This is a genomic window from Pseudomonas sp. NFACC08-1 (genome assembly GCF_900106735.1).
GTDB classification, from domain to species: Bacteria; Pseudomonadota; Gammaproteobacteria; order Pseudomonadales; family Pseudomonadaceae; genus Aquipseudomonas; species Aquipseudomonas fluorescens_Q.
Genome location: NZ_FNNL01000009.1, coordinates 178655 through 235987 on the forward strand (window position 1 = coordinate 178655; position 57333 = coordinate 235987).

Sequence of the window (57333 nt, forward strand, 5' to 3'; positions counted from 1 at the left end):
TCATCTGCGCCGCCTTCTCGGCAATCATCAATGTTGGCGAGCAAGTGTTGCCCGAGGTGATGCGCGGCATGATCGAGGCGTCGGCAATGCGCAGGCCCTTGATGCCGTGGACACGCAGTTGTGCATCCACCACCGCGTCGCGATCCTGGCCCATGCGGCACGTGCCGACCGGGTGGAAAATCGTCGTGCCGATCCGGGCGGCGGCCTGGTGCAGCTCTTCTTCGGTTTGCAGGCTGGGGCCCGGCAGGTATTCCACCGGTTTGAACGCGCTCAGGGCCGGGGCCGCGACGATGCGGCGGGTCAGGCGGATGGCGTCGGCGGCGACTCGCAGGTCTTCGGGATGGCTCAGGTAGTTGGGCTGGATCAGCGGCGCTTCGTGCGGGTCGGCGGAGCGGATGTCCACCCGGCCACGGCTTTGCGGGCGCAGGTCGCAGACCGACGCGGTGAACGCCGGGAAGCTGTGCAACGGTTCGCCGAAGCGTTCCAGGGACAATGGCTGTACGTGATATTCGAGGTTGGCCGAGGTCTGTTCCGGCCCCGAGCGGGCAAACGCGCCGAGTTGGCTGGGGGCCATGGACAGCGGGCCGCTGCGGTCGTACAGGTAGCGCAGGCCCATGCCCATCTTGCCCCACAGGGTGCCGGCGATCTGGTTCAGGGTGCGGGCATTTTCCAACTGGTAGATCAGCCGCAGTTGCAGGTGGTCCTGCAAGTTGCCGCCGACACCGGGCAGTTCATGGGTCACGCCGATGCCCAGGCGTTGCAGCAGGCTGCGCGGGCCGATCCCGGAACGTTGCAGGATCCCCGGCGATCCCACGGCCCCGGCGCACAGGACGATTTCCTTGCGGGCCTTGAAGGTCATGCCCTTGCCTTGCCAGCGCGCGCTGAGGGCGTGGGCGCGGTCGTCACGCAGCAACACACGATCGACTTCAACATCGGTCAGCACGGTGAGGTTAGGGCGCTGGCGAACCGGCTTGAGAAACGCCTTGGCCGCGTTCCAGCGTACCCCGGCTTTCTGGTTGACTTGGAAGTAGCCGCAGCCTTCATTGTCGCCGCTGTTGAAATCGTCGACGTTGGGGATGCCGCTCTGTTCGGCGGCGGTGCGGAACGCATCGAGAATCGGCCATGACAGGCGCTGGCGTTCGACCCGCCATTCCCCTGCGGCGCCGTGAAATTCGGACGCGCCGGCAAAATGGTTTTCGCTCTGGCGGAACAGTGGCAGCACGTCGTTCCAGGCCCAGCCAGAATTGCCCTCGGCGGCCCAGCCGTCGTAGTCCGCCGCCTGGCCGCGCATGTAGATCATGCCGTTGATGGAGGAGCAGCCACCCAGGACCTTGCCGCGGGGGTAGCTCAGGGCGCGGCCTTGCAGGCCAGGTTGTGCTTCGGTCTTGAAGCACCAGTCGGTGCGTGGGTTGCCGATGCAGAACAGGTAGCCGACCGGGATGTGAATCCACGGATAGTTGTCGCGCCCGCCGGCTTCGAGCAGCAGCACCCGGTGTTGCGGATGGGCCGACAGCCGATTGGCCAACAGGCATCCGGCAGGGCCGGCGCCCACGATCACGTAATCGTATTCATCGACGACAGGTTGCATTCGCGACCTCATTCTTGTTGTTGTGGGACCCATCCTAGTTGTTAGTTTTCGTCAAAAGAATGTTAGTTTTTGCGCAGCGGCTGTGCGTTTATAAACAGTCATGTCTTCAGGCGCGTTCAAGGATCGCCTCATGTTCGACTGGAATGACCTGCGTTATTTCCTGGAGTTGCAACGCAGCGGGCGTCTGCTGACGGCTGCACGGCGCTTGAACACCACCCACGCCACCGTGGCACGGCACATCGAGGCCATTGAGAAAAGCCTCGGCACCGCGCTGTTTGTCCAGCATGCCCAGGGCTATGAACTGACCCCGGCCGGCGAAACGCTGCTCAAGCACGCCGAAGCCATGGAGAACGTGGCGTTGCTGGCCCAGGAGGACATCACCCAGTCCAGTGCGCCCCTGGGCAAGATCCGCCTGGGGGTGACCGAAGGGCTGGGCATCATGTTCCTCGCCTGTCGCATGGAGGGGCTGTTCCAGCGCTATCCGGGGCTGGAAGTGGAACTGGTGGCGGTGCCGCGCTTTGTCAGCATCCTCAACCGTGAGGCGGAAATCAGCATCCACCTCGAACGCCCGGCGGCCGACCTGCTGGTCACCCGCAAACTCACCGACTACAGCTTGGCGCTGTACGCCAGCCAGGCCTACCTGGACCGCTCGCCAGCGCTGCGCAGCCGCGAGGACCTGGCCCGCCATGCCTGGATCGGGTATGTCGATGATCTTTTGTTCAGCCAGGAACTGATGTTCCTCAACAGCTTTTGCCGCAACCCTCGGGTGGTGTTCCACAGCACCAGCGTCATCGCCCAGCAACAGGCTGCGCGCTCCGGCCTGGGGATTGCCGTGCTGCCTTGCTACATGGCCAGCGGCGACCCGACGCTGGTGCCGTTGCTGCCGGACGAAACCATCCGCCGCAGCTACTGGATCAGCACCCGTCGCGAGCTGCACAAATCCGTACGCCTGCGGGTGTTGTGGGATTACGTGGTGCAGTTGTGCGAGCGCGAGCAGGCGCTGCTGCTGCCCTGACCACGTAGTACCCCTGTGGCGAGGGAGCTTGCTCCCGCTGGGCTGCGCAGCAGCCCCAAACCTCAGTTCGCAATGCCCTGACCCACCGCAATGAATGGTTCAGGACTGCTTCGCACCCCAGCGGGAGCAAGCTCCCTCGCCACAAGGACTGTGCAAGTGCTGGCCGCCCAAGCCCCCTTTTATGGCCCCCAATGACCTCAAGCCAACGCGGTGGCGTGCCTTAGTGTGGGAACTGCCAGACCCACAACAAGAAAGGCGCAACCCTTGCGCCGCCATGAGGGGCCTTATGTCGGCAATCACGCCTTCCTTCCTGCTTCGAACCGCTGCCGTCGTGTCGTTCGGCGCGTTGCTTGCCGCGTGTGGCGATGAGGCCAAGCCGCCCGCGCCCACGGTATTCACGGCCATGCCCGCCGACGCGGCGTTGGCTCAGGTCTACGACAGCAGCTGCAAGTTCTGCCACGCCAACCCCGGTGCCGGGGCGCCGTTGACCGGCGATACGAACGCCTGGGCGCCACGGGTGGCCCAGGGCGCCGACACCCTGCTGGATCACGCGATCAACGGCTACAACGGCATGCCTCCGATGGGCTTGTGCATGCACTGTTCCGAAGAACAGTTCCTGGCCCTGATCGCCTTCATGTCCGGTCATCACTTCCAATAATAACTACGGGTACTACGGCATGACGATGGATTACTCACGGCGTCGGTTGCTGCAACAGGCCGGCGTTGTCGCGGCCTTTACGGCCCTGGGCAGCCAGGGCGCCCTGGCCGAGTTGATGCGCGCGCCGCGGCTGATCCCCTGGCGCAATTGGTCCGGTGCGCAGAGCTGCTTGCCGGCGGCGCGCCTGGCCCCCAAGGACCTCGATGAACTGGTGAACGTGGTGAGGCGCGCCGAAGGGCGGATTCGTCCGGTGGGTTCCGGACATTCCTTCAGCGCCCTGGTGCCCACTGACGGCACCTTGTTGTCGCTGAGTTTTTTCAGCGGCCTGTTGGCTCATGATGCCGCCAGCCTGCAAGCCGAGTTCGGCGGTGGCACGCCCATGTCCCGCATGGGTCCGGCGCTCAAGGCCATCGGCCAGGCACTGCCGAACATGGCCGACGTGGATTACCAGACCCTGGCCGGTGCCATCGCCACCTCGACCCACGGCACTGGCAAGGCCTTCGGCTCGTACGCGTCCCAAGTGGTCGGCCTGCAACTGGTGACGGCCAGCGGCGCGGTCCTCGATTGCGATGCCCAGCGTCATCCAGAAGTGTTCAAGGCCGGCCGGGTGTCCCTTGGCGCGCTGGGGCTGGTGACTCGCGTGCGCCTGCAGAACCGCGCCGCCTATCGCTTGCGCGAGCACCAGTGGGTGGCGAAAACCGAGGAGTTGCTCGAGGACGTGGGCACCAACACCCGGGACAATCAGCACTGGGAAATGCAGGTCGTTACCCATTCCGACTATGCGTTGTCGATCACCCTGAACGAAACCACGGATCCGGCCACGCCGCCGATCAGCCCCGAGGAGGAGGGCGGCAACGATTTCGTCAGCCTGATCGAAAACCTCGACAAGTACGGCAGCGACTTTCCAACGATCCGGCGAGCGCTGCTCAACAGCCTGCGGCTGGTGGCCGATTTCGACGACCGGGTCGGTGACTCCCATGACATCTACGCCAACGCGCGCACTGTGCGCTTCAACGAGATGGAGTACTCGGTGCCGGCCGAATACGGTCCGGCGTGCCTGCGGGAGATTCTGGCGCTGATCCGCGACAAGGACCTGCGCACCTGGTTTCCCATTGAGTACCGCTACGTGAAGGCCGACGACATTGCCCTGAGCATGTTCGAAGGCCGGGACAGTTGCTCGATCTCGGTGCACCAGCATTATCAGATGGACCATCACAATTTCTTTGCCGCCATCGAGCCGATCTTCTGGAAATACCAGGGCCGTCCGCATTGGGGGAAATTGCATTCCCTGAACGCCAAGGCACTCCAGGCGCTGTACCCGCGCTGGACGGAATTCACCGAGGTGCGCCAGGCGCTGGACCCCAGCGGCAAGTTCCTCAATGGGCATCTTTCATCGATTCTGGGTTTGAGCTGAAGGAAGAACCTGTGGGCGCGAGCTTGCTCGCGATGGCGGTGCATCAGTCATTCCTGTCAGGCACAAAACCTGTGGCGAGGGAGCTTGCTCCCGCTGGGCAGCGCAGCGGCCCCAATCGGATAACACTGCTTTCCAGACAGATCGCGTCAGCCGGTTTACGACGGCTACGCCGCCGAGCGGGAGCAAGCTCCCTCGCCACAGGTGCTGTGAAACACTCTAGAACGCAAACGGAATACTGACCTTGGCCCAGAGCATTTCGCCCTCGGTGCGGTTCTCCACTGCAAACTCCTTGGCCCAGCGGATTTCGGCGCTGGCGTACTTGAGGAAGGTCAGGTGCAGCGCAGGGCCGATGGCAAAGACCTGGCCGCGTACGCCGTCGTCGACGTCCTGCCCGGCAAATTGCACGGTGCGGCCGTACTGTTTGTCGTCGGTGGTCTGTTTGAGGTAGTAGCCGTTGAGCCCCAGCATCACGTTGTCGGTCACGCGGTAGCTGGCGGAATAATCGAAGTGGAAGATCTGCCCCGAGCGGTAGTCGGTGTCCTTGTTCTTGCGGTTGAAGCTGTAGGTGGTTTTCATCGACACCTCGGTGTTTTCCGTGGGTAGCCAGGTGAAGGAAAACAGCGGCTTGTAGGTGTAGAAATTGTTGCTGGTATTGGCCAGTCGATCGGTACTGTATTCGCCGGTCGGCACGGTGATTTCCACCGCCGCGGCCAGGGTCAGGTTCTTGCCCATGTCCCAGAGCACGATGGGCGAAATCGTGGTGTCGCCCATGCCTTCGCGGGTGTCGTGCAGGCCGAATACCGAGACTTCCTGCTTGATCCAGGGCTGGGCGATGTAGATCCCCGCGCGCCCACCGGCCACCCGCAACGGGCTCAGGTAATCGATGCGCGGGACCACTGCCGTGGATTCGATTTCGACATCCGGCAGTTCGCCGCCCAATGAACTGATGTTGAATTTCCGGGCCTTGTAATGGTTGTAGTAGAGGTTGAACGCGACCATGTGGTCCGGAAGGCTGTCGACCTCCAGCGGCAACACAAAAAAGCCGTCGGTGCCCGGGCCGATGTTGTCCACCCCCGATTCGGTAGCCAGGGCGGGCAGGGCACCGCCGCAGGCCAGGCCGAGGGTCAATTGCAAGGCGAATGTCGTGCGGATCGGGTTCATGTGGGGGCTCATTATTATTGTTGGAGATGCACCGAAAGTCCGAGCCATACAAATAAGCCGTTCGCCGCCAACAGGGCAGGGTATTGGCGGCCATACAGGGGACTTGGGCGGCCAGATTTTTGTGCCCCACGATCCGCCGGGGCATGCTAACTTTGTGAAATAACCGGTTACAAAAACGCGACCTAACGTCCTCCGGAACCCGCCCATGCAGATGAAAGTCATCGACCCGACCTATGAATTGGCGTTGGTATCGCCATTCCTGCTACAGACCCTGGCCGAGGTTGTGGCGGACAAGGGCTTCGATGCCGCCAGCCTGTGTCGCGGCCTGGGGTTCGGCCTTGATGATCTGCAAGATCCCGCCCAGCGCATTTCCCACCGCCAGGCCGTGGTCATGATTCAACGGGCGCTCAAGCTGTTGCCCGAGCAGGGGCTGGGGTTGTGGGTGGGGGACCGCAACGTGCTTGGCACCCTCGGCCTGCTGGGCCACGTCCTATCATTGTGCGAAACCCTGCGCGATGCCTTTGCCCTGGGGGTTCGTTACCAGCACACCACCGGTGGCATCGCGGTGACCAGCGTCGAAGAAGCCACTGGCCGGATCATGGTCGAGGCGACCTGCCGGCTGCCTTTCGCCGAGATCCAGGTGTTTGCCGTGGAAGAGTTCTTCGCCAGCCTGATGGTCTATGGCCGGGCCCTGGCGGGGCCCGATTTCAAGCCCCTGGCCGTGGAGTTCATGCACGCCGCGCCGTCCTATGCCCAGGAATATCAGCGGATCCTGGGACCGGATGTGCACTTCGGTTGCCGACACAATCGCATGCTGATCGACGTGCGCTGGCTGGATATGCGTTTGCCCAATCACCACTCGTTGGCCCTGCGCCAGGCATTGGCCTTGCTGGAACAGGAAGCCATCGAAGTTCACCAGAAGATTGACCTGATCCAGACCGTGGAACGGGCAATTGCCCGAGACCTGACCCGTGGCAGCCACATCGAGAAAATCGCCGGTGATCTCAACATGAGCAGCCGCACCCTGCGTCGGCGCCTGAGTGAGCACAACCTGACCTTCGAGACCTTGCTCGAACAGGTGCGTCGCAGCCGCACCCTGAACCTGTTGGCCAATCCCGAGCTGTCCATCGAGCGCATCACCGAAGAAGTCGGCTACAGCGATGTGCGCAGCTTCCGCCGGGCGTTCCGGCGCTGGACAGGCATGAGCCCGAGCGCGTTTCGCAATGAGAGCGCCGACGCCCGGCTCTAGCCACTGGGCTTCGAACACCTCGGCCCCGAGCTGTGAACTGACTGGCGGCGCTTGTCAGAAAAATTCTTAAAGAGTACAAATGTACTCCATGACGACTCTCACTCCTCGCCGCACCGCCATCCTGACCTTCATCCGCGAACGCATCGCCGATCAGGGCCAGCCTCCCAGCCTCGCTGAAATCAGCGAGGCGTTCGGTTTTGCCTCCCGCAGTGTGGCGCGCAAGCATGTGCTGGCGCTGACCGAAGCCGGTTTCATCGAGGTCAATCCGCACCAGGCCCGGGGCATTCGCTTGCTGAACCAGCCACCACGACCCGAGCTGCTGGACGTGCCGGTGCTGGGGCGAGTGGCTGCCGGGCTGCCGATCGGCGCCGATGCCGAGGTCCACAGTCGCCTGATGCTGGACCCGGCGATTTTTACCAAGGCGCCGGATTACCTGCTGCGGGTCCAGGGCGATTCGATGATCGAGGACGGCATTCTCGACGGTGACCTGGTGGGTGTGCAGCGCACGCCGCAGGCCGCCAACGGCCAGATTGTCGTGGCGCGCCTGGATGGCGAAGTCACCATCAAGCGCTTCGAGCGCATTGGCGAGCGGGTGCGTTTGTTGCCGCGCAACCCGGCTTACCAGCCGATCATCGTCGAGGCCGATCAGGACCTGGCGATAGAAGGGGTGTTCTGTGGCTTGGTGAGGCAAGGCTGATGGGCGCTGTCGTTGCGCTGGACACGCTGTTCAACGGCGGCCAGGTCTGGAAGGGCCGGCCTGCGCCGCCAGCCGCCAGCCCGCAACCCACCGGCCATGCGGCACTGGACGCGGCGTTGCCCAGTGGTGGCTGGCCGGAGGCGGCCTTGACGGAACTGCTCATCGCCGCGCCGGGCGTGGGTGAGTTGCAACTGGTGTGGCCGACCCTGGCGCGGCTGTCGGCGGCGGGGGAGCGGATCGTGCTGGTGGCGCCACCGTTCGTGCCCTATCCCCAGGCCTGGCAGAACGCTGGCGTCGACCTGCGTCAGTTGTCGGTAATCCGCGCCGATGAGCGCGATGCCCTGTGGGCCACCGAACAATGCTTGCGTTCTGGCAGTTGTGGCGCGGTGCTGTGTTGGCCCCGCCAGGCGGATGACCGGGCCTTGCGCCGTTTGCAAGTGGCGGCGGAAACCGGCCAGACCCTGGCGTTCGCCTGGCGCTCGATCCAGGAGGCCATCAATCCGTCGCCAGCGGCGCTGCGCATCGCCATCGATACCCGGCCGGCGCAATTGCGCGTGCTCAAGTGCCGCGGCGGGTTGGCTCGTTCGGCGCCGATTGCCTTTGCCACGCTCGCCACACAAACCGGGCATTGAGGTTGCGATGCGCTGGGTCTGTATTCTCTTCCCGCAATTGGCGCTGGACGCCGCGCTGCGTCAGCGCCCCGATCCCGACCAGCCCCTGGCATTGCTGACCGGTCCGGCCCAGCGTCGGGTGCTGCAAGCGGTGAATGCGCCGGCACGAGCCTTGGGCTTGCGTCCTGGCCAGACCATGACCGCCGCCCAGGCCTTGAGCAAAGGCTTTGCCACCGCCGAATACGACGCGGCGCAAATCGAACACTGGCAACAGTTCCTGGCGGCCTGGGCCTACCGTTTCAGCGCCCAGGTCAGCGTGCATTACCCGCGTACGCTGCTGTTCGAGATCGAGTCGAGCCTTGGCCTGTTTGGCCCCTGGCCGGTGTTCGAGGCGCGCTTGCGGGCCGAGCTGACCGAGCTGGGCTTTCGTCATCGCATCGTCGCCGCTCCCAATCCGGTGGCGGCACGGGTGTTGGCCAATGCCTATGACGCCCTGGTGGTGCCCGACGCCGAGACCTTGCAACAGTGCCTGGGAGACATGCCTGTGGAGCGTATCGGCCTGGAACCCGACGTCGCCACGGCGCTGTCGCGCATGGGCCTGCGCCGCTTGAGCCAGGTCCAGGCCTTGCCCCGGCAGACCCTGGCGCGGCGCTTCGAGGCCCAAGTGCTCAAGCACCTCGACGCGTTGATGGGCCATCGCACCCTGGCGCTGTCGTTCTACCTGCCGCCGGACCGTTTTGATGTGCGCATCGAGCTCAACTATGACGTGCAATCCCATCAAGCGCTGTTGTTCCCGTTGCGCCGGCTGACCGGTGACTTGTCGGCCTTCCTCTGCGGGCGCGACAGCGGCGTGCAGCGCTTTGACCTGCACCTGGAGCATGCCGGGTTGCCGGATACAGTGATCAAGGTCGGCCTGCTCAGCGCCGAGCGGGCCCCGGCGATGCTCTTCGAACTGGCCCGCGGTCGCTTGGAACAGGTGCAGGTCGAGGCCCCGGTGCGGGGCTTTCGCTTGTGTGCCGAGGACCTGCCGAGTTTCGTGCCCCAGCGCCTGGAGCTGTTCGACGAACGTCCCCAGCAATCATTGCCCTGGGAGCAACTGCGCGAACGCTTGCGGGCCCGGCTGGGGGATGAGGCCGTGCAGGGCCTGGGGTTTCGCGACGACCATCGGCCTGAGTGCGCCTGGCAGATGACCTCCCAGCCCCGCTCCCAGGCTTGTCCGGTGCGCGACGGCGTGCAGCGTCCCGGCTGGCTGCTGGAGGAGCCCCAGGCATTGGCGCAAGGTCAGGCGCACATCCTCATGGGCCCCGAGCGCATCGAGACCGGTTGGTGGGACGGCGCGGATGTGCGTCGTGACTATTACCTGATCGAAACCCGCCGCGGACAACGTGGCTGGGCCTATCGAACGGTGGGCGAGGGCGGGCCGCTGTGGCTGCAGGGCTGGTTCGCATGAACGTTGAGTATGCCGAGCTGCATTGCCTGTCGAACTTCAGCTTCCAGCGCGGCGCCTCCAGCGCCCTGGAGTTGTGCCGTCGCGCCAAGCAGCAGGGCTACCAGGCCCTGGCGATCACCGACGAATGCACCTTGGCCGGAATCGTCCGGGCCTGGCAGGCGGCCAAGGAGCTGGAGCTGCAACTGATCGTCGGCAGCGAAATCCAGGTCGAGAACGGCCCGAAACTGGTGTTGCTGGTGGAAGACCTGGAAGGCTATCAAGCCTTGTGCCGGCTGATCACCCGCGCCCGGCGGCGCAGCGAGAAAGGCCACTATCGCATCGTGCGAGAGGACTTCGACCAGCCCTTGTCGGGGCTGCTGGCGTTATGGATAGCCGAGGGCAAGGACGCCGAGGAACACGGCCGTTGGCTCCAGTCGATCTTTGCCGGGCGCCTGTGGCTGACGGTCCAGTTGCATTGCGCACAGGACGACCGCCGCCGATTGGCAGACTCGTTGGCGCTGGCCGAACGCTTAGGTCTTCCAGTTGTGGCCAGTGGTGATGTGCACATGCACGTGCGCGGCCGTCGTGCCCTGCAGGACACCATGACCGCCATCCGCCACCACGTCACGGTGGCCGAGGCTGGCCAGCGCTTGCACCCCAACGGCGAGCGTCACTTGCGCAGCCGCAAGGATCTGGCCGATCTCTATCCGCGGGCCTTGCTCGACGAAACCCTGAACATCGCCCGGCGTTGCACCTTCGACCTCGGCCAACTGCGTTACCAATACCCCCGTGAGCTGGTGCCCGCGGGGCATGATCCGGTGTCCTGGCTGCGGGAGCTGACCGAGCGCGGCATGCGCGAGCGGTGGAAGGATGGCGTGACAGACAAAGTGCGGGCACAGATCGACAAGGAGCTGAGCCTGATCGCCGAGCTGGGTTATGACAGCTATTTCCTCACCGTACAGGACATCGTCAGCTTCGCCCGCAGCCGTCATATTCTTTGCCAAGGGCGTGGTTCGGCGGCCAACTCGGCGGTGTGCTACGCCTTGGGCATCACCGAAATCGATCCCAGCCTTACCAGCCTGTTGTTCGAACGCTTCCTGTCCCGGGAGCGCAACGAGCCGCCGGACATCGACGTCGACTTCGAACACGATCGTCGCGAGGAAGTGCTGCAGTACGTGTTCCAGCGCTACGGTCGTCATCGTGCGGCATTGACGGCGGTGGTCAGCAGTTACCACGGCGCCGGGGCGGTGCGCGATGTGGCCAAGGCCCTGGGCTTGCCGCCGGACCAGGTCAACGCCCTGGCCGATTGCTGTGGCCGCTGGAGCGACGAGGCGCCGCCAGTGGAGCGTTTGCGTGAAGGTGGCTTCGACCCGGACAGCCCGGTGTTGCGCCGGGTCCTGAGCCTGACCCGGCAATTGATCGGTTTTCCCCGGCATTTGTCCCAGCACCCTGGTGGCTTCGTGATTTCCGAGCAACCCCTGGACACTCTGGTGCCGGTGGAAAACGCCGCCATGGCCGAACGCACCATCATCCAGTGGGACAAGGACGACCTGGACGCGGTCGGGCTGCTCAAGGTGGACATCCTGGCCCTGGGCATGCTCAGTGCGATTCGTCGCTGTTTCGACTTGATCGAGCGCTATCGGGGCCAGCGCTACGCCCTGGCGTCGCTGCCCAAGGATGATCGGGCGACCTACGAAATGATCAGTCGCGCCGACACCATCGGTGTGTTCCAGATCGAGTCCCGGGCGCAGATGTCGATGTTGCCTCGGCTGAGGCCCAAGACGTTCTACGATTTGGTCATCGAAGTGGCCATCGTACGCCCCGGGCCGATCCAGGGTGGGATGGTGCATCCGTACCTGCGCCGCAGAAACAAAGAAGAGGCGGTGACTTATCCCTCTGAAGCGTTGAAGCAAGTGCTCAACCGCACCCTGGGTGTTCCCTTGTTCCAGGAGCAGGTCATGCAGATCGCCATCGTCGCGGCCGATTACACCCCGGGTGAGGCAGACCAATTGCGTCGCTCCATGGCGGCCTGGAAACGTCACGGTGGGTTGGAGCCCCATCGGGAACGCCTGGCGCAGGGGATGAAAAAAAACGGCTACACCGCTGAGTTCGCCGCGCAAATCTTCGAACAGATCAAAGGCTTCGGCAATTACGGCTTCCCGGAATCCCACGCCGCCAGTTTCGCCTTGCTGACCTACGCCAGCAGTTGGCTCAAATGCCACGAACCGGCGGCGTTCGCCTGTGCCCTGATCAACAGTTGGCCCATGGGGTTCTACAGCCCGGACCAGATCCTCCAGGATGCCCGCCGGCATCAACTGTCGATCCGCCCGGTGGACGTGCGCGCCAGCGATTGGGATTGCAGCCTCGAGCCCATGGACGGTCGACAACCGGCGATCCGCATGGGGCTGTGCATGATCAAGGGCTTTCGCGAAGAGGATGCCCGCCGTATCGAAGCGGCCCGCCGGCATCGGCCCTTCAGCGACGTGGCTGACTTGGGCGAGCGCGCGCAGCTCGATGCCCGGGCCCAGGCGCAATTGGCCGATGCGGGGGCTTTGCAGGGCCTGGCTGGTGATCGCCATCGTGCCCGCTGGGAAGTGGCCGGGGTGCAGAAACAACTGGGCTTGTTCGCCGGTTTGCCCTGCCAGGAGGAACCGCCCGTGGCCCTGCCAAAACCTACGCTGGGGGAAAACCTGTTTGCCGATTACACCACGCTCGGCACGACACTGGGCCCTCATCCATTGGCCCTGCTGCGCCCCGAACTGCGCGCACGGCGCTGCCGCAGCTCACGGGAGCTGCAAGAGGTGGAGCATGGCCGCAACGTCAGCGTCGCCGGGCTGGTTACCGGTCGCCAACGCCCGGGCACGGCCAGCGGTGTGACCTTTGTCACCCTGGAAGATGAATTCGGCAACCTCAATGTGGTGGTCTGGCGCGACTTGGCCGAACGCCAGCGCAAGACCTTGGTGGGCTCGCAACTGCTCAAGGTCGACGGGCGCTGGGAAAGCGTCGGCGAGGTCCGCCACCTGATCGCCGGGCGCTTGAGCGACCTGACCGAGTTGTTGGCGGGTATCCAGGTGCAAAGCCGTGACTTTCGCTGAGCCCCAGCAACACCGCCGTTTTGGTGGCGAGGGAGCTTGCTCCCGCTGGGCTGCGTAGCAGCCCCCCAAAAAAATGGTTTACGCAATCCATCAGGCACACCGCATCAGCCGGTTTACGACGGCTGCGCCGCCGAGCGGGAGCAAGCTCCCTTGCCACAGGATCGGGCCTGGATCGACCAGCATGAAACCAAACGCCAACCCAGCGCTCGAAGCTCTGATCCCAAGGGGTTTGTGGATGCCGACTCCCTGCAGGCATTTTGAGGTTCAGAATCGATCATGCAGTTTCTATCCCAAAATCACGGGTGCCCTGGATGGGGCGGTGAAATGGCCGGGCGTATCCGGGCGTTCGATTGGAGCCGGACCGAGTTGGGCGCCATCGAGCACTGGTCCGCCAGCCTGCGCAGTGCCGTCCAGTTGTTGCTGGCTTCGCCCCTGCCGATGGTGATGTTGTGGGGCCGCCAGGGCTTCATGATCTACAACGATGCCTATGCCGAGTTTGCCGGTGGCCGCCATCCTTACCTGCTGGGGTGTGCAGTGGAGTTGGGTTGGCCGGAGGTCGCCGAATTCAATCGGCATGTGCTGGACGTCTGCCTGGCCGGCGGCACCTTGTCCTACCGCAGCAAAGAGCTGGTCCTGCTACGCGATGGCAAGCCTGAAGATGTGTGGATGGACCTCTATTACAGCCCGGTGCCCGATGACGACCAGTCCCCGGCGGGCGTGTTGGCGATTGTGGTGGAAACCACCGAGCTCGTGTTGACCGAGCGCGCCCGGCAAGAGGCCGAACGCAGTTACCGAGCCGTCAACGAGCGCATCCAACTGGCCCTCTCGGCCGGACCATTGCTGGGGTCGTTCGTCTGGGACATCCAGGCCGACACACTGTCGGGCGATGAGCGTTTCGCCCGTACCTTCAACTACCCGCCAGACTGTTCGCTGGATGCACTGCCCATCGAAATTGCCCGCCAGCGCATCCACGCGGATGACCTCGAAGAGGTCAACCAGCGGATCGAACTGACCTTGCGCACGGGCATCCCTTACAGCGCTGAATATCGGGTGCGCCGCGTGGGCGGTGATTACCGGTGGGTGCTGGCCAGCGGTCGCTGCGAATTCGATGCCACGGGCAAGCCCTTGCGTTTTCCAGGTGTACTGATTGACATCAATGAACGCAAGACAGCCGAAGCTTCGCTGCTCAAATTCACCCGCGACCTGGAACAGCGGGTCGCCGACGAGGTGCAGGCGCGGCTGGCGGCAGAAGAGCAGTTGCGTCAGTCGCAAAAGCTCGAGGCCATTGGCGGTCTCACTGGCGGCGTGGCCCATGACTTCAACAACCTGCTGCAAGTGATTGCCGGCAACCTGCACTTGCTGGCCCGCCACGAACGGGACAACGTCAACGTGCAGCGGCGGGTCAGTGCCTCCATCGAAGCCGTGGAGCGGGGGGCCAAGTTGTCATCGCAGCTGCTGGCTTTTGCCCGGCGCCAGCCATTGTCACCGGCGGTCTACAACCCACGCCGTATCTATGATGGCATGGGTGAACTGTTGCAACGGGCCTTGGGCGAAACCATCCAGATTGAAGTGAGCCTGCCCCAGGAGCCCTGGTGCATCCATGTCGATCGCAATCAATTGGAAAACGCCCTGTTGAACCTGGCGATCAATGCGCGCGATGCCATGGGCGGCGAGGGCACCATCCGCATGATTGGGGAGAACATCGTGCTCGATCAAGCGTTCTGTGCCGGCAAGGGGATCTCGGCCGGCGACTATGTCCGGCTGTCGGTGATCGACTGCGGTGTCGGCATGCCGCCCGAGATCCTGAAGCAGGTGTTCGAACCCTTTTTCACCACCAAGACCGATGGCCAGGGCACGGGGCTTGGACTGAGCATGGTGTTCGGGTTCGTCAAGCAGAGTGGCGGCCATATCGAGATCTCCAGCGACCTGGGCGAGGGCACGCGAGTACGGATGTATTTCCCTCGAAGCCTTGCGCCCGAAGCGGGCGAAGCCGAGCAACACGACGTGCTTCAGTCCGGCAGGCAAGAGACGATCCTGGTGGTGGAGGACAACAACGAGGTGCGCAGCGCGTCGGTGGAACTGCTGGAACAGTCCGGCTATCGGACCCTCACGGCCGCCAACGGCGATGAGGCGATGAAGCTGCTGCTGGAAGGCATCTCGGTCGACCTGATCTTCACCGACGTCGTCATGCCCGGCCTGATCAAGAGTTCCGACCTGGCCGCCTGGGCCAAGGTGCAGAAACCGCCGGTCCCGGTGCTGTTCACCTCGGGGCACACCCGGGACATCATCTCCCGGAATCATCAACTGAGCCCCGATACCCATTTGTTGAGCAAACCCTACGGCCCGGACGCGCTGACCCGGATGGTGAGGCGTGTGCTGGGCGGCTGATCGCGGCGCTGCAAACAAATGGAACCGAAGCCGTCGCGTCACCTTCGAATGTTCAAGACCGGTCATCCATCCGGCCCTGTCATGAACGAGGTGCCTATGAACGACGATCCCGCAAACACCCAGCAACAAGGCCAGACGCAAACCCCGTCCCCGCGCAATGACCCGGCGATCGATCCCAAGCTTGCGGCGGACTCATCGGACACCCAGTCCGTCAGCCCCGCCGGGACTGACCAGGCCCAGAGCGCGGCCCCGGAGGTCGATCAGAAGAATCTTCATCGGGACAACGACAATACCTTCAGCCCTGGCTTCGAGCCGGATCCAGATCGGCCGAAGTCCGGCGAAAGCACGGATGCGGATATCGACACCGACGGTGGTTAACCGCTAACCCGATTTGTCGGAACAGTGGTGCTGATGAGTCGTTTGGCGCTTGGGCTGCCTCAGTGCCTGCCTTTCCAGCGGTCCAAGGCAATCAGCACCAGAGACACCACGACGAATCCCAGCAGTACCATCACCGCATTAAGGAACACCCGGGGGTAACCCAGCGTGTCCACTTCGATAAAGGGATAGGGGTAGGCGCCGACAAAGTAACCACGCACCAAGGCGTAGATGAAATAGACCAGCGGATAGATCAGCCACGGCCAGACATCTTGCCATTGCAAAGTGCCCTTGGGCACGCAGAACCACCAATAGACCACGAACAGCACCGGCATCACGTCATGCAGCAATTCGTCGGCCACCCACTGCAAGCCCTGGGGGTTCCAGACATTGCGCAGCAGCAGGTTGTACGCCACCCCCACGAGTATGATGGCAGCGGCTACACCGCCCTGGACCGTGGGCTTGAGAAAGAATCGCCGCAGCGCCGAATCCCCTGAGGTGGCCGCGCAGGTCAGTACCACTGCCACCAGGATATTGGTCAGCACCGTAAAATAACTAAAGAAGATGTCTACTGCGCCCCACAGGCTCTTGCCGCCCTGCCAGCGCGAAGTCAGGATCAGGTAGAGCTGGAGGATCAATGCGAACCATCCCAGCAGTGCGGCAATTTTCACCGCGATACCGCCAGCGCTTTGCGTTAACACCGGTTCATCGCTCATGACTTGGCTCCTGCTTCGCGGCACCTGCGACTGCAAAGCCCCAAGAGGTTGGATGCTTGTATCAGCAGGATGGTCTTGAGCAAGACCCTAGGAGCGTGGGTTGCAATATTCTACTGTCAGAAATGACAGTGCTGACCAACGGTAGCCATGAACACCGATGGACTTGGGTTGAATAAGGCCATCTTCATGAAGACGGCCCTTATTCTGTGCCTCAGGATTACTTGCTCGGATGAGCAGCCTGCAGTTTCTTGGCTTCTTCCAGGTGATGTTGCAGGTCTGGCAGCATCTTCTGGGCGAACGCCTTGAGTTCGGTATTGCCAGCCTTCTTATCGTCGGTAACGGTTTCGGCTTCTTTCTTGAACAGGACGATGGTTTCTTCGTGGGCCTTGACCTGGTTGTTGGCATAGGCCGCATCAAAAGACTCATCGCGCACGTCGAGAATCTTCGCCTTGGCTTTTTTCATCAACGTGGTGTCGTCGGGTACCTCGATATCATGTTTTTGCGCCAGGGCTTTCAGCTCTTCGTTGGCCTTGGTGTGGTCAGTGATCATCTTGTTGGCGAATGCCTTGATGTCCGCCGATTGGCTTTTTTCCAAGGCCAGTTTGCTGGTCTCGATTTCTGCAATTCCACCGGCCGCCGCGTTATCGACAAAGTCGTTGGAAGTCGCGGCCCATGCCATGCCCGTGCTGGTACTCAGGGCAATTGCCAGGCCGAGTTGACGCAGGGTGAATCTGTCCATAGGTAAGTCTCCACACAGGTTGAAAGAGCGATTCTTTTCGTCTCTGATCAATGGAGAGCGGGGGCCAGACAAAGGTTTGATTGGAGCGCATTGCGTTACGACGAACGGTCACCGCTGGTCGGATTGGCGGTCGACAGAACCCCGTCGACGAGGCCATCCTGATTATCGATGAGCGCTGTAAAGGCGTCTTCCACCGACCCACTGAAGGAGGTGTTCCATGCCGGTGTCCCACGATTTGTGCCAGGACCTGAACTGCACAAAAGACCACATCCAGCAAAAACGCAGCGAGGATCCGAGGCTCGACTCGTTACTTCAGAAATATTCCCAACTTGATGCCGAGGTCGTTGACGCTGAAAAACCATCATCGCCGGGGCTGTCCGACGATGTCCTGGAGACGCTCAAGAAGAAACGCTTGCTGCTCAAAGATAAGATTGCAGACAAATTGAAGGAGCCGTGAGGCTGGCCTGCCTGAGGGGCCCTTTTTGAAGGGCCCTGAACGTGTAGGGCGAAACTCAATGAACCCGTGGCGAGGGAGCTTGCTCCCGCTGGGCTGCGCAGCAGCCCTAAAACCATTCGACACGGGGCACCCGGAAAAACGCTTTGGCAGGTTTTACACTTTTGTGGCAAGGGGATTTATCAGGTCAATGGATCCCAGCGCTGCGACCAGTCGCTGCCGGTCTTGACGATCTCTCGCAACACCTCGAATGCCTGCTGCAACGCCGCTGAATCCCGATCGCGGGAGTAGACCAGGTAGGTGGGGTAGTTGAATTCCGGTGCCTTGGGCACCCGTTCCAGGATGCCGCTGTCCAGGTAGCTCTGCACGACTCGGGTGCGGAAGTAGCCGCTGCCGCCGTTTTCCAGGATGTACTGCAGGGCCAGGGGGCCGAGGTTGAAGGTCACGGCGGCCTTGGCCTTGTCCGGTAGCGCGGTGTCGTGTTGGCGCCGGAAGTCAGCGCTCCAGTCGATGTACACGTAGGGCTCGGGACGGGCGGCCAGGCGTACCAGGATGAGTTTCTCTTCCAGCAGCTGTTCTACCTGCAGGCGCGGCCAGTATTCGGGTTGATAGACCACTGCCGCGTCCAGCAGACCCAGCTCCAGCTGTTGTAGCAGTTTCTCGCCGTCGCGGATGTCCATGCGCAGGGCATGGCCGGGAATTTTCTGGCGCAGCTCGCCGGCCCAGGCGAGCATCAAGGGATTGCACAGGCTGACCTCGCCCCCCAGGTGCAAGACGTTGCGATAGCCCTCGGGCAGTGGCAGGTCCCGACGGGCCGCTTCCCAGGTCTGCACGAGCTGGTTGGCGTAGACCACAAACGCCTCGCCATCGCTGGTCAAGCGCGCGCCGGCACGATTGCGTACGAACAGCGCGCAGCCAAGCTGGCTTTCGAGCTTCTGGACCCGGGCGGTGATCGCCGTCTGGGTCACGTGCAGCTTTTCGGCCGCTGCAGCGAGGCTGCCGTGGCGGACGATTTCCAGGAAGGTGCGGGCGAGATCGATGTCCATGTTCAGGCCGATACGGGGGAAGCGGGCATTGTAAGAGCTGCCGCGCCTCGCCGATACCGGACATTATTGGACGGCTTGGACCTGTGCCGTTCGTGCCCAAGGGGCGACCAGGCGTTCTGGCGTGCGGCAGGCCTTGTGCTTGAAGACGAAACCACGGCACTTGTCGGCGAAGCCGTGGCGATTGTCCACCATGTCATGTCGCATCTGCGCGAGCTCACCCTCGCGGCACGCCTGGATCGCTGACAGGCTCCGCTCGGCCTTGCGAACCCGGATGCTTTCATAGTTCGGATCGAGCAGCGCACTGTTGGCTCGTTGCAGCAGCCACAGGCCGAACTCGTCGGGGCAGCGTGGTCCGATCTCCTGGACCATGCCGTAGCGCAATGCCTGGAGGGCGCTGATCGGCAGGCAGTCCCGGGTGAGTTTCCAGGCCATGTCCGGCCCGACCGCGCGGGGCAGGCTGTAGGTCCAGTATTCAGAGCCGTACAGGCCCATGGTCGCGTAGTGCGGGTTGAGCACGATGTCACGGCGCGCCAGCACGATATCGGCCGCCAGAGCCAACATCACACCGCCGGCCCCGGCGTTACCCGTCAGACCGCTGACCACCAGTTGCCGTGCGCTGAACAACTCAAGGCAAACGTCATCGATGGCCTGTATGTTGGCCCAGGCCTCCAGGCCGGGTTCGGCGGCGGCCTGGATAACGTTCAGGTGCACGCCGTTGGAAAAGCTCCCGCGCCCGCCGCGGATCAACAGCACCTGGGTGTCCCGGGACTTGGCCCAGCGCAATGCCGCCACCAGCCGTTGGCATTGCTCAGTGCTCATCGCCCCGTTATAGAACTCGAACGTCAGCTCTCCCACATGGCCGCATTCCCGGTAGCGAATGGGCTGATAAGACTCATCGCTGAACGGCTGGCGGGCCAGGGAGCCGTCGAGCACCGGGACGCCTTCGAGGCGGTTCGACAAAACATGGCGCGCCGGACGCTTGAAGGTCCGGTCGCCGGGCTGCGGCTTGCGGCGCAGGGCGCCGATCCACAGGCTTGTATCCCCTGTCGCCACCAACACCGCATCGTCACGCACGGCCAGCAGTTCGCCGGGCAGGCCGTGGCGAACGTCCGGATGGGCGTCGTACAGGTAAAACTGTTCGCCGGCCAGGCTCGCGAGTACGCCGGGTTGACCGTCGGCCGCGTCGATGCAGCGCTTGATGAAAGCGCTGCTGTCGTGCCAGCTGAAGGTGCGATGGGCCTGGGTCATGTTCGGTTGCAGGCGTCCGACCACGTCATGACGGCCATAGTCCAGTGGCACCGGGATGAAACCGTCAAGGTACTTCTCCACGACCTCGCGGATGCAACGAATGGCGGCGTCGCTGACCGGGCCGTTATACAGCTCGGATTTGCGCAGGCCTTGGGGCAGGTCGAATTCGCACGTGGCCCAGACTGGCCCGGCGTCCATTTCCTCTACCGCCTGCAATGCCGTGACGCCCCAGCGCTCGGGCTGCCGAGTGATCGCCCAGTCCAGGGCGCTGGCGCCGCGGTCGCCGACAATTCCGGGATGAATGATCACCACCGGGCGCCGCGGATTGCGCCATAACTGCTCGGGTACACGGTCCTTGAGAAACGGGCAGATCACCAGGTGGGCGCCGCTTTCTTCGATTTGCCGGCAGACCGAGGCCGGATCGGTGAACAGCACGACGCTGGGGTGATAGCCGGCCTCGCGCAGGTCCAGCCAGGCGCGTTGGGTCAAGCCGTTGAAGGCACTCGACAGCAAAATGATCTTCAGTGTGGGCATGAGTCTCTCTTCCGTGAGATGAGCAGGCGCCGGCTCCCGATGAGCCGTCCCTGGCTTGATGGAAGCGCTACATTAGCGGCTGGGGGAGGAGCGACAACTGACAGGGATCAAGGTTGTGAGTGCAAGGCAGAATCAGCGCAGGGCAGAAACACGAATCCCGCCACGGGGGCGGGATTCGTTTGCAATCAGAGGCCCGCGAAGAACGCGAGCGCAGTCTCAGCCAGGGAACAGCTCGGACAGTTTCATGGCCAGCATCATGTCGCCTTCGGTACGCAGCTTGCCGCTCATGAACGCTTGCATGCCGTCGGTGCTGCCGTCGACGATGCCTTGCAGGGTTTCGCCGTCCATCACCAGGGTCACCTGGGCGTCCGGGTTTTCGCCTTCCTGCAGTTCGCAGGTGTTGTCCTTGACGACCAGCGAGAAATTCTTGGTATCGTCGATGCGGAAACCGAATACCAGATCCAGGCCGGCAGCGGCGGCTGGGTTGAACTTGGCTTTCATGGCTTGTACGGCGTCGGCTACGGAGGTCATGGTTTCGATCCTTATTTGGGTGGTACAGCAAGGGTCTACAGTAATCCGGACTCAGCGAAAGGTGATGAGGTCCGGGGCCTTCAGCAGTTGCAGGTGGGCATGGCTGTTGAAGGAAGCCAGGGCCACCTCGCGGCCCCTGAATTTCAGGTGGTTGAGCGAGGTGTTGACGATTTGCCAGTTCAGTTCGAAGGCCTGTCGGGCCGGTATCTGGGTGATCAGGTGGAGCAGGGCGGTGATGGTACCGCCGGAGGTGAACACGGCTATTTTGTGGGTGTTGTCGGCTTGCTCCAGGATGCGCTGCAGGCCCGCGTGGACCCGCTCGACAAAACCCAGCCAGCTTTCCAGGCCCGGCGGGTCATACTGGCCGCTGAGCCAGCGTTCGACGATCAGCGCGAAGATGCGCTGGAATTCGGCGCGGTTCTGCGCAGCGTTGCGCAGGATATGCAGCGCCTCGGGCTCCTGGGGAAGCATGTCCGGCAGCAGGGCGCGAATGACCGCGTCGGCATCGAACTCGTTGAACGCGGTGTCGGTTTCCAGCCCGGGAACCGGTAACCCGGCGGCGGACATCTGTTCCAGCGCGCCGATGGCGGTATCCTGTTGGCGACGCAGGTCACCCGAGAGGCAGCGATCGAACACGACACCGAGCTCCGCCAGGTGGCCGCCGAGCACTTGCGCCTGGCGCACGCCATTGGGTGAAAGGACATCGTAGTCGTCCGCACCAAAGGAGGCCTGGCCATGTCGAATCAGATAGATACTGCCCACGTCCGCGTCATCCCGGTACGTTGAAGGTTTGGCGAGGTTATGGGGATGGCGGTGAGCTGTCAATGAAAAAACATACGCTTGTTTGAAATGCCCGTTGCAGCCTTGTCCTGCCTCGCTCGCGTTAACGTAACCACCGGTTTCATGACTGGTCGCGACGCAGCCGCATGGGTATGCTGGGACCGTTACGCGCCTGTGTTCAGTGGCACATTGCATTTAAGGAGTTGCTGTGGAGTTTTTCATCGAGTACGCCGGTTTCCTGGCCAAGACCGTGACGCTGGTGATCGCCATCCTGGTGGTGCTGGTCAGTTTTGCTGCGTTGCGCAGCAAGGGGCGGCGCAAGTCGACCGGTCAGTTGCAGGTGAGCAAACTCAACGATTTCTACAAGGGGCTACGTGAGCGCCTGGAACAGACGCTGCTGGACAAGGATCAGCTCAAGGCGCTGCGCAAGGCCGAAGGCAAGGCTGAAAAGGCCGGGAAGAAAAACAAGGACAAACCGGCGGCCAAGCCCCGGGTGTTCGTGCTGGATTTCGACGGTGACATCAAGGCCTCGGCCACCGAGAGCCTGCGTCATGAAATCACTGCGCTGCTGACCCTGGCGACGCCGAAGGATGAAGTAGTGCTGCGCCTGGAAAGTGGCGGCGGCATGGTCCACAGCTATGGCCTGGCCTCGTCGCAACTGGCGCGGATCCGTCAGGCCGGCGTGCCGTTGACGGTCTGCATCGACAAGGTCGCGGCCAGCGGTGGCTACATGATGGCGTGCATCGGCGAGAAGATCATCAGCGCTCCTTTCGCGATCCTGGGTTCCATCGGCGTCGTCGCGCAATTGCCCAACGTCAACCGGCTGCTGAAGAAACACGACATCGATTTCGAAGTGTTGACGGCCGGGGAATACAAACGCACGTTGACGGTGTTCGGCGAAAATACCGAGAAGGGCCGGGAGAAATTCCAGGAAGACCTGGACATTACCCATGAGCTGTTCAAGAACTTCGTGTCCAACTACCGCCCGCAACTGGCCATCGATGAAGTGGCGACCGGTGAGGTCTGGTTGGGTGTCGCGGCGCAGGGCAAGGGCTTGGTGGACGAGCTGAAAACCAGCGATGAATACCTGGCCGAACGCGCCAAGGGTGCCGAGCTGTACCACCTGCACTACGCCGAACGCAAAAGCCTGCAGGAACGCATCGGCATGGCGGCCAGCGGTTCGGTGGATCGTGTGCTGCTCAGTTGGTGGAGCCGCCTGACCCAGCAGCGGTTCTGGTAATCCGCGTAGCCCGCCCTCGCACTGCCCCTGTGGGAGCGGGCTGGGCCGCCACGGTGGTAGGACCATCAAATGAAAAAGCCCTGAACCGGTACACCCGGTTCAGGGCTTTTTCATAGGGCTGTCTCAGCGACGACGGAACAGCGGCAGCGGTTCGTCAGTGGCAGCCTGGTAGGTCACCGAGAAGTCCTTGAGGCTTTCGAGGGCCTCAAAGGGGTCTTTGTCGGCACGCAAGGCAAAGGCGTCGAAGCCGCAGCGGCGCATGTAGAACAACTGGTCGCGCAGTACGTCGCCAATCGCCCGCAACTCACCCTTGAAACCATAGCGGTCGCGCAGCAGGCGGGCGTTGGAGTAGCTGCGCCCGTCGGTGAAGGCCGGGAAGTTCAAAGCGATGACCTGCAACTGGTTGGCGTCCTCGCCGATTTCCTCGGCTTCCTCGTCGGCGTCCAGCCACACGCCCAGGCCGCCGTCGCGGGCCTTGAGGGCGTGGGCATGATCGCGCCACAAGGCCAGGGGCACGATCAGGTCGTCACAGTTGGAGATGCCATCGAGGGTCGCGTCCTTGGGCAGCAGGTGCCAGGTTTCGTCGATGACCTCGTTGTTCTTAATGATTCGCTGCATAGACGCGTTCCTTGAAGAGGTCGATGCCAATACGTTGGTAAGTGTCGATGAAACGCTCGTCTTCGGTACGTTGTTCGATGTACACGTCGATCAGCTTCTCGATCACGTCAGGCATGTCGTCCTGGGCAAACGACGGGCCGAGGATCTTGCCCAGGCTGGCGTCGCGGCTACCGCTGCCGCCCAGGGAGACCTGGTAGAACTCTTCGCCTTTCTTGTCCACGCCCAGGATGCCGATGTGGCCGACGTGGTGGTGACCACAGGCGTTCATGCAGCCGGAAATGTTCAGGTCCAGCTCGCCGATGTCGAACAGGTAGTCCAGGTCGTCGAAGCGACGCTGGATCGATTCGGCGATAGGGATCGACTTGGCGTTGGCCAGGGAGCAGAAGTCGCCGCCCGGGCAGCAGATCATGTCGGTCAGCAGGCCGATGTTCGGGGTGGCGAAACCTTGCTCGCGCAATTCGCCCCAGAGGGTGAACAACTGGCTCTGTTCAACGTCCGCCAGGATGATGTTCTGCTCATGGGAGGTGCGCAGTTGGCCGAAGCTGTAGCGCTCGGCCAGGTCGGCCACGGCGTCCAGTTGCTTGTCGGTGATGTCGCCCGGCGCGACGCCGGTTGGCTTCAGGGACAGGGTCACCGCGACATAACCCGGCTTCTTGTGGGCCAGGGTATTGCGGGTGCGCCAGCGAGCGAAGCCAGGGTGTTCCTTGTCGAGGGCAGCCAGCTCGGCGTTCTGGTTGCTCAGGACTTTGTAGTCTGGATCGACGAAATGCTTGGCCACACGGTGGACTTCTGCTTCGGTCAGGGTGGTCTGGCCGCCACGCAGGTGAGCCATCTCGGCTTCGACCTTCTCGGCGAACACTTCAGGCGTGAGGGCCTTGACCAGGATCTTGATCCGCGCCTTGTATTTGTTGTCGCGACGGCCGTAGCGGTTGTATACCCGCAGGATGGCGTCGAGGTAGCTCAGCAGGTCCTGCCACGGCAGGAACTCGTTGATGAACGCGCCGACCACCGGCGTACGCCCCAGGCCACCGCCCACCAGTACACGGAAGCCCAACTCGCCGGCCGCGTTGTAGACCGTCTCCAGGCCAATGTCGTGGACTTCGATGGCCGCACGGTCAGAGGTCGAGCCGTTGATGGCGATCTTGAACTTGCGTGGCAGGTAGGCGAATTCCGGGTGGAACGTCGTCCACTGGCGGACAATCTCGCACCACGGGCGCGGGTCGATCAACTCGTCGGCTGCGACACCGGCGAACTGGTCGGTGGTGACGTTGCGCAGGCAGTTGCCGCTGGTCTGGATCGCGTGCATCTGCACGGTGGCCAGTTCGGCGAGGATCTCGGGCACATCTTCCAGGGCTGGCCAGTTGTACTGGACGTTCTGCCGGGTACTGATGTGGGCGTAGCCCTTGTCGTAGTCGCGGGCGATTTGCGCCAGCTTGCGCACCTGGCGCGAAGTCAGCTGGCCATAAGGCACAGCCACCCGCAGCATCGGGGCGAAGCGCTGGATATACAGGCCATTCTGCAAGCGCAGAGGGCGGAATTCTTCTTCGCTCAGCTCGCCTGCCAGATAGCGTCGGGTCTGATCACGGAACTGCTTGACGCGGTCCTCGATGATCCGCTGATCGTACTCGTCATATACGTACATATAAGTCTCGGTCTCAGGCTTGGGCCGATCAGAAACAGCTGCATGTTGGCTCGCTGGAATCGGGTTCTGCCTCGGCAATTCTGCGCGCACGGCCGCGCACTCCTAGAGGAGCCGGTGCAAGATACCTGTTTTGAGTTATGCGCAAAAGTGATGTTTGAGTATATGTAAAGAACCAAATCGACTAATGAGATTGATTATTGCCTAACCCACATTTGTCGTGCGGGCAATCATCGTCTTAACTGTGGTCGAGTCCCTATGCAATCACCTACAAAACCGACAAGAGGCGATGCAATGAGCAATCCGACCAAAGCAAGGAAAAGCGACAGTACCGTTGATGCCTGGGCCATTTTGTTCCTGATTATCCTGGTGGTGGGCACCGCAGTGTTCTGGGTCAGTCATCAATAGGTTCGAGCCGTTGCCAGCTACATGAAGGTCTCGCGTTCATGTGCCCGTTCGCCACCCGGGTCGTTATACTGGGTGGCGTATTATTCAGGGCGGGCGGGATGTTTAAGTTTATCTGCAGGCTGGTAGCGTTGTTATGCCTGTCATTCTGGTTACCGGTGCACGCCGCCGGCGCTGTTTCTCCTTCAGCCCAGGTGAGGGCTGCGACTTCGGTGGTGTTCCTCAATCCGGGGCGTTCGACCGAGACGTTCTGGGTCAGCTATAGCGAGTTCATGCAGGCCGCGGCTAATGGCTTGGGGTTGCGCCTGCGCGTGGAGTACGCCGAGCGCGATCCCGAGCGCATGATCCGCCAGGCTCAAGACGTCATCACGTCGGTTGACCGTCCGGACTACCTGGTGCTGGTGAACGAACAGTATGTTGCCCCGCGCATCCTGCAATTGGCCCAGGGTAGCGGGATCAAGCTGTTCCTGGTGAACAACACGCTGACCAGCGACCAGACCCGCCTGCTGGCCCAGCAAGGCGCGCCGCCTCCCGAACTGCTTGGCAGCCTGGTGCCCGACGACGAGCGCAGTGGCTACCTGATGCTCACCGAGCTGTTGCGCCAGCATGGGCCGCTGGCGCCTGGGCAAACCCTCGACCTGTTGGCATTTTCCGGAAAGAAGTCCACGCCTTCGGCGCAACTGCGTGAGAAAGGTCTGTACCGGGCGCTGGCCGAGCATCCACAGGTACACCTGCGCCAGTTGGTCTATGGCGAGTGGAATCGCGAGCGCTCCTACGAGCAGGCCAGCCAACTGGCCAAGCGGTATCCGCAGACCGCGTTGGTGTGGTCCGCCAACGATGAGATGGCCCTGGGCGCCATGCAGGCGTTCGAGGAGGCGGGTCGCCAGCCAGGCAAGGATGTGTTGTTCAGCGCCATGAACAGTTCCAGGGCGGCGCTCCAGGCCCGCATCGACGGGCGCTTGAGCGTGCTGTTCACCGGGCACTTCAGCTTGGGAGGGTGGGCCATGGTGCTACTCCATGATCACGCCCGGGGCACTGACCTCGCGCGTCATGGCGGCTACAACCAGCAGATCGACCTGATGCAATCGCTCGATCCGGCCCGCGCTCGAGCGTGGCTGAACATGGATCCTGCCAAGGACTATCGCCTGGATTTCAAGCGCTTCAGCCTGGTGTCTCGCCCGGATGGCGAGCGCTATGCCTTTTCGCTCGATGGGCTGGGGCGTCGCTAGCCTCGGCCCGGATTGCAGGCAAGCTGTCCATAATGATCTGTGGATACTAAGTGTTCACACACCCGCAAAGTACAACACCAAATTAACGATCCCATACAACGTCAACCCGAAAATGACCGTAAACAGGATGCCGAGGATCACGAAGTGACTCGGCTTTCCATGGGTAAAGTCCCGGGCGCGGTTTTTCCCGCTTTGCACGCCAAAGGCCGCCGCCCCCACGCTGTGCAGCATTTGCAACAGAGTGGGTGGCTTATTGTCGGTTGGATCGTCCATAAATCCCTCGTCTGTCATGTGTGTGGGACAAGCATAGACAAAAGATCTCGATCCGCGGTGGCCTCAGTCATGGATCTCTGGCGCCCGGTTTTCCCCCAACGCCTTGGCAGACAGAAAATCAGTCAACCTAAGCCTTCCTGACCCGTGTCGCTACTGGTACTTCTGTCAGTATCCGTCCCGGTGGGATTGGATCACGCTGATGACTCCTGTCACTTGCGGAGATATCAGCCATGAACGTCCGAAGCTCGTTCACGGCCACGGTTTTTTACCGTTGGGCTACGGCTACGCTGGTTTTCCTCTTGGGGTTGCCGGTAAGCAATGCGGCAACCGAAAGCCAAGAGAACACACCTCAACCGACGTCGGCGAGTGTTTATGCCAATGCGATTGGCGATGCCCGCTTTGAACGTTCGGCGATACACGTTGAGCAGGGCTATACGATTGAGAGTGGCAATTTGTATGCCCGTGATGGGAAGGCAGGCTCGCTGGTGGTGGTTCGGTCTCCGGAGGGGGCGGTCGTTGGGATTGTCAACGAGCCCGATAAGCATGGCTTGTTAAAAGTTGACCCCCAGGGGCGCCTTACATTCATTGCCGAGCCAGCTGAAGACTTGTTGGAAAACGATATGGTCGAACCACAGGAAGATATTGGTCGCCCGGAGACGGCCAGTGACGGGCACTCTTATATTGATATGCTCTTCGCTTATTCTGCCAATGCGCTGAATCAGCTGGAGGTCGATCCCATTGCTCACGCGCTTGCACAGGTTGAAATGGTCAATCTCAGCTTACGAAACTCGCGCGTCGGGGAAGTTTCATTGCGACTCGGTGCCGTCAGCGTTTTTGATGTGCCTTACAATACCAGCAACGAGGGATTGACCAACTGGCAAGATCTTCTCAGCCCCTATCGGGACCGGTACAAAACCGATGTGAACGCAGCCATTGCGACGGGTACCAACCAAGAGCAGGGAAGAGCCTATTTTCGTGGATATTCAAGCGTCAGCGCCTGGTATGCACCCACCACTTTTACCCATGAGATAGGGCATAACGTCGGAGGGGACCATTGCGAAGAGGCAAACGGTTCGGACTACAACTATGGCTACAATAACGGCAAAACCAAAACCAATATGTGTACCGGCAGTCGATCCCTCTACTATTCGACACCTGCCGTCAATGATACTTACGGCTTGCCGATAGGGAATGCAAGGACGGCCGACATGGCACGCGTCTGGCGTGAGAGTGCGGCGCGATTGACGGGTTACAAGCCGGAACTGCCAGGTCTGCGTATGCTGGTCGTCAGCGGTCTCCATAATCAGGCGTCTACTTACATCCGGATTCCTGGAATAGAGCGACTTTACATGGGCGGGATCGTTGCTCTGTCAGCCGATGTGGGTCCTACAGAGCTGGCGCCAGGAACAGATGAAAAGTTCACGATGCTGAGGGTGAAGTTGTTCAATGCGGCAGGTAATGAAGTGGTCGTTAAGTTACGGGGGATTCGCGTTCAAGAGGAAAATGGTTGGCGGGAACATATGAACAGTAAGCGTTTTCTCGGAGCGCTCGGCCCCATGGTTGGGCTTGAAATACAATACGATGTTCGGGATAACGTAGCGCTTCCGGCGGGATACTATAATGGATTGTTGCAGTTGGAGGCTCGAAGAGTTAATTCTGATTGGAAGGAGTCAATAAATATAATTGTCTCTGTGAAGAAGTAAGTTAGGGTTGTTACATGTTGCGGATTTTTGCATCGGAAATTGCTGCTGGGGTTTGGCAGCGCTATAACTGATTTTTGAAAGTCGCAGCCTTCGGCAACTTCAGGATTCTATATCCATGTAGGTTGACGAAGGCTGCGGTCTGTTTGGGCTAAGAAGATCTTATATCAGCTGTCATACCCCAAATTCGGCGACAACCAACGCTCCGTCACACTCAACTCCTGACCCTTGCGCGCGGTATAACTCTGCACCTGATCCTTATCGATCTTGCCCACCGCAAAGTACTGCGCCTGGGGATGGGCGAAGTACCAGCCGCTGACCGCCGCTGCCGGGAACATCGCGTAGTGTTCGGTGAGGAACACACCGCTGCGCCCGGCCTTCAGTTCGCTGGCCTCGGGGTCGAGCAGGCGGAACAGGGTGGCTTTCTCGGTGTGGTCCGGGCAGGCCGGGTAACCGGGGGCAGGGCGGATGCCGGTGTATTGCTCCTTGATCAGGGCGTCGTTGTCCAGGCTCTCGTCCTGGGCGTAGCCCCAATAATTTTTGCGCACTTGCTGGTGCAACCATTCGGCGCAGGCCTCGGCCAGACGGTCGGCGAGGGCCTTGACCATGATCGAGTTGTAGTCGTCGCCGGCCTCCTGATACGCCTTGGCGACTTCTTCGGCGCCGATGCCGGCGGTGGTGATGAAGCCGCCGACGTAGTCGGTCACGCCGCTGTCCTTCGGCGCGACGAAGTCGGCCAGGGAGAAGTTCGGCTTGCCGTCGGTCTTGATGATCTGTTGGCGCAGGTGGTGCAGGCGGGCCAAGGGCTTGCCGTCGTCACCGTAGACTTCCAGGTCGTCGTCATGCACCTGGTTGGCCGGCCAGAAGCCGAACACCGCGCGAGCGCTGATGAGTTTCTCGTCGATCAGCTTGCGCAGCATGGCCCGGGCATCGGCGTACAGTGCGGTGGCGGCTTCGCCGACCACTTCGTCGGTGAGGATGCGTGGGTACTTGCCGGCCAGGTCCCAGGAGATGAAAAACGGCGTCCAGTCGATGTATTCGGCCAGGACGTTCAGGTCGATGTTATCCAGCACCTTGGCGCCGGTGAAGGTCGGCTTGACCGGCTGGTAGCTGCTCCAGTCGAACTGCGGCTTCTTGGCGATGGCCGCTGCATAGCTCAGGCGTTCGGTCCGAGCGCTGCGGTTGGATGTGCGCTCGCGCACGTCCATGTAGTCCAGGCGGGTTTTCTCGACGAAAGCCGGCTTGAGTTCCTTGGACAGCAACTGGGTCGCCACGCCCACGGCACGGGAGGCATCGGTGACGTAGATCACCGCGTCGTTGCTGTACTTGGGCTCGATCTTTACCGCCGTGTGGGCCTTGGAGGTGGTGGCCCCGCCAATCATCAGCGGCAGGTGGAAGTCCTGGCGCTGCATCTCCCGCGCCACATGCACCATTTCATCCAGGGACGGGGTGATCAGGCCGGACAGGCCGATGATGTCGCACTTCTGCTCCTTGGCCACCTGCAGGATCTTCTCCGCCGGCACCATCACGCCCAGGTCGACGATGTCATAGCCGTTGCAACCGAGCACCACGCCGACGATGTTCTTGCCGATGTCATGCACGTCGCCCTTGACCGTGGCCATCAGGATCTTGCCCTTGGCTTCTGGCTTGTCGCCTTTTTCCGCCTCGATGAACGGAATCAGGTGGGCCACCGCCTGCTTCATCACCCGGGCGGATTTCACCACCTGGGGCAGGAACATCTTACCGGCGCCAAACAGGTCGCCGACGATGTTCATGCCGGCCATCAGCGGGCCTTCAATGACCTCGATCGGTCGGGCGAACGACAGTCGCGATTCTTCGGTGTCTTCGACGATGTGGGTGGTGATGCCCTTGACCAGGGCATGTTCCAGGCGCTTGTTCACTTCCCAGCCGCGCCATTCCTCGGTTTCCGCTTCCTTGACGCTGCCGTCGCCCTTGTACTTGTCGGCGATGGCGAGGAGGGCGTCGGTGCCTTCGGGGGTACGGTTGAGGATCACGTCTTCCACGGCGTCGCGCAGTTCCACCGGGATCTGGTCGTAGATCTCCAGTTGGCCGGCATTGACGATGCCCATGGTCAGGCCCGCGCGGATCGCATAGAGCAGGAACACCGAATGGATCGCCTCGCGCACCGGGTTGTTGCCACGGAACGAGAAGGACACGTTGGACACGCCGCCGGAGGTCAGCGCGTAGGGCAGTTCGTCGCGGATGTAGGCGCAGGCGTTGATGAAATCCACGGCATAGTTGTTGTGCTCTTCGATACCGGTGGCGACGGCGAAGATGTTCGGGTCGAAAATGATGTCTTCCGGCGGGAAGCCGACTTCATTGACCAGGATGTCATAGGAGCGCTTGCAGATTTCCTTCTTGCGCGCCTCGGTGTCGGCCTGGCCGGCTTCGTCGAACGCCATCACCACCACGGCGGCGCCGTAGCGCTTGCACAGCTTGGCGTGATGGATGAACTGCTCGACACCTTCCTTCATGCTGATGGAGTTGACGATGCCCTTGCCCTGGATGCACTTGAGGCCGGCCTCGATCACTTCCCACTTGGAGGAGTCGATCATGATCGGCACGCGGGAGATGTCCGGTTCGCCGGCAATCAGATTGAGGAAGGTCACCATGGCCTTCTTCGAATCGAGCATGCCCTCGTCCATGTTGATGTCGATCACCTGGGCGCCGGCCTCGACCTGCTGCAGCGCCACTTCCAGCGCTTCGGTGTAGTTGTCCTCGCGGATCAAGCGGGCGAACTTGGCGGAACCGGTAATGTTGGTCCGCTCGCCGACGTTGACAAACAGCGAGCTGCGATCGATGGTGAACGGTTCCAGGCCCGACAGGCGGCAGGCCCGGGGAATCTCTGGAATCGGCCGCGGGGCATAGCCGGCCACGGCCTTGGCGATGGCTTCGATGTGCGCCGGGGTGGTGCCGCAGCAACCGCCGACGATGTTCAGGAAGCCGCTCTGGGCGAATTCCTCGATGACTTTGGCGGTCTCGGCCGGCAATTCGTCGTATTCACCGAATTCGTTGGGCAGGCCGGCGTTCGGGTGCGCCGAGACATGGGTGTTGGCCTTGTTCGACAGCTCTTCCAGGTACGGGCGCAGCTCGCTGGCACCCAGGGCGCAGTTCAAGCCCACGGAAATCGGCTTGGCGTGGGCCACGGAGTTCCAGAAGGCTTCGGTGGTCTGGCCGGACAGGGTACGACCGGACGCATCGGTGATGGTGCCGGAGATCATGATCGGCAGTTCGACGCCCAACGCTTCATAAACACCCTGCACGGCGAAAATCGCTGCCTTGGCATTGAGCGTGTCGAAAATGGTTTCGATCAGGATCAGGTCGGCACCGCCTTCGATCAGGCCCTTGGTGGCCTCGGTGTAGTTCTCCACCAGTTCGTCGAAGGTCACGTTGCGGTAGCCGGGGTTGTTCACGTCCGGCGACAGCGAGCAGGTGCGGCTGGTCGGGCCGAGTACGCCGGCAACGAAACGTGGCTTGTCCGGGGTTTCCAGGGTCTTGGCGTCAGCCACTTTACGGGCCAGGCGCGCGCCTTCCAGGTTCAGCTCGTAGGCCAGGCCTTGCATGCCGTAGTCGGCCTGGGACACCTGGGTGGCGTTGAAGGTGTTGGTTTCCAGGATGTCGGCGCCGGCATCCAGGTAGGCTTTTTCGATGGCGCCGATCACGTCCGGGCGGCTCAGCACCAGCAGGTCGTTGTTGCCCTTGACGTCGCTCGGCCAGTCGGCGAAACGCTTGCCACGGTAGTCCTGCTCTTCGAGCTTGTAGCTCTGGATCATCGTGCCCATGCCGCCGTCGAGGATCAGGATGCGCTCCTTGAGGGCTTGCTGGAGAAGATAAAGGCGAGCGCTGCGATCGGACATAGGACTACCTGGAAAAAAAGACTATTACGAAGGCCAGGATGATAGCAAACCTGTGCAGGATTTGATCATGATGGGCTTTTGCATGAATATCGCTCATGTTTGCAAGGCGATGCTGGCCCGGTAGAATCGCCGGACTATCTCTTAGGGACCCGAGACATGCCGTACCGCGTCTTATTCGGCAGTCTGTTGCTGCTGTTGTGTTTTACCGCAGCCGCCGGGAGCCGTGCTCCAGCGATCTCCTACACCCGCGACATCCAGCCGATCTTCACGGAAAAATGCGTGGCCTGCCATGCCTGCTACGACTCCGCTTGCCAGTTGAACCTGGGCAGCGGCGAAGGCGCGGCGCGGGGCGCGAGCAAGCTGTCGGTGTACGACGGCGAGCGGCGCCAGGCGGCCGAGCCGACCCGCTTGTTCTATGACGCCTCCGGCCAGCGCGCCTGGCAGCGCAAGGGCTTCTATTCGGTGCTCGATGCCCAAGGCAGCCAGGCTGCCCTGATGGCGCGCATGCTGGAGTTGGGCCATCGCACGCCGTTGCAGCCCAACGCCAAGCTGCCGGAAGAGATCGTGCTGGGCCTCAATCGCGAAAACAGCTGCGCGATGCCGGATCAATTCAACGAATACGCCGGCGCCCATCCCAAGGAAGGCATGCCCCTGGCCGTCACCGGCCTGACCGACCAGCAATACCAGACCCTGCAACGCTGGCTGGCCGCAGGCGCCCCCATCGATCAGCAGGCCCTGGCCCCGAGTGCCGCCGAAGCCTTGCAGGTGGTGCAATGGGAAAACCTGCTCAACGCCCCTGGCGCCCGGGAAAGCCTGGTGGGCCGCTGGTTGTTCGAGCACTGGTTCCTGGCGCACATCTATTTCAAGGACGGCGAGCCGGGGCATTTCTTCCAGTGGGTCCGTTCGCGCACGCCCACCGGGCAGCCGATCGACCTGATCAATACCCGCCGTCCGAATGATGACCCTGGCACCCGCGTCTATTACCGGCTCTGGCCGGTGCAAGGGGTGATCGTGCACAAGACCCATATTACCTACGGCTTGAGCGCGGCGAAGATGGGGCGCATCAAGAGCCTGTTCTACAGCGGCAAATGGCAGGTGACCGCGTTGCCGGGCTACGGTCCGGAGCGCCGGGCCAATCCATTTTCCACCTTCGAAGCGATCCCGGCCCAGGCTCGCTACCAGTTCATGCTCGATAACGCCGAGTATTTTGTGCGCACCTTCATTCGCGGGCCGGTGTGCCGGGGCCAGATTGCCACGGACGTGATCCGCGACAATTTCTGGGCGCTGTTCCAGGCCCCCGAACATGACCTGTACATTACAGATCCGAACTACCGCGGCCAGGCCACGCCGCTGCTGGCAATGCCGGGGCAGAACGACGACGTGGGCAGCGTCCTCAGCTTGTGGCTCGACTACCGGGACAAGCGCAACGAGTACGAAGCCTTGCGCCGCGACGTCTATGCCGATGCGCCGGCGCCGAGTTGGTCGACGCTGTGGGCCGGGAATGACAATGCATTGTTGAGCATTTTCCGGCACTTCGACAGTGCCTCGGTCAACAAGGGCTTGATCGGCGAAGTGCCGCAGACGATGTGGCTGTTCGACTTCCCGTTGCTGGAGCGCACCTATTACCAATTGGCGGTGAACTTCGATGTATTCGGCAACGTGTCCCACCAGGCCCAGACCCGGCTGTATTTCGATCTGATCCGCAACGGTGCGGAGCAGAACTTCCTGCGCCTGATGCCGGCCGACTCCCGGGAAGGCTATCTTGACGACTGGTACCAGGCCGGCGGCAAATTCAAGATGTGGCTCGATTATGAGGCCATCGACGATGACAAACCGACCGCCCTCAAGCTTGATGAGCGCGACCCCAAGGGCGATTTCACCCAGCAACTGCTGGCCCGGTACGGCGAGCTGAATGCCCGCCCCGATCCGATCAACCGCTGCGACGGCGCCTACTGCTCGCGCCCGAACATCGACCCGGCGCTGCAAAACGCCGAACAGGCCCTCAGTCGGCTGGTGTCGCGCCCTGCGGCGGGGCTCAAGGTGATCGACCAACTGCCGGAAGCGACTCTGCTGCGCGTCGAAACCGCCAGTGGTCATCGTGAAGTCTACAGCCTGCTGCGCAACCGAGCCCATAGCAACGTGGCGTTCCTGCTGGGCGAGGAGGCGCGATACCAGCCGGGGCTGGACACACTCACGGTCTACCCGGGCGTGCTCAGCAGCTATCCGAACTTCATGTTCAACATTCCGGCCGGGCAAGTGCCGGCATTCGTCGAGGCCATGCAAGGCGCCCAGGATGCACCGGCGTTCGAGCGGATTGTCGAGCGCTGGGGCATTCGTCGCAGCCACCCGCAGTTCTGGTACTACTTCCACGACCTGAGCCAGTACATCCAGGAGACGGAGCCCCTGGAAAGCGGCGTGTTGGACATGAATCGCTACCAGAACCTCTGATCGACAGCTCCGGCGGCAAACTCCGTGCCGCCGGACGCTTTCCTGACAAAAATACTGGGACTTTGTCCGGCGCGATGATTGGCGTAAACTGCCGGCAAGCCTGCGAGGAGTTTCCATGACCGCCATTACCATTACCGATGCCGCCCACGATTACCTGGCCGACCTGCTGTCCAAGCAGAACACCCCGGGTATCGGGATCCGCATCTTTATCACCCAGCCCGGCACCCAGTACGCTGAGACGTGCATTGCCTACTGCAAGCCGGGGGAAGAAAAACCCGAAGACACCGCGCTGGGGCTCAAGAGCTTCACCGCGTACATCGACTCGTTCAGCGAAGCCTTCCTGGACGATGCGGTGGTCGACTACGCCACTGACCGCATGGGTGGCCAACTGACCATCAAGGCGCCAAACGCCAAGGTGCCGATGGTCAATGCCGACAGCCCGGTCAACGAGCGCATCAATTACTACCTGCAAACCGAAATCAACCCGGGGCTGGCCAGCCACGGCGGCCAGGTTTCGCTGATCGACGTGGTGGAAGACGGCATCGCCGTGCTCCAGTTCGGCGGCGGCTGCCAGGGCTGCGGCCAGGCTGACGTCACGTTGAAGGAAGGCATCGAGCGCACCTTGCTCGAGCGCATTCCGGAGCTCAAGGGCGTACGCGACGTGACCGATCACACGCAGAAAGAAAACGCCTACTACTGATAGGTGTTCGCTGTGGCGAGGGAGCTTGCTCCCGCTCGATTGCGAAGCAATCGCAAGGCAACCGATGTGCTCTTCGTGATGGGCACATGAGTTGCAGGGGGACCGCTTCGCGGTCCAGCGGGAGCAAGCTCCCTCGCCACAATAGTTTCAGTCGTCAGCCTGGACCCACAGGGGACTCGGGTTGGCTCCAGCCGGTTGCGTCAAGGGCGGTAGAGATGCGCATGCCCGGCACGGTACAGCGATGATTCGCTGAACACGTCATTGCCCAGCACACGCCCCACCAGGATCAGCGCCGTTCGGCGGAAACCCTTGGCCTGCACCTTCTCGGCGATATCTGCCAGTGTACCCAGCACCCAATCCTGATCCGGCCATGTTGCCCGGTGGATCACCGCAATCGGGCAGTCGGCGCCGTAATGGGGCCGCAGTTCGTCGATGATCTTTTCCAGGTGATTGACCCCCAGGTGAATCGCCATGGTCGCCCCGTGCTGTGCCAGGTTGCCCAGTTCTTCCCCGGCAGGCATCGGGGATTTATCGGCGTAACGGGTGAGGATCAGGCTCTGGGAGATGTCCGGCAAGGTCAGTTCTGCACCCAGCAAAGCAGCACAGGCTGAGGTCGCGGTCACGCCCGGGATGATTTCGAAAGGGATGCCCAGTTCCCGCAGGCAACGAATCTGCTCGCCAATGGCGCCGTACAGGCTTGGGTCGCCGGAATGCACCCGGGCCACGTCCTGCCCCTTGAGATGGGCGCTCTTGATCAATTCGATGATCTGTTCCAGATGCAGCTGGGCGCTGTTGATCACCTGTTCGGCACAATGGCCGTCAAGGACGGCGGTTGGTACCAGGGAACCGGCGTAGATGATCACCGCGCAGTGGCGGATCAGTCGCTGGCCTTTGACGGTAATGAGATCCGGGTCGCCGGGGCCGGCGCCGATGAAGTAAACGGTCATGACCGGCTCCTGTGAAAGGTGGGTGAGCGTCGCCCAGATGAAGATCGCTCATGATCCTGGGCGCCGATTATCGGGATTTACGCCACGACCGCCAATGCCAACGTGCTCTTGGGCCCTTTTTGGCGAGTAATCAGCAGCGTCGCGGGCGTCGTGCCCAATTGGTCGGCCAAGGCCAGGGCGGCGCTTTCGGCGATGCCGTAGCAACCGGTTCGTTGGAAGGCGATCTCGGAGCGGTGACTGAGCCGCTGCTCGTAGCCGGCCAACTGTTCGACACTGAAGCAGGTCAGCGGCAGGGCCAGTTGCCCGGCCAGATCCAGCAGTCCTGGTTCGTCACGCTTGAGGTCGATACTGGCCAGGGCCCGTACCCGATGAAGTTCGATGCCGTGGGCCTGCAGCGTTTCGTCGAGCAAGGCCCGCAGCGTGCTGGCCGAGCAACCGCGTTGGCAGCCAAGGCCGACCACCAGCATCGGCCCGTTGCTCATGCGTCGTGGCGGGCTTGGCCGTCACGGCGAAACAGCCATGTGCTGATCAGGCCCAGGGCCAGCCAGAACGCGACGTTGGTCACTTGCGAGGCGATCTTGAATTGCGTTTCAAGCGCTTCGGGCGCCAGCATCGAGTGGACTTCAGGCTGCGGTGCACCGATGACATGGGGCACCAGCAACGTCGCCACGCCCAGCAACTTGAGCAGCCAATGCTTGCCGAAGGCGATCAGGGCGATGCCCACCGCCGTGGACGCCGCGGTGCCGATCCACCACATCTGCCGTTGGGCCAGGTCGGCCGCTGCGGTACCAGGCAGTTCCGGCGGCAGGCCAAGCGTCGGCGCCAAGACGAAAGTGGCATAACCGGCCAGGCCCCAGAGCAGGCCTTGGGACGTGCGAGTCGGTGCGCGCAAGGTGTACAGGCCCGCCAGCATCAGGGCAAAACCCACGGCGACCACCAGGTTGCCGCCAGTGGTGGACAGTACGCGCTGCCAACCGTCTTCCGGCTCCCAGGCCTCGGCATCATGGGTATGAGCCGCCCCGTCGGCGTGTTCATGGGCCTCGGTCGCCGGGGCCTTCTCGAAGGTTTCCGCCTGGAGAATCAGCGGCGATACCCAGAAACTTTGCAGCAGGGTCAGCAGCAGGGCGGCCAGCAAGCCGCTGAAACCAGCGGTCTGCGCGATACGCTTGATCATGGCGTCAGGTCTCAATGGCAAGGGAATGCGGCGCTGTGACGGGTATCGTGGGCGGCGTTGTGGACCGCTTCGATGTGAGAGAACCCGGCAAAATAGACCAGGCTCGCACCCAGGATCGAAGCGAAGATCGCGGCGCTCAGGCGTTGGCTCAGGGTGGTGGTGCTACTGGCGGTGCGGGCGGTGCTGCTGATGGTCGACATGGCGCTTCCCTCTGTTCTTGTTCAGTGGGTGATTCGAGCGCAATGAAACCCCAGGCGAAGGCCCGCCAGGATTCGAACAGCGCCCGCCCACCGCGGGTTGTTGGTGCATGAGTCATGGGCCGGTCTCCGGGCTCGCGAGGGGCGGGGCTTGCGCCTGGCCTGCAAGCGTCACCTTCCCATGTCCTGGGACACAGTGGTTCAGACGCTTCGCTCGCTTACCGTTGCGGGGGCAGCACCGGACTGACGTGGCCTTGGAGTAAAGCGCACGATTCACCGGTTTCCCGTTTCACCCTGTGAAGGGCACCCGTAACTAGGCGCACAGGAGAGCATGGGCGGGGCGGGGCCGTCAATGTACAAGGGCCGACGAGCGGGCTGTTGTGGCGAGGGAGCTTGCTCCCGCTCGGTTGCGCAGCGACCGTAAAGAGCTGGGGGCCGCTGCGCTGCCCAACGGGAGCAAGCTCCCTCGCCACAACAGCATCCTGCATCTTACTTGCGGAGATTGACCCGCCCCCACACCCTGCGTAGCCTTGCGCCTTCGAGGTTCTTCGGCACGTGCCGGAGCTAAGAAGGGAACGCGGTCCAAGCCGCGGCTGCCCCCGCAACTGTGAACGGTGCTGTTTCTGCAAGGCCACTGTGCATGCCCTTATTAAACGGGCGCACGGGAAGGCGCAGCAATTGCCAGTCGAAAGATTGGCCCGCCGTCAGCCAGGAGACCTGCCTCGACACAGATTCTCACTACAACCGGGCGGGGTGATCCGGTGGCGAAATCTTCCGCGCGCGCCTGTGCCAGCGGTTGTCGTCCCGTTTGCCCGCCACCTTGCCAAAGGGCATCCGATGAAAACACTGGCCAAACTCCCCGTCACCATCGTCACCGGCTTCCTCGGCTCGGGTAAGACCACCTTGCTGCGGCACATGCTCGACAACGCCCAGGGCCGGCGCATCGCCGTGATCGTCAACGAGTTCGGCGAACTGGGCATCGACGGCGAGATCCTCAAGCAGTGCTCCATCGGCTGTACCGAAGAAGAAGCCAACGGCCGCGTCTATGAACTGGCCAACGGCTGCCTGTGCTGCACGGTGCAGGAAGAATTCTTCCCGGTGATGCGCGAACTGGTGGCCCGGCGTGGCGACCTCGACCATATCCTCATCGAAACCTCCGGCCTGGCCCTGCCCAAGCCGCTGGTCCAGGCCTTCCAATGGCCGGAAATCCGCAGTGCCTGCACCGTCGACGCAGTGATCACCGTGGTCGACAGTCCGGCCGTGGCCGCGGGCACCTTTGCCGCGTTCCCCGACCAGGTCGATGCCATGCGCAAACTCGATCCGAACCTGGACCACGAATCGCCGCTGCACGAACTGTTCGCCGACCAGTTGGCGAGCGCCGACCTGGTGATCCTCAACAAGGCTGACCTGATCAGCCCTGAAGACCTGGCCAAGGTTCGCCTGGAAGTCGCCGAAGAGCTACCGCCGGCGGTCAAGGTCATCGAGGCCAGCAGCGGTCGCCTGCCGCTGGACGTACTGATTGGCCTGGGCGCCGGTTCCGAAGAACACATCGACGGCCGCCACAGCCATCACGATCACCACCATGACGGCGACGATGACGACCACGATCATGACGCCTTCGATTCTATCTCCATCGAGCTGCCCCAGGCCGACGAAAGCCTGTTGCTCGACGCGCTGACGCAACTGGTGGTCCAGCACGGCGTACTGCGGGTCAAGGGTTTCGCGGCGATCCCGAACAAGCCGATGCGTCTGCTGATCCAAGGGGTCGGCACGCGTTTCGACAAGCATTTCGACCGTCAGTGGGGCGCCGACGAAGCGCGGGTCACCCGCCTGGTGCTGATCGGCCAGGCGCTCGACGCCGCGCTGCTCGAAGCGCAGTTGCGCGCCGCCCTCGGCGCCTAAGCCATGCACCTGCTCAGGACCCAGCCCGGCGGTTTCGTGTCGGATGACAACATTGCCGACCTGGGGCAAACCCCCGCCGAGCTGGTGATCCTGTGCAGTGGCGACTCCAGCCTGGCGCTGCTGGCCGAAGCGGCGAAGCAGTTGCCGGGCGATTATCCGCAGTTTCGCCTCGCCAACCCGATGCAGGTGCAGAACCACGCCTCGGTGGACCTGTACTTCGAAGGCGTGCTGCGCCACGCCAAGGTCATCCTGTTGTCGCTGCACGGCGGCATCGGCTATTGGCGCTACGGCATCGAGCGCCTGATGGAACTGGCCGGGCGCGGGGTGAAGCTGATCCTGGTGCCGGGGGATGATCGTCCGGACCCGGAACTCAGCGACCTGAGCAACGTGCCCTTCGAGGACCGCGATCGGCTCTGGCAGTTCTTGCGCCAGGGCGGGCTGGGCAATGCCCTGGACCTGTTTCACAACCTCGGCAGTCAATGGTTCGGCCGCGATTATCCGTGGGCCGAACCGCAAGTCCTGCCACGCACGGCCATCTATCACCCAGGAAAGACCAACGCCAGCCTCGACGATTGGCAAGCCGACTGGCAGGCCGGACAACCGGTGGCGGCGGTGCTGTTTTATCGCTCTCACTTGCAAGCGGCGAACACCGCGTTCATCGACGTGTTTTGTCAGCGCCTGCAAGCGGCGGGGCTCAATCCGCTGCCGATTGCCGTGGCGAGCCTCAAGGAGCCCGGTTGCCTGGCGCTGGTCGAAGACTGGCTGGACGCGGTGGAGGCCGGGGTGATCCTCAATACCACCGGCTTCGCCCAATCCAGCCCGGAAGCGCCGCACCTGCGACCGTTCCGTCGCAACATTGCGGTGATCCAGGCGATCTGCGCCCAGGACAACGAACCGGGCTGGCGTGCCAGCGAGCAGGGCCTGGGCCCGCGAGACCTGGCGATGCACATTGCCTTGCCGGAGCTGGACGGGCGGATCATCAGCCGCCCGATCAGCTTCAAGGACCTGGCCTGGCGCAGCGAGCGCAGCCAGAGCGACGTGGTCTGTTATCGGGCTGTGCCTGAACGCATGGATTTTGTCGCCGAGCTGGCGCGGCGCTGGACAACATTGGCGCGTTTGCCCAACGCAGAAAAACGTGTGGCGTTGATCCTCGCCAACTACCCGACCCGGGATGGGCGCATCGGCAATGGCGTCGGCCTGGACACCCCGGCAGCGGCGTTGAATATCCTGCGGGCCATGCAGGCCGAGGGGTATCCGCTGCCGCCTGATTTGCCTGGGAGCGGTACCGCGTTGATCCAGCAGTTGCTCGGTGGTGTCAGCAACGACCTGGACAGCCTCGACCTGCGGCCATGTCACCAGAGCCTGGCCCTCGATGCCTATCAGGCCATGTTCGACGCGCTGCCCGAGGCCAATCGCCAAGCGGTGCTGGAGCGCTGGGGCGCGCCCGAGAACGATCCGATGTTCCGTGACGGCCGCCTGATGGTCGCCGGCCTGCGCCTGGGCCTGACCTTCGTCGGCATCCAGCCGGCCCGGGGGTATCAGGTCGATCCGAGCGCGGTGTACCACGACCCGGACCTGGTGCCGCCCCACGGCTACATGGCGTTCTATTTCTGGTTGCGCAACACCTATGGCGTGCACGGGGTGATCCACGTCGGCAAGCACGGCAACCTTGAGTGGCTGCCGGGCAAGGGCGTCGGGCTCTCGGAGAGTTGCTGGCCGGACGCGTTGCTGGGGCCGCTGCCGAACATCTATCCGTTCATCGTCAATGACCCGGGTGAGGGCGCCCAAGCCAAGCGCCGCACCCAGGCGGTGATCATCGACCATTTGATGCCGCCCCTGACCCGGGCCGAAACCTACGGACCGCTGCGCAACCTCGAGTTGTTGGCCGACGAATACTACGAGGCGCAATTGCTCGATCCGCGCCGTGCCCGGGAGCTGCAACGGGACATCCTCAATCTGGTGCGCGAGACGCACATCGACCGCGAACTGCAACTCGACGCGGCCCTCGACAGTGACGCCGACGCCGCGATCTGGCTGCCGCGCCTGGACACTTACCTGTGCGACTTGAAGGAGTCGCAGATCCGCGACGGCCTGCACATTTTCGGCGAGTCGCCCTGCGGACGGCTGCGCATCGACACCTTGCTGGCGTTGCTGCGCATTCCCCGGGGCGACGGCAAGGGCGCGCAGTCGAGTCTGTTGCGGGCGCTGGCCACTGCGTTCGGGCTGGGTTTCGATCCGCTGGATTGTGCCTTGGCCGAGCCCTGGACCGGCGAGTGTCCCGAGACGTTGCGCCGGGTCAGCGCCGAGCCTTGGCGCACCGCCGGCGATACGCGCGAGCGCCTGGAATTGTTCGCCGCGCAGTTGATCGAGCAAGCACTGGACGGTGGGGTCGAGCAGCTCAATGCGCCGGGCTGGGAGACGGTGGCCAGCATCATCGAAAACCTGCGCTCCGTCGTGGCCCCGCGCCTGGACGCCTGCGGTCCGGCGGAAATCCGCGGCCTGCTCGATGCCTTGAACGGGCGCTTCGTGCCGGCCGGCCCCAGCGGCGCGCCGAGTCGCGGACGCCTGGATGTGTTGCCCACCGGACGCAATTTCTTCTCGGTGGACGTGCGCAACCTGCCGACCACCACGGCGTGGCGCATCGGTTTCCAATCAGCGAACCTGATCCTTGAACGGCACCTGCAGGACCACGGCGATCACCTGCGCCAGCTCGGCCTGTCGGTGTGGGGCACCGCCACCATGCGCACCGGTGGCGATGATATTGCCCAGGCCATGGCGCTGATGGGCGTGCGTCCGGTGTGGGCCACGGGCAGCCAGCGGGTCGATGATTTCGAGATCCTGCCGTTGAGCTTGCTGGACCGGCCTCGGGTCGATGTCACGCTGCGGGTGTCCGGGTTCTTCCGCGATGCTTTTGCCAACCTGATCCGCCTGTTCGATGCGGCGGTGCAGGCCGTCGCCGCCCTCGATGAACCGGACGACCTGAACCCCTTGGCGGCCAAGGTCCGCGGCGAACGCGAGGCCTTGTTGGCGTCGGGCCTGGAGCCGGAAGCGGCGGCGCGCCAGGCTGGCTGGCGGATCTTCGGCGCCAAGCCCGGGGCCTATGGCGCGGGCGTGCAGGGCGCGATTGATGGGCGCTTGTGGCAGAGCCGCGAGGATCTGGCCGAGGTATACCTGAACTGGGGCGGTTACGCCTACGGCGCCAGCGATGAAGGCACTGCCGCCCGGGGGCAGTTCTCCCGACGTCTGAGCCAGGTGCAAGCGGTGCTGCAGAACCAGGACAACCGCGAGCATGACCTGCTCGATTCCAATGATTACTACCAGTTCCAGGGCGGCATGCTGGCGGCGGTCGAGACTCTCGGTGGAGTCGCGGCGGCCAGTTACCATGGCGACCACAGCCAGCCAGACTTGCCCAAGATCCGCACCCTGAAAGAAGAGCTCAACCGCGTCATCCGTTCCCGCGCAGCGAATCCGAAGTGGATCGACGGCGTGAAGCGTCACGGCTATAAAGGCGCGTTCGAACTGGCGGCGACGGTGGACAACCTGTTCGCCTTCGACGCCACCACGCAGTTGATCGACGATCACCAGTACGCCTTGCTGGCCGATGCCTACCTGCTCGACCCGGACACCCGGGATTTCGTCCGCCAGCACAACCCCGACGCCCTGCGGGACATGACCGAGCGCATGCTCGAAGCGCAGCAGCGGGGGATGTGGCAGGCGCCGGGGCAGTACCGCGAGGCGTTGGAGAATTTGTTGTTGGACATTGAAGAGGATGGTTGAAATGAGGACAACAGGCGCGCACTTGTGGCGAGGGAGCTTGCTCCCGCTCGGCTGCGCAGCAGTCGTCGTTCTGGAAGGGCACTGGGACCTCAGGTTCTGGGGGCCGCTTCGCGCCCCAGCGGGAGCAAGCTCCCTCGCCACAGGGGAACCTCGCACATTCATGAGACCTTCAGCATGACTCACACTCCCCATTTCCCACTCTCCGCCGTGGTCGGCGCCGATGACCTGAAACTGGCCCTGTGCCTGGCCGCGATCGATCCGAAAATCGGCGGTGTGCTGATTGAAGGCCCGCGGGGCATGGCCAAGTCCACCTTGGCCCGGGGCCTGGCGGACTTGCTGGCCAGCGGTCAGTTCGTCACCTTGCCCCTCGGTGCTACCGAAGAGCGGCTGGTGGGCACCCTGGACCTGGACGCAGCGCTGGGGGAGGGTCGCGCGCAGTTTTCTCCCGGCGTGTTGGCCAAGGCCGACGGTGGCGTGTTGTACGTCGATGAAGTGAACCTGCTGCCCGATCATCTGGTGGACCTGCTGTTGGACGTGGCCGCCAGCGGCACCAACCTGATCGAGCGTGACGGCATTTCCCATCGGCATCCGGCGCGCTTTGTGCTGATCGGCACCATGAATCCGGAAGAAGGCGAACTGCGCCCGCAGTTGCTCGATCGGTTCGGTTTGAACGTGGCCCTCGACGGTCACACCGCGCCGACTGAGCGTGGGCAGATCATTCGCCGGCGGTTGGATTTCGACAGTGATCCGGCGGCGTTCTGTGCGCAGTGGGAGAGCGCTCAACAGCAGTTGCGTGACCGTTGCCAACAGGCGCGCAACCGGTTGGCCGGGATTGCCCTGGATGATGCCGCGCTGGCGCAGATCACCGAGCGCTGCTTTGCCGCCGGTGTCGATGGCTTGCGCGCCGACCTGGTCTGGCTGCGGGCGGCCCGGGCCCATGCCGCGTGGCGCGGGGCCGATGCCATCGCGGATGAAGACATCGATGCGGTCGCCGAGTTTGCCTTGCGGCACCGGCGGCGCGGGCATTCGGCACCGGCGTCGTCCCAGACGCCGCAAACGGCTGCGAATGAAACAGCCAAGCCCAACGAAGGCCAAGGCCAGTGGGGCGACCTGCCGGCCCGGGCATTGCCGACCGGTGCCCGGCGTGATGTGCCGAGCTGGCCAAAAAAGCCTTAGGCATTCGCCCTCGTTCAACGGCGGGGGCGAATGCCAGACCCCGTGCTGGACAATTGGAGCTGGGACGCCAGGGCCGGAGCAAAGCCGCGGCGAGCGGTGCGGTGAACTGGCCGGGGACGTTGCTCCATGGCCGACCGCGCCTGCGTGAGGACCTGCGCTGGCACGGTCGTCATCGGTCGCCCCATGAGCTGTGGCTGGTCATCGTCGATGCGTCGGCTTCGACCCGGCGTCATCGCGCCTTGAGTGACGGCAAGGGCCTGCTGGCGCAGTTGTTCGACGACGCCTACCGACAACGCGCGCGCTTGGCGCTGTTGACGGCCAGCGGCACGCTCCCCAATTGGCAGGTGCAAGGGCTCAAGGCCTCGGCGGGCCTGCGCGCCTGGCTCGATGGGTTGGGTGCCGGTGGCGGAACGCCGTTGCTGGCGGCGCTGAACGAGGCCGGGCGCTGGCTGGTGGCGCGCCGCAAGCGCTACCCGGCGGAGCAGCAACGGGTGTTGGTGATGACCGACGGACGAGTCAAGGAGGGGCTTTCACCGCCGCTTCTCGATTGCCCATGCCTGTTGATCGACATCGAGAGAGGCCCGATCCGCCTGGGCCGGGCCCGGCAGTTGGCGGGGCAGTTGCAGGCTGAGTATTGGCATATTGACGAAGAGTCACCTGGCTGAGGTAAGCATTGATTGCTGCACTATGCTCAGGCAGCCCCTCACAGGAGTGAACCATGCGCGTACTCGTCACCAACGCCCAGGACGATTTTCGGGTCAAGGCCTATGCCGGCACCAACGGCGTACTGCTCGCCATGGACCTGGCCGAACCCCGACGCAAGGGCTTGCTGGGCTTTGCCATCGAGAAGCAGCAGGGCGACAAAACCTGGCTGTTCCTGTTCAACAGCCTGACCTTCCCCGACAAGGCCCACACGTTTCCCCAGTTCCACGCCACCCCTAGCGACAAGGCGCCGTTGCAGAAATTTCGCTGGGCCGACTACGCCGTCAACCCCGGTGTGACGATCCACTACCGTGTGCACCTGGCTTATGGCAGTCCCGACGCGCCACAGCTGGGGGAATCCCTGGCCGTCACGGTCACCAGCGACGACGGTCAGCCAATCAACCAGCGAGTGATCTTCAATCGGGCCGTGGCCGCCAGCCAGGCGTTCCAGCGCAAGTTTCCCGAAGTGGACGCGCTGATAAGCGCCAATAAAAACCTGTCCATCGATGACTGGCCCGATGCCCCGCGTCGTTGGTTGGAAAATGGCTTGCTGGGGCGCTTGACCGGCTTCATCGACCGGGCGCTGGATGCCCACTGGGCCCTGGACGTCGCCATCTATGAATACGAATTGCCGGTGATCGTCGACGCGGTCAACGCCGCTCACGCGCGCGGCGCACAGGTTCGCGTGCTTTACCACGCCGAGCCAGGCGACGACACCACGCTGCGCAACGAAGCCAACCTGGAAAAATTGCCGGCGGCCAACAAGCGTGGGCGGGTCACCCATAACATTTTCCACGACAAGTTCATTGTGTTGAGCAAGGTCGATGGCGGCGGTGCGTTACAACCGGAGGCGGTGTTGTGCGGCAGTACCAACTTCACCGCCAACGGCGTCTACCGCCAGGCCAATGTGGTTCATGTGCTGGACGATCCGCGGGTGAGCGACAGCTATCGCCAGGTGTTCGAGCAGATCTGGGCCGTACCGCAGGACGTCGGGACCACCCGTGAGTGGATCAATCAGAACAATCCCATGGTCCCGGAGGAACAGTTGTTCATCGGTTTTTCGCCACGCACGGGAGAGGGCGACCTGGACCGCTTCGTCGACATCATCAACGCGGCTCGAAAGGACCTGTTGTTCGTCACCGCATTCGTCTTGCCCGACCGGATTCTTGACGCCGTGCTCGGCCAACCCAATGACGACGTGCTGCGCTACGGCCTGCAAAACACCAAGAGCCGCATCACCGGCTTCCATGCCGACCGCACCGCCGAATTCGCCGCCACCGCACTGCTCAACACCGGCCTGGAAGGCTGGCTCAAGGAAAACATGAAAGGCCAGAAGGGCAACCTGCTGGTGCACACCAAGGCCATCGTCACCGACTTCACCAGCGACACGCCGACCATCATCAGCGGCAGCCACAACCTCAGCGCTGCCGCCAGCAGCGGCAACGACGAGAACTACCTGATCATCCAGGGCGACACCGACCTGGCCGACCGCTACGGATTGGAATTGCTGCGTTTCTATGAGCATTACCGCTTTCGCTACTTTGCGAAAAAACTCGCCCTCAAGCAGGTCAAGCCACTGGCGGTGGATGACAGCTGGAGTGATGACTATTACCGCGAGGGGGATTTGCGGATGTTGTCCAGGGTGAGGTTTTGCGGGCGCTGAGCAGTGGCAAGGGGTGTTTTAGAGTGCTATTTTTAGCGCTATTAAGAGTACTCAAGGACTCGTTTCATGACACATATCGTGCTTTCCCAAGTAGTCGCCAGCATTTCTGAACTCAAGAAAAACCCAATGGGCACCGTTGCTGCCGGTGGAGGATTATCTGTAGCGATCCTCAATCGTAATGAGCCCGCGTTCTATTGCGTCCCTGCCAGGGAATATGAAGCCATGATGGACCGGCTTGAGGACATGGAGTTGGCTGCTCTTTGCCGCGAGCGTGAAAACGATCCAACGATCAAGGTTTCTCTCGATGACCTATGAGTTGGAATTTTCCGATAAGGCATGGAAGGAATGGCAGAAATTGGGGGCAACACTCAGGGAGCAATTCAAAAAAAAGCTTGAAGAGCGACTGGTGAATCCACATGTCCAAGCGGACCGTCTCACCGGGTTGGGCAACGCTTATAAAATAAAGCTGCGCAGTGCGGGTTATCGATTGGTTTACCGCGTGGTAGATGATGTGTTGGTCGTCACGGTGATTGCAGTGGGTAAGCGTGAGCGCGGCCAGGTTTATGACGAGGCAGCCAGGCGGTGATGGCCAAATTTTCCCGATAGCGTTTGTGGAATTCTTTCCAGTGCTAGCATAGAGCCATCTATCAGCCTGGAAGCTGCCATGAACCTCTGTCACGGAACGTCCGCTTTACTTCGCACCTGTGTCGCGATCCTGTTGTTGGTCCTGGGCACTTCGGCCCTTGCCGCCAATCAACCTTGTTCCGGGCGCAAGGGCGGGATCGCCGGGTGTGATGGCGATACCTTCCTCTGCAACGACGGCTCGATCAGTGCTTCGAAGAAGTCCTGTTCCGCTGTGCTGGGGCTTCGCAACGAGGCTCGGCCGCAATCCTTGCTCAAGTCCGCCGACGGTTGCCAATGCGGCAGTGGCAATTACTGTGTCGGCCCCCGGGGCGGGGTCTATTGCCTCACACCTGGCGGCAGCAAGAGCTACAAGCGCAAATAGCCCAGGTACACCGCCGAACAATGGTGGGAGCAAGCTCGCTCCCACAGGGTATCCATTTACAACTCCAGCGTGGCTCCGTTTCGGTGCGCCGGGTACCCGGTTTGGGGCCTTGTTACCCGTGCCTCGTAGCCAACGGTAGCAACACCCTTCGCATGCGGACGCTGCTGCCCGCAGGTCTGTTTTTCCCATCTCCCTGATTTCCCTGACTTTCCATTTTTCTCACCCATCCGCTCCAAGCCTGTGGCACACTTTCTGCTGTCTATTCCGTTGTTACATACCATGTTCCGGTATAGCGGAATAAACTCAATCTGGAGTGCTTGCCATGCAACGCCGACCTTCCTTGTTCAAAGCGTGTGTTTTTCTCTTCGCGGCCACGACGGCTGCACTGGGTGTCGCCCAGGCGGCCGACAGCAAGCTGGACAGCGTGCTGCAGCGGGGGAAATTGATCGTGGGCACGGGCAGCACCAATGCGCCGTGGCACTTCCAGGGAGCGGATGGCAAGTTGCAGGGCTTTGATATCGATATCGCGCGGATGGTCGCCAAAGGCCTGTTCAACGACCCGGAGAAGGTCGAGTTCGTGGTGCAGTCTTCCGATGCGCGCATCCCCAACCTGTTGACCGACAAAGTCGACATGAGCTGCCAGTTCATCACCGTCACTGCCAGTCGCGCCCAGCAAGTGGCGTTCACCCTGCCGTACTACCGCGAAGGCGTGGGCCTGCTGCTGCCGGCCAACAGCAAGTACAAGGAAATCGAAGACCTCAAGGCAGCGGGCGATGACGTCACCGTGGCGGTGCTGCAGAACGTCTACGCCGAAGAGTTGGTGCACCAGGCGCTGCCCAAGGCCAAGGTCGACCAGTACGACAGCGTCGACCTGATGTACCAGGCAGTGAACTCCGGCCGCGCCGATGCCGCCGCCACCGACCAATCCTCGGTCAAATACCTGATGGTGCAGAACCCCGGCCGTTATCGCAGCCCGGCCTACGCCTGGAGCCCACAGACCTACGCCTGCGCGGTCAAGCGCGGCGACCAGGACTGGCTGAACTTCGTCAACACAACCTTGCATGAAGCCATGACCGGCGTGGAATTCCCTACCTATGCGGCGTCGTTCAAGCAGTGGTTTGGCGTCGAGCTGCCGTCGCCGGCAATCGGTTTCCCCGTTGAATTCAAATGACCCTGTGAGCCCGGGGCGCCCCTTGCGGGCGCTTCGTCGAAGGTACTGCCGACCATGAATTATCAGTTGAACTTTGCCGCCGTCTGGCGCGATTTCGACACGCTGCTGGCGGGGCTTGGCCTGGGGCTTTCCCTGGCGCTGGTGTCGATCGCCATCGGTTGCGTGATTGGCCTGGCGATGGCGTTTGCGCTGCTGAGCAAGCATCGGGTCCTGCGGGTGTTGGCGTCGGTGTATGTCACGGTGATCCGCAATACACCGATCCTGGTGTTGATCCTGCTGATCTACTTTGCCTTGCCGAGCCTGGGCATCCGCCTGGACAAGCTGCCGTCGTTCGTCATCACCCTCTCGCTGTACGCCGGGGCCTACCTGACCGAAGTGTTTCGCGGCGGACTGTTGAGCATTCACAAGGGACAGCGTGAAGCGGGGCTGGCCATCGGCCTTGGCGAGTGGCAGGTGAAAGCCTACGTCACCGTGCCGGTGATGCTGCGCAACGTGTTGCCGGCCTTGTCGAACAACTTCATTTCGCTGTTCAAGGACACCTCCCTGGCGGCGGCGATTGCCGTGCCGGAGCTGACCTATTACGCCCGCAAGATCAACGTGGAGAGCTACCGGGTAATCGAAACCTGGCTGGTGACCACGGCCCTGTATGTCGCGGCCTGTTACCTCATTGCCATGGTGCTGCGGTATTTCGAGCAGCGCCTGGCGATCCGCCGTTAGGAGTGTCCCATGTACGAATCACCCAGTTGGTTGCATGAGTTATGGGTCGCCCGAGACACTCTGTGGGCCGGCTTCCTGACCAGTGTGCAGTGTTCGCTGTTGGCGATTGTGTTGGGCACGCTGATCGGTCTGGTGGCCGGGCTAGTGCTGACTTATGGCCGGACCTGGATGCGCGCGCCGTTTCGTTTCTATGTCGACCTGATCCGCGGCACGCCGGTGTTCGTGCTGGTGCTGGCCTGCTTCTACATGGCCCCGGCCCTGGGTTGGCAGATCGGCGCGTTCCAGGCCGGCGTGCTGGGCTTGACGCTGTTCTGCGGCTCCCACGTGGCCGAGATCGTGCGCGGGGCCTTGCAGGCATTGCCCCGTGGGCAGATGGAGGCGAGCCAGGCCATCGGCCTGACGTTTTACCAGTCGCTGGGCTATGTGCTGTTGCCCCAGGCCTTGCGGCAAATCTTGCCGACCTGGGTCAATTCCTCCACCGAGATCGTCAAGGCCTCGACCCTGTTGTCGGTGATCGGCGTCGCCGAACTGCTGCTCAGCACCCAGCAGATCATCGCCCGGACCTTCATGACCCTGGAGTTTTACCTGTTCGCCGGGTTTCTCTTTTTCATCATCAATTACGCCATCGAATTGCTCGGGCGGCACATTGAAAAGCGGGTGGCCTTGCCATGACTGATATTTCGACTCCTTCCAACACCCAACCGCTGTTGGACATTCGCGGCCTGCGCAAACAATACGGCCCGCTGGAAGTGCTCAAGGGCGTGGACCTGAGCATGCAGCGCGGCAACGTGGTCACGCTGATCGGCTCCAGCGGTTCGGGCAAGACCACGCTGCTGCGCTGCGTGAACATGCTCGAGGAATTCCAGGGCGGGCAGATCATGCTCGACGGCGAGTCCATCGGTTACGACGACATCGACGGCAAGCGTGTGCGCCACGCCGAAAAAGTCATCGCCCGGCACCGTGCGATGACCGGCATGGCCTTCCAGCAATTCAACCTGTTCCCGCATTTGACCGCGTTGCAGAACGTCACCCTGGGCCTGCTCAAGGTGAAAAAACTGCCCAAGGATGAAGCGGTGGCCCTGGCCGAGAAATGGCTGGAGCGGGTGGGCTTGTTGGAGCGGCGCGATCACTTTCCCGGCCAGTTGTCTGGCGGTCAGCAGCAGCGCGTGGCGATTGCCCGGGCGATTGCGATGAACCCCAGCCTGATGCTGTTCGACGAAGTGACTTCGGCCCTGGACCCGGAGCTGGTCGGCGAGGTGCTGAACGTGATCAAGGGCCTGGCCGAAGACGGCATGACCATGCTGCTGGTGACCCACGAAATGCGCTTTGCCTTCGAGGTCTCCGACAAGATCGTGTTCATGAATCAGGGCCGCATCGAAGAGCAAGGGCCACCGAAGGAATTGTTCGAACGGCCACAGTCGCCACGCCTGGCGGAATTCCTCAAGAACACCCGTTTTTAATTTTATTCAGTAAGGAGAAACACCCATGAGCATTACGCGCTACGGCACCGGCAGCTCCGCAGGCGGCGGTCAGCCACGGCCATTCGCCCGCGCCGTGGAAGCCGATGGCTGGCTGCACGTGTCCGGCCAGGTGCCGGCGGTGAACGGCGAGATCATTGTCGGCGGGATCGTCGAGCAGACCCACCAGACCATGAAGAACCTGATCGCGATTCTCCAAGAGGCCGGTTACGACCTCAAGGACGTGGTGCGCTGCGGCGTGTGGTTGGATGACCCGCGGGATTTCTGGAGTTTCAACAAAGTATTCAGCGAGTACTTCAGCCCGGAACACGCCCCGGCCCGGGCCTGTGTGCAGGCGAGCATGATGGTCGATTGCAAGGTCGAGATCGATTGTGTGGCCTACAAGAAAAAAGGGTGAACAGGATATTCTGGCGAATTCGCTTTTGTGGCGAGGGAGCTTGCTCCCGCTCGGCTGCGCAGCAGTCGCAAGAAATTGGGCCTGCTGCGCAGGCCAGCGGGAGCAAGCTCCCTCGCCACAATAAAGATACATGCGACTATGAGTGAAACTTCAGGAACCGAAGACATGACCGAAGACACCATCAAACGCCGGGCCCGAGGATTGGATAGGGCGTTCGATATCCTCGACTTCCTCAAGGAAATCGGCCAGCCGCTGCGCCCGAACGATATTGCCAGCGGCATCGGCAGCCCCAAGTCCACGGTCTATGAACTGGTGGCGTCGCTGCTGGAGCGGCGCATCCTCGAGCCGGTGGGCAAGGACGGTCACGTCTACCTGGGCCGCCAGCTGTATTTTCTCGGGCAGGCACACCTGCGGCATTTCGACCTGAGCCGCGAGGCTGACCAGGCCTTGCAGGAGATCGTGCGCCAGACCCGGGAAACGGCGCAGATGTGCCTGCTCAACGGGCGCAAATACACCGTCGCGCTGATGAAGGAAGGCGAGCGGCATTTTCGCATTTCATCGGACATCGGGGAAAATGCGCCAATCCCGTGGACGGCGTCCGGGCGTCTGCTGCTGGCGCATTTGAGTGACCAGCAGATCGTCGACCTGATCGACCCTGACGACTTCATTTTGCCGGACGGCGATCGCCTGCCCCTGGAGCAATTCCTCAAGGAAATCCGCCAGGCCGGCATCGATGGTTTTTTCTCCTTCGACAGTGTCGCCGACACCTTCACCCACTGCTTTGCCGCACCGGTCAAAAACCCCGACGGCGTGGCCATCGCCACCCTGTGCATCGTCGCCCCACGGGCCGACGCCAAGAACAATTACGCCGACTACCGCCGGGTGCTGATCGAAAGCGCCAACAACCTGGCCCGGCGCATCAATGAATAGATAACCGCGGCTGCGAGCGGTCGCGTGCGAGGAGTACCAACATGTCTTCTGTCATTCCCAATGCTGGCGTAGAGAAGGGTGCGGCCACCCTCGGCGCTCATCTGCTCAAGGACGTCAGCCTGCCGGCACTGGTGTTGCACCGCGCGGCGCTGGAGCACAACATTCGCTGGATGCAAGCGTTCGTCACCGACAGCGGCGCCGAACTGGCCCCCCACGGCAAGACCAGCATGACCCCGGCGCTGTTTCGACGCCAGCTCGATGCCGGTGCCTGGGGCCTGACCCTCGCCAGCGCCGTGCAGACCCGTGCCGCTTATGCCCATGGTGTGCGCCGAGTGTTGATGGCCAACCAATTGGTGGGCACGCCAAACATGGCGCTGATTGCCGATTTGCTCGCCGACCCGGCGTTCGAATTCCATTGTCTGGTCGATCATCCGGATAATGTCGCGGACCTGGGCGCCTACTTCGCCTCTCGCGGCGTACGGCTCAATGTGATGATCGAGTACGGCGTGGTCGGCGGTCGTTGTGGCTGCCGGACCGAAGCCGAGGTGTTGGCCCTGGCCGAGGCGATTCGCAGTCAACCGGCGCTGGCGTTGACCGGTATCGAAGGCTACGAAGGGGTGATCCACGGTGACCACGCCATCAGTGGCATTCGTGCGTTCGCAGCGTCCCTGGTGCGGTTGGCGGTGCAGTTGCAGGACAACGGCGCGTTCGCCATCGACAAACCGATCATCACCGCTTCAGGGTCGGCCTGGTACGACCTGATCGCCGAATCCTTCGAAGCCCAGAATGCCCATGGGCGTTTCCTCAGCGTGCTGCGTCCCGGCAGCTACGTGGCCCATGACCACGGTATCTACAAAGAAGCCCAGTGCTGCGTGCTGGAGCGGCGCAGCGATTTGCACGAAGGCCTGCGCCCGGCGCTGGAAGTCTGGGCCCATGTGCAATCGCTGCCGGAGCCGGGCTTCGCGGTGATCGCCCTGGGCAAGCGCGACGTGGCCTACGACGCCGGATTACCGGTGCCGCTCAAGCGCTACCGGCCCGGATCGGACACGGTGGCGGGTGACGATGTGAGTGGCTGCAAGGTGACGGCGGTGATGGACCAGCATGCGTTCATGAATGTGGCGGCAGGGGTTGAGCTGCGTGTGGGCGACATCATTTCGTTTGGTACTTCACACCCGTGCCTGACGTTCGACAAGTGGCGGGTGGGATGCCTGGTGGATGAGCAATTGCGGGTGGTCGAGAGCATGGAGACTTGTTTCTAAGGCTTGAGATCGAGTCGCGGCTATCGCGAGCAAGCCCGCTCCCACACTGGATTATTGTGAATACAGAATCTGTGATCTCCCTGTGGGGGTGTGCTTGCTCGCGATAGCGGCCTGCCAGACACCGCTGAATTATCAGGATCATCCATGAGCAACCCCAAACCCCGTATCGCCCTGATCGGCGAATGCATGATCGAACTGCAACAACGCGCCGATGGCAGCCTGCTGCAAAGCTTCGGCGGCGATACCCTGAACACCGCGGTGTACCTGGCCCGCGCCTTGGGCGACAGGGGCACGGTGGATTACGTCACGGCCCTGGGCGATGACAGTTTCAGCGATGCCATGTGTGAAAACTGGGCCGCCGAGAACATCGGGCTGCAACGGGTCCAGCGCTTGGCTGGACGCCTGCCGGGTTTGTATTGCATCCAGACTGACGCGGCGGGGGAGCGGCGATTCCTGTACTGGCGCAACGAGGCGGCGGTGCGCGATTGTTTTACCACCCCGGCCGCCGCACCGATCCTGGCCGCATTGCCGGATTACGAGGTGCTGTACTTCAGCGGCGTCACCCTGGCGGTGCTCGGCGAGCAGGGGCGTGGCAAACTCATCGAAACCCTGGTCGAAGCACGTCGGCGCGGGGCGCTGGTGGTGTTCGACAATAACTTCCGGCCCCGGCTCTGGGCCTCGATCGAAGCGGCGCGGGTGGCGTATCGCAGCGTCTTGCCCTATGTGGAACTGGCGCTGCTGACCGTAGAGGACGAGCAGGCATTGTTCGGTCATGCCGACAGCGAAGCGGTGTTCGCCGCCTATGCGCAGCTTGGCACCCCCGAGGTGGTACTCAAGCGCGGTGCCGAGGCCTGCCTGATTCGTTGCGACGGCCAGTCCTATGAAGTCCCTGCCTTGCGGGTCGAGCGCGTTGTGGACACCACGGCGGCGGGAGACTCCTTCAGTGCTGCGTACCTGGCGAGTCGTTTGCTGGGCGGCAGCCCGGCGGAGGCGGCCGAGGCAGGGCACCTGTTGGCGAGCCGGGTGATCCAGGTACCGGGGGCGTTGATGCCCAAGGACTGACGGCACAAAGGTTGGCTTTCCCTGTGGCGAGGGAGCTTGCTCCCGCTGGCCTGCGAAGCAGGCCCAATAAGCGATTGGCGGCTACTGCGCAGCCGAGCGGGAGCAAGCTCCCTCACCACAGGGACGGTGTTGGCAACACACCATCATTTCAATCCCGGTAGAACACCTGCACCAGGTGATACCCGAACTTGCTCTTGATCGGCCCGTGCACCACCCGCAGCGGTTTCTTGAAAATCACCGCATCGATCACGCCGACCATCTGCCCCGGCCTTACCTCACCCAAATCGCCGCCGCGTTTGCCCGAAGGGCAGGTGGAGTATTTCTTGGCCAGCACATCGAAGGCTTCGCCCTTGGCGATGCGTTGCTTGAGCTGTTCGGCTTCTTCGGCGGTTTTCACCAGGATATGGCGGGCTTGGGCTTTCATTGCTGCGGTGACCTGAACGGTGCGACGGGGCGGCGATTATGCCTCAAGTCAGTTGCCATGGTTGATCATCGTCCGGATCTTGTTGGCCAGCAGATCCAGGGTGAACGGCTTGGCGACCATGTCCATGCCTTGTTCGAGGAACCCCTGGCGTTCGGCGGCTTTCTGCGCGTAACCGGTCATGAACAGCACTTTCAGCCCCGGGCGGTGCTGGCGGGCGATTTCCGCCAGTTGCCGGCCATTCATGCCCGGCAGCCCGACGTCGGTCACCAGCAGGTCGATGCGCTGGTCCGATTCCAGCATGGGCAGGGCCGTCATGGCGTCCCGTGCTTCCAGAGCGGTGTAGCCCAAGGCTTGCAACAGGTCGAGCACCAGCATGCGCACGGCGGGTTCATCCTCCACCAGCAACACGGTCTCCCCGGCGATGGCCGGCGGTACGACGACCGTCTCTGGCGTCTCGGGTGGTTGGGTCGACGAAGCGTGCAAGCGCGGCAGGTACAACTGCACCCGCGTGCCTTGGCCCGGCACACTGTCCAGGTTGAGGTGCCCACCCGACTGCTGGGCAAAGCCGTAGATCATCGACAAGCCCAGGCCGGTGCCTTGGCCGATAGGCTTGGTGGTGAAGAACGGATCGAAAGCCTTGGCCAGCACGGCGGGGGTCATGCCGCTGCCGTTGTCACTGACGGCGATCATCACGTAATCCCCGGCCTTGACCGGCTCCAGGGTGTTGATGTCCGTACCGTCGAGATAGACATTAGCGGTTTCGATGATCAATTCGCCGCCCTCGGGCATGGCATCGCGGGCGTTGATCACCAGGTTGAGCAGGGCGTTTTCCAACTGGCTGGCGTCGGTGTTGACCGGCCACAGCTCGCTGGCCAGTTGCAGCCGCAGCACGATGTGATCGCCGGTGGTACGGCTCAGCAGGTCTTCGAGCGAATGCACCAGGTCATTGGCGTCCAGCGGTTTGCGGTCCAGGGACTGGCGCCGGGAAAAAGCCAGCAGCCGATGGGTCAGGGCCGCCGCGCGGTTGGCCGAGGAAACCGCCGCTTCGGTGAAGCGCCCGATCTCGGCGGCGCGGCCGGCGGCGATGTAGCGTTGCATCAGGTCGAGGCTGCCGAGGATGCCGGTGAGCATGTTGTTGAAGTCATGGGCAATGCCGCCCGTGAGCTGGCCGACGGCTTCCATTTTCTGCGCATGGCGCAAGGCTTCTTCGGCGCGCTCGCGTTCGAACATCTCGCTTTGCAGACGGTGATTGGCTTCGGCCAGTTGCTGGGTACGGGCGATGACGCGTTCTTCCAGTGTTTCGTTGAGGTTGCGCAGGGCCTCCTCGGTTTTTCGGCTCTCGGTTTCGTCGATCACGAAGATGTAGAAACCGTTCACCGCACCGTCCGCGCCATGGCGAGGCAGGTAGTTGATCAGCGAATGGCGCGGGCGCCCGTCGCGATGGTCCATCTGCACGGTGAAGCTGCACGGCTTGCCGGCCAGGGCATCGGCGA

General features: G+C 62.5%; 50 protein-coding genes and 2 riboswitches (2 of these 52 only partly in view). Of the genes, 32 read left to right on the top strand and 18 right to left on the bottom strand.

The features are described from left to right. Nucleotides 1-1588 carry the 5' portion of a GMC family oxidoreductase gene (locus BLU76_RS19685; RefSeq protein WP_092223964.1) on the bottom strand. 56 nt of this gene lie to the left of the window's left edge, so only the first 1588 of its 1644 coding nucleotides appear in the window; the start codon lies at nt 1586-1588; the stop codon falls past the left edge of the window. 130 nt (nt 1589-1718) lie between these two features. Here BLU76_RS19685 and BLU76_RS19690 point away from each other — a divergent pair, with 130 nt between their 5' ends. From BLU76_RS19690 to BLU76_RS19700, 3 genes are all read left to right on the top strand, one after another. Continuing rightward, nucleotides 1719-2603, top strand: coding sequence for a LysR family transcriptional regulator (locus BLU76_RS19690; RefSeq protein ID WP_063322025.1), 885 nt, complete (start codon nt 1719-1721; stop codon nt 2601-2603). Nucleotides 2604-2889: 286 nt separating this feature from the next. Continuing rightward, nucleotides 2890-3261: a c-type cytochrome gene (locus BLU76_RS19695; RefSeq protein ID WP_092223966.1), complete on the top strand. Its 372-nt coding sequence runs from the start codon at nt 2890-2892 to the stop codon at nt 3259-3261. A 115-nt stretch (nt 3262-3376) separates the two neighbouring features. After that, nucleotides 3377-4675, top strand: a complete 1299-nt coding sequence (locus tag BLU76_RS19700; RefSeq protein WP_170867311.1) for a D-arabinono-1,4-lactone oxidase — start codon at nt 3377-3379, stop codon at nt 4673-4675. A 216-nt stretch (nt 4676-4891) separates the two neighbouring features. Here the strand turns inward: BLU76_RS19700 and BLU76_RS19705 are convergent, their stop codons facing one another. Then, nucleotides 4892-5836 (bottom strand): SphA family protein, encoded by a 945-nt coding sequence (locus BLU76_RS19705; protein WP_072347648.1) that lies wholly within the window; start codon nt 5834-5836, stop codon nt 4892-4894. Between the two features lie 205 nt (nt 5837-6041). Between BLU76_RS19705 and BLU76_RS19710 the strand changes: the two genes are divergently transcribed. The 7 genes from BLU76_RS19710 to BLU76_RS19740 all read left to right on the top strand — a co-directional run bounded on the left by BLU76_RS19710 (nt 6042) and on the right by BLU76_RS19740 (nt 15683). Next, nucleotides 6042-7085, top strand: coding sequence for an AraC family transcriptional regulator (locus BLU76_RS19710; protein ID WP_092223970.1), 1044 nt, complete (start codon nt 6042-6044; stop codon nt 7083-7085). Nucleotides 7086-7164: 79 nt separating this feature from the next. Then, nucleotides 7165-7782 (top strand): transcriptional repressor LexA, encoded by a 618-nt coding sequence (lexA, locus tag BLU76_RS19715; RefSeq protein ID WP_013692700.1) that lies wholly within the window; start codon nt 7165-7167, stop codon nt 7780-7782. Beyond that, the gene (gene imuA, locus BLU76_RS19720) at nt 7782-8414 is read left to right on the top strand and encodes a translesion DNA synthesis-associated protein ImuA (protein ID WP_063322020.1); all 633 of its coding nucleotides are present in this window, start codon (nt 7782-7784) and stop codon (nt 8412-8414) included. The genes lexA and imuA overlap by 1 nt, the downstream gene beginning before the upstream one ends. 7 nt (nt 8415-8421) lie before the next feature. Then, nucleotides 8422-9843, top strand: a complete 1422-nt coding sequence (locus tag BLU76_RS19725; protein WP_063322019.1) for a Y-family DNA polymerase — start codon at nt 8422-8424, stop codon at nt 9841-9843. Continuing rightward, entirely contained in the window at nt 9819-12917 is a 3099-nt protein-coding gene (locus BLU76_RS19730) for an error-prone DNA polymerase (RefSeq protein WP_218190247.1), read from the top strand. The genes BLU76_RS19725 and BLU76_RS19730 overlap by 25 nt, the downstream gene beginning before the upstream one ends. Before the next feature lie 276 nt (nt 12918-13193). Beyond that, nucleotides 13194-15305, top strand: a complete 2112-nt coding sequence (locus BLU76_RS19735) for a PAS domain-containing hybrid sensor histidine kinase/response regulator (protein WP_092223974.1) — start codon at nt 13194-13196, stop codon at nt 15303-15305. Between the two features lie 96 nt (nt 15306-15401). Next, nucleotides 15402-15683 carry a hypothetical protein gene (locus BLU76_RS19740; RefSeq protein WP_170862004.1) on the top strand — a complete coding sequence of 94 codons (282 nt, stop codon included), beginning with the start codon at nt 15402-15404 and terminating at the stop codon, nt 15681-15683. Nucleotides 15684-15742: 59 nt separating this feature from the next. Here the strand turns inward: BLU76_RS19740 and BLU76_RS19745 are convergent, their stop codons facing one another. Both BLU76_RS19745 and BLU76_RS19750 read right to left on the bottom strand, forming a co-directional pair. Continuing rightward, the gene (locus BLU76_RS19745; protein WP_092223978.1) at nt 15743-16396 is read right to left on the bottom strand and encodes a Pr6Pr family membrane protein; all 654 of its coding nucleotides are present in this window, start codon (nt 16394-16396) and stop codon (nt 15743-15745) included. Nucleotides 16397-16613: 217 nt separating this feature from the next. After that, nucleotides 16614-17135: a DUF4142 domain-containing protein gene (locus BLU76_RS19750; protein ID WP_092223980.1), complete on the bottom strand. Its 522-nt coding sequence runs from the start codon at nt 17133-17135 to the stop codon at nt 16614-16616. 217 nt (nt 17136-17352) lie between these two features. On the opposite strand from BLU76_RS19750, the gene BLU76_RS19755 reads away from it, so the two are divergent. Beyond that, a complete protein-coding gene (locus BLU76_RS19755) occupies nt 17353-17592 on the top strand; it encodes a DUF465 domain-containing protein (protein WP_072347631.1) in 240 nt (79 codons plus the stop codon). Between the two features lie 179 nt (nt 17593-17771). Here the strand turns inward: BLU76_RS19755 and BLU76_RS19760 are convergent, their stop codons facing one another. From BLU76_RS19760 to BLU76_RS19775, 4 genes are all read right to left on the bottom strand, one after another. Continuing rightward, nucleotides 17772-18635: a LysR family transcriptional regulator gene (locus tag BLU76_RS19760; RefSeq protein WP_003200177.1), complete on the bottom strand. Its 864-nt coding sequence runs from the start codon at nt 18633-18635 to the stop codon at nt 17772-17774. A 63-nt stretch (nt 18636-18698) separates the two neighbouring features. Then, nucleotides 18699-20417 (bottom strand): hydrogenase maturation protein, encoded by a 1719-nt coding sequence (locus tag BLU76_RS19765; RefSeq protein ID WP_092223982.1) that lies wholly within the window; start codon nt 20415-20417, stop codon nt 18699-18701. Nucleotides 20418-20633: 216 nt separating this feature from the next. Next, the gene (locus BLU76_RS19770; protein WP_063322011.1) at nt 20634-20948 is read right to left on the bottom strand and encodes an SCP2 sterol-binding domain-containing protein; all 315 of its coding nucleotides are present in this window, start codon (nt 20946-20948) and stop codon (nt 20634-20636) included. Between the two features lie 51 nt (nt 20949-20999). Next, entirely contained in the window at nt 21000-21710 is a 711-nt protein-coding gene (locus tag BLU76_RS19775; RefSeq protein WP_092145585.1) for a histidine phosphatase family protein, read from the bottom strand. A gap of 226 nt (nt 21711-21936) precedes the next feature. On the opposite strand from BLU76_RS19775, the gene sohB reads away from it, so the two are divergent. After that, the gene (sohB, locus tag BLU76_RS19780) at nt 21937-22968 is read left to right on the top strand and encodes a protease SohB (RefSeq protein WP_063322009.1); all 1032 of its coding nucleotides are present in this window, start codon (nt 21937-21939) and stop codon (nt 22966-22968) included. 123 nt (nt 22969-23091) lie between these two features. Here sohB and BLU76_RS19785 read toward each other — a convergent pair whose 3' ends face one another. Both BLU76_RS19785 and BLU76_RS19790 read right to left on the bottom strand, forming a co-directional pair. After that, nucleotides 23092-23586, bottom strand: coding sequence for a DUF934 domain-containing protein (locus BLU76_RS19785; RefSeq protein WP_063322008.1), 495 nt, complete (start codon nt 23584-23586; stop codon nt 23092-23094). After that, nucleotides 23570-25228 (bottom strand): nitrite/sulfite reductase, encoded by a 1659-nt coding sequence (locus BLU76_RS19790; protein ID WP_092145591.1) that lies wholly within the window; start codon nt 25226-25228, stop codon nt 23570-23572. The genes BLU76_RS19785 and BLU76_RS19790 overlap by 17 nt, the downstream gene beginning before the upstream one ends. Before the next feature lie 503 nt (nt 25229-25731). On the opposite strand from BLU76_RS19790, the gene BLU76_RS19795 reads away from it, so the two are divergent. Further along, nucleotides 25732-26859 carry an ABC transporter substrate-binding protein gene (locus BLU76_RS19795; protein WP_072347617.1) on the top strand — a complete coding sequence of 376 codons (1128 nt, stop codon included), beginning with the start codon at nt 25732-25734 and terminating at the stop codon, nt 26857-26859. A 54-nt stretch (nt 26860-26913) separates the two neighbouring features. Here the strand turns inward: BLU76_RS19795 and BLU76_RS19800 are convergent, their stop codons facing one another. Continuing rightward, complete coding sequence (locus tag BLU76_RS19800) at nt 26914-27132, bottom strand: DUF2970 domain-containing protein (protein ID WP_072347696.1); 219 nt, start codon at nt 27130-27132, stop codon at nt 26914-26916. 230 nt (nt 27133-27362) lie between these two features. Between BLU76_RS19800 and BLU76_RS19805 the strand changes: the two genes are divergently transcribed. Further along, nucleotides 27363-28835 carry a reprolysin-like metallopeptidase gene (locus tag BLU76_RS19805; protein ID WP_092223983.1) on the top strand — a complete coding sequence of 491 codons (1473 nt, stop codon included), beginning with the start codon at nt 27363-27365 and terminating at the stop codon, nt 28833-28835. Between the two features lie 164 nt (nt 28836-28999). On the opposite strand, the gene metH is transcribed toward BLU76_RS19805, so the two are convergent. Beyond that, complete coding sequence (gene metH, locus BLU76_RS19810) at nt 29000-32710, bottom strand: methionine synthase (protein WP_092145595.1); 3711 nt, start codon at nt 32708-32710, stop codon at nt 29000-29002. Between the two features lie 156 nt (nt 32711-32866). On the opposite strand from metH, the gene BLU76_RS19815 reads away from it, so the two are divergent. Together BLU76_RS19815 and nfuA are read left to right on the top strand one after the other, a co-directional pair. Next, a complete protein-coding gene (locus BLU76_RS19815) occupies nt 32867-35158 on the top strand; it encodes a fatty acid cis/trans isomerase (RefSeq protein WP_092223985.1) in 2292 nt (763 codons plus the stop codon). A gap of 115 nt (nt 35159-35273) precedes the next feature. Further along, nucleotides 35274-35858, top strand: coding sequence for a Fe-S biogenesis protein NfuA (nfuA, locus tag BLU76_RS19820; RefSeq protein ID WP_003182850.1), 585 nt, complete (start codon nt 35274-35276; stop codon nt 35856-35858). Between the two features lie 200 nt (nt 35859-36058). Here nfuA and cobM read toward each other — a convergent pair whose 3' ends face one another. The 4 genes from cobM to BLU76_RS19840 form a co-directional block, all read right to left on the bottom strand. Then, the gene (gene cobM / locus BLU76_RS19825) at nt 36059-36805 is read right to left on the bottom strand and encodes a precorrin-4 C(11)-methyltransferase (protein ID WP_092223987.1); all 747 of its coding nucleotides are present in this window, start codon (nt 36803-36805) and stop codon (nt 36059-36061) included. A gap of 77 nt (nt 36806-36882) precedes the next feature. Next, nucleotides 36883-37287 (bottom strand): cobalamin biosynthesis protein, encoded by a 405-nt coding sequence (locus BLU76_RS19830; RefSeq protein ID WP_092223989.1) that lies wholly within the window; start codon nt 37285-37287, stop codon nt 36883-36885. Next, nucleotides 37284-37979, bottom strand: coding sequence for a CbtA family protein (locus BLU76_RS19835; protein ID WP_092145603.1), 696 nt, complete (start codon nt 37977-37979; stop codon nt 37284-37286). The genes BLU76_RS19830 and BLU76_RS19835 overlap by 4 nt, the downstream gene beginning before the upstream one ends. An 11-nt stretch (nt 37980-37990) precedes the next feature. Further along, nucleotides 37991-38179: a CbtB domain-containing protein gene (locus BLU76_RS19840; RefSeq protein WP_092145605.1), complete on the bottom strand. Its 189-nt coding sequence runs from the start codon at nt 38177-38179 to the stop codon at nt 37991-37993. A gap of 99 nt (nt 38180-38278) precedes the next feature. After that, nucleotides 38279-38502, bottom strand: a riboswitch (cobalamin riboswitch). A gap of 198 nt (nt 38503-38700) precedes the next feature. Next, nucleotides 38701-38916, top strand: a riboswitch (cobalamin riboswitch). A gap of 97 nt (nt 38917-39013) precedes the next feature. Between BLU76_RS19840 and cobW the strand changes: the two genes are divergently transcribed. The 16 genes from cobW (at nt 39014) to BLU76_RS19920 (ending at nt 55416) form a co-directional block, all read left to right on the top strand. Continuing rightward, nucleotides 39014-40078: a cobalamin biosynthesis protein CobW gene (gene cobW, locus BLU76_RS19845; RefSeq protein ID WP_092223991.1), complete on the top strand. Its 1065-nt coding sequence runs from the start codon at nt 39014-39016 to the stop codon at nt 40076-40078. A 3-nt stretch (nt 40079-40081) separates the two neighbouring features. After that, nucleotides 40082-43855 (top strand): cobaltochelatase subunit CobN, encoded by a 3774-nt coding sequence (cobN, locus tag BLU76_RS19850; RefSeq protein WP_092223993.1) that lies wholly within the window; start codon nt 40082-40084, stop codon nt 43853-43855. 174 nt (nt 43856-44029) lie between these two features. Continuing rightward, on the top strand, nt 44030-45031 hold the full coding sequence (locus BLU76_RS19855) for a magnesium chelatase ATPase subunit I (protein ID WP_092223995.1): 1002 nt from the start codon (nt 44030-44032) through the stop codon (nt 45029-45031). Between the two features lie 101 nt (nt 45032-45132). After that, nucleotides 45133-45696: a vWA domain-containing protein gene (locus BLU76_RS19860; RefSeq protein WP_092145715.1), complete on the top strand. Its 564-nt coding sequence runs from the start codon at nt 45133-45135 to the stop codon at nt 45694-45696. Between the two features lie 53 nt (nt 45697-45749). Beyond that, nucleotides 45750-47396: a phospholipase D-like domain-containing protein gene (locus BLU76_RS19865; RefSeq protein WP_092223997.1), complete on the top strand. Its 1647-nt coding sequence runs from the start codon at nt 45750-45752 to the stop codon at nt 47394-47396. Nucleotides 47397-47462: 66 nt separating this feature from the next. Next, nucleotides 47463-47711, top strand: coding sequence for a type II toxin-antitoxin system Phd/YefM family antitoxin (locus BLU76_RS19870; protein ID WP_063321995.1), 249 nt, complete (start codon nt 47463-47465; stop codon nt 47709-47711). Continuing rightward, nucleotides 47701-47982: a type II toxin-antitoxin system RelE family toxin gene (locus tag BLU76_RS19875; RefSeq protein ID WP_092145614.1), complete on the top strand. Its 282-nt coding sequence runs from the start codon at nt 47701-47703 to the stop codon at nt 47980-47982. The genes BLU76_RS19870 and BLU76_RS19875 overlap by 11 nt, the downstream gene beginning before the upstream one ends. 78 nt (nt 47983-48060) lie before the next feature. Further along, a complete protein-coding gene (locus tag BLU76_RS19880; protein WP_063321993.1) occupies nt 48061-48402 on the top strand; it encodes a YdcA family protein in 342 nt (113 codons plus the stop codon). A 322-nt stretch (nt 48403-48724) separates the two neighbouring features. After that, nucleotides 48725-49573 carry a transporter substrate-binding domain-containing protein gene (locus BLU76_RS19885; protein ID WP_092223999.1) on the top strand — a complete coding sequence of 283 codons (849 nt, stop codon included), beginning with the start codon at nt 48725-48727 and terminating at the stop codon, nt 49571-49573. A 54-nt stretch (nt 49574-49627) separates the two neighbouring features. Then, the gene (locus BLU76_RS19890; protein ID WP_018608019.1) at nt 49628-50290 is read left to right on the top strand and encodes an amino acid ABC transporter permease; all 663 of its coding nucleotides are present in this window, start codon (nt 49628-49630) and stop codon (nt 50288-50290) included. 9 nt (nt 50291-50299) lie between these two features. Then, nucleotides 50300-50962: an amino acid ABC transporter permease gene (locus tag BLU76_RS19895; protein ID WP_028236639.1), complete on the top strand. Its 663-nt coding sequence runs from the start codon at nt 50300-50302 to the stop codon at nt 50960-50962. Continuing rightward, a complete protein-coding gene (locus BLU76_RS19900; protein WP_092145620.1) occupies nt 50959-51750 on the top strand; it encodes an amino acid ABC transporter ATP-binding protein in 792 nt (263 codons plus the stop codon). The genes BLU76_RS19895 and BLU76_RS19900 overlap by 4 nt, the downstream gene beginning before the upstream one ends. A 25-nt stretch (nt 51751-51775) precedes the next feature. Continuing rightward, on the top strand, nt 51776-52165 hold the full coding sequence (locus BLU76_RS19905) for a RidA family protein (RefSeq protein WP_092145622.1): 390 nt from the start codon (nt 51776-51778) through the stop codon (nt 52163-52165). Between the two features lie 165 nt (nt 52166-52330). Continuing rightward, nucleotides 52331-53095: an IclR family transcriptional regulator gene (locus BLU76_RS19910; RefSeq protein WP_063321989.1), complete on the top strand. Its 765-nt coding sequence runs from the start codon at nt 52331-52333 to the stop codon at nt 53093-53095. A gap of 41 nt (nt 53096-53136) precedes the next feature. Further along, the gene (locus tag BLU76_RS19915) at nt 53137-54354 is read left to right on the top strand and encodes an amino acid deaminase (protein WP_092224001.1); all 1218 of its coding nucleotides are present in this window, start codon (nt 53137-53139) and stop codon (nt 54352-54354) included. Between the two features lie 144 nt (nt 54355-54498). Beyond that, on the top strand, nt 54499-55416 hold the full coding sequence (locus BLU76_RS19920; RefSeq protein WP_092224003.1) for a sugar kinase: 918 nt from the start codon (nt 54499-54501) through the stop codon (nt 55414-55416). 148 nt (nt 55417-55564) lie between these two features. On the opposite strand, the gene BLU76_RS19925 is transcribed toward BLU76_RS19920, so the two are convergent. Together BLU76_RS19925 and BLU76_RS19930 are read right to left on the bottom strand one after the other, a co-directional pair. Further along, entirely contained in the window at nt 55565-55840 is a 276-nt protein-coding gene (locus BLU76_RS19925; RefSeq protein ID WP_003182808.1) for a peptidylprolyl isomerase, read from the bottom strand. Nucleotides 55841-55888: 48 nt separating this feature from the next. Continuing rightward, nucleotides 55889-57333, bottom strand: partial view of a hybrid sensor histidine kinase/response regulator gene (locus BLU76_RS19930; protein ID WP_092224005.1) — the 3' portion only. 1093 nt of this gene lie beyond the right edge of the window; 1445 of the gene's 2538 nt are visible here — the last part of the coding sequence; its start codon lies off the right edge, out of view; its stop codon occupies nt 55889-55891.

Excerpts from the sequence above, each read along its gene's own strand:
- BLU76_RS19765 (WP_092223982.1), bottom strand. The coding sequence starts at position 20,417 with ATGCCCACACTGAAGATCATTTTGCTGTCGAGTGCCTTCAACGGCTTG.
- BLU76_RS19830 (WP_092223989.1), bottom strand. The coding sequence starts at position 37,287 with ATGAGCAACGGGCCGATGCTGGTGGTCGGCCTTGGCTGCCAACGCGGT.
- BLU76_RS19885 (WP_092223999.1), top strand. The coding sequence starts at position 48,725 with ATGCAACGCCGACCTTCCTTGTTCAAAGCGTGTGTTTTTCTCTTCGCG.
- BLU76_RS19890 (WP_018608019.1), top strand. The coding sequence starts at position 49,628 with ATGAATTATCAGTTGAACTTTGCCGCCGTCTGGCGCGATTTCGACACG.
- BLU76_RS19705 (WP_072347648.1), bottom strand. The coding sequence starts at position 5,836 with ATGAACCCGATCCGCACGACATTCGCCTTGCAATTGACCCTCGGCCTG.
- BLU76_RS19755 (WP_072347631.1), top strand. The coding sequence starts at position 17,353 with ATGCCGGTGTCCCACGATTTGTGCCAGGACCTGAACTGCACAAAAGAC.
- metH (WP_092145595.1), bottom strand. The coding sequence starts at position 32,710 with ATGTCCGATCGCAGCGCTCGCCTTTATCTTCTCCAGCAAGCCCTCAAG.
- BLU76_RS19880 (WP_063321993.1), top strand. The coding sequence starts at position 48,061 with ATGAACCTCTGTCACGGAACGTCCGCTTTACTTCGCACCTGTGTCGCG.
- BLU76_RS19920 (WP_092224003.1), top strand. The coding sequence starts at position 54,499 with ATGAGCAACCCCAAACCCCGTATCGCCCTGATCGGCGAATGCATGATC.
- BLU76_RS19855 (WP_092223995.1), top strand. The coding sequence starts at position 44,030 with ATGACTCACACTCCCCATTTCCCACTCTCCGCCGTGGTCGGCGCCGAT.
- BLU76_RS19840 (WP_092145605.1), bottom strand. The coding sequence starts at position 38,179 with ATGTCGACCATCAGCAGCACCGCCCGCACCGCCAGTAGCACCACCACC.
- BLU76_RS19785 (WP_063322008.1), bottom strand. The coding sequence starts at position 23,586 with ATGCAGCGAATCATTAAGAACAACGAGGTCATCGACGAAACCTGGCAC.
- BLU76_RS19795 (WP_072347617.1), top strand. The coding sequence starts at position 25,732 with ATGTTTAAGTTTATCTGCAGGCTGGTAGCGTTGTTATGCCTGTCATTC.
- nfuA (WP_003182850.1), top strand. The coding sequence starts at position 35,274 with ATGACCGCCATTACCATTACCGATGCCGCCCACGATTACCTGGCCGAC.
- BLU76_RS19760 (WP_003200177.1), bottom strand. The coding sequence starts at position 18,635 with ATGGACATCGATCTCGCCCGCACCTTCCTGGAAATCGTCCGCCACGGC.
- BLU76_RS19835 (WP_092145603.1), bottom strand. The coding sequence starts at position 37,979 with ATGATCAAGCGTATCGCGCAGACCGCTGGTTTCAGCGGCTTGCTGGCC.
- BLU76_RS19700 (WP_170867311.1), top strand. The coding sequence starts at position 3,377 with ATGCGCGCGCCGCGGCTGATCCCCTGGCGCAATTGGTCCGGTGCGCAG.
- BLU76_RS19690 (WP_063322025.1), top strand. The coding sequence starts at position 1,719 with ATGTTCGACTGGAATGACCTGCGTTATTTCCTGGAGTTGCAACGCAGC.
- BLU76_RS19735 (WP_092223974.1), top strand. The coding sequence starts at position 13,194 with ATGCAGTTTCTATCCCAAAATCACGGGTGCCCTGGATGGGGCGGTGAA.
- BLU76_RS19740 (WP_170862004.1), top strand. The coding sequence starts at position 15,402 with ATGAACGACGATCCCGCAAACACCCAGCAACAAGGCCAGACGCAAACC.
- BLU76_RS19750 (WP_092223980.1), bottom strand. The coding sequence starts at position 17,135 with ATGGACAGATTCACCCTGCGTCAACTCGGCCTGGCAATTGCCCTGAGT.
- BLU76_RS19805 (WP_092223983.1), top strand. The coding sequence starts at position 27,363 with ATGAACGTCCGAAGCTCGTTCACGGCCACGGTTTTTTACCGTTGGGCT.
- lexA (WP_013692700.1), top strand. The coding sequence starts at position 7,165 with ATGTACTCCATGACGACTCTCACTCCTCGCCGCACCGCCATCCTGACC.
- BLU76_RS19710 (WP_092223970.1), top strand. The coding sequence starts at position 6,042 with ATGCAGATGAAAGTCATCGACCCGACCTATGAATTGGCGTTGGTATCG.
- BLU76_RS19790 (WP_092145591.1), bottom strand. The coding sequence starts at position 25,228 with ATGTACGTATATGACGAGTACGATCAGCGGATCATCGAGGACCGCGTC.
- cobW (WP_092223991.1), top strand. The coding sequence starts at position 39,014 with ATGAAAACACTGGCCAAACTCCCCGTCACCATCGTCACCGGCTTCCTC.
- BLU76_RS19770 (WP_063322011.1), bottom strand. The coding sequence starts at position 20,948 with ATGACCTCCGTAGCCGACGCCGTACAAGCCATGAAAGCCAAGTTCAAC.
- imuA (WP_063322020.1), top strand. The coding sequence starts at position 7,782 with ATGGGCGCTGTCGTTGCGCTGGACACGCTGTTCAACGGCGGCCAGGTC.
- BLU76_RS19915 (WP_092224001.1), top strand. The coding sequence starts at position 53,137 with ATGTCTTCTGTCATTCCCAATGCTGGCGTAGAGAAGGGTGCGGCCACC.
- BLU76_RS19815 (WP_092223985.1), top strand. The coding sequence starts at position 32,867 with ATGCCGTACCGCGTCTTATTCGGCAGTCTGTTGCTGCTGTTGTGTTTT.
- BLU76_RS19865 (WP_092223997.1), top strand. The coding sequence starts at position 45,750 with ATGCGCGTACTCGTCACCAACGCCCAGGACGATTTTCGGGTCAAGGCC.
- BLU76_RS19900 (WP_092145620.1), top strand. The coding sequence starts at position 50,959 with ATGACTGATATTTCGACTCCTTCCAACACCCAACCGCTGTTGGACATT.
- BLU76_RS19895 (WP_028236639.1), top strand. The coding sequence starts at position 50,300 with ATGTACGAATCACCCAGTTGGTTGCATGAGTTATGGGTCGCCCGAGAC.
- BLU76_RS19910 (WP_063321989.1), top strand. The coding sequence starts at position 52,331 with ATGACCGAAGACACCATCAAACGCCGGGCCCGAGGATTGGATAGGGCG.
- BLU76_RS19695 (WP_092223966.1), top strand. The coding sequence starts at position 2,890 with ATGTCGGCAATCACGCCTTCCTTCCTGCTTCGAACCGCTGCCGTCGTG.
- cobM (WP_092223987.1), bottom strand. The coding sequence starts at position 36,805 with ATGACCGTTTACTTCATCGGCGCCGGCCCCGGCGACCCGGATCTCATT.
- BLU76_RS19905 (WP_092145622.1), top strand. The coding sequence starts at position 51,776 with ATGAGCATTACGCGCTACGGCACCGGCAGCTCCGCAGGCGGCGGTCAG.
- cobN (WP_092223993.1), top strand. The coding sequence starts at position 40,082 with ATGCACCTGCTCAGGACCCAGCCCGGCGGTTTCGTGTCGGATGACAAC.
- BLU76_RS19725 (WP_063322019.1), top strand. The coding sequence starts at position 8,422 with ATGCGCTGGGTCTGTATTCTCTTCCCGCAATTGGCGCTGGACGCCGCG.
- BLU76_RS19875 (WP_092145614.1), top strand. The coding sequence starts at position 47,701 with ATGACCTATGAGTTGGAATTTTCCGATAAGGCATGGAAGGAATGGCAG.
- BLU76_RS19925 (WP_003182808.1), bottom strand. The coding sequence starts at position 55,840 with ATGAAAGCCCAAGCCCGCCATATCCTGGTGAAAACCGCCGAAGAAGCC.
- BLU76_RS19870 (WP_063321995.1), top strand. The coding sequence starts at position 47,463 with ATGACACATATCGTGCTTTCCCAAGTAGTCGCCAGCATTTCTGAACTC.
- BLU76_RS19745 (WP_092223978.1), bottom strand. The coding sequence starts at position 16,396 with ATGAGCGATGAACCGGTGTTAACGCAAAGCGCTGGCGGTATCGCGGTG.
- BLU76_RS19800 (WP_072347696.1), bottom strand. The coding sequence starts at position 27,132 with ATGGACGATCCAACCGACAATAAGCCACCCACTCTGTTGCAAATGCTG.